We start from the raw sequence: 57,671 nt of genomic DNA, 5'->3' as shown, positions 1-57,671 counted from the left end.
TCCTGGCCGACTACCACGCGCTCATCAAGTGCGAAGACCCGGCGCGCATCCAGCGCTCCACGCTGGAGATCGCGGCCAGCTGGCTGGCCGCAGGGCTGAACCCCGAGAAGGTCACGTTCTACCGCCAGTCCGACATCCCCGAAATTCCCGAGCTGACCTGGCTGCTGACCTGCGTGACGGGCAAGGGCGTGCTCAACCGCGCCCACGCCTACAAGGCCAGCGTGGACAAGAACACCGCCGCCGGGCGCGAACAGGACGACGGCGTGACGGCCGGGCTGTTCATGTACCCCGTGCTCATGGGCGCCGACATCCTGATGTTCAAGGCCCACAAGGTGCCCGTGGGCCGCGACCAGATCCAACACATCGAGATGGCGCGCGACATGGCCGCGAGCTTCAACCACCTGTATGGCGAGCATTTCGTGCTGCCCGAGGCGGCCATCGACGACCATGTGGCCACCCTGCCCGGGCTGGACGGCCGCAAGATGAGCAAGAGCTACGACAACACCATCCCGCTGTTCAGCTCGCGCGAGCAGCTCAAGAAGCTCATCGGCGGCATCCTGACCGATTCGCGCGCGCCCGGCGAGCCCAAGGAGGTCGAAGGCTCCGCGCTGTTCCAGATCTACCAGGCCTTCGCCACGCCCGCGGAGACCGAGGCCCTGCGCAAGGCCTACGCCGACGGCATCGCCTGGGGTGATGCCAAGAACACCCTGTTCGAGCGCGTGGACCAGGTGATCGCCCCCATGCGCGCGCAGTACGAGGAACTCATCCACAACCCCGCGCGCATCGAGCAGACCTTGCTGGCCGGTGCCGAACGCGCCCGCGCGCTGGCCACGCCGTTCATCCGCGAGCTGCGCGCCGCTGTGGGCCTGCGCAGTCTGGCCCAGGCCACGGCGGCGCCCAAGCCCGCCAAGGCCGCGAAGACAGCGCTGCCTTCGTTCAAGCAATACCGCGAAGCCGACGGCAAGTTCTACTTCAAGCTCGTGGATGCAGACGGCCGCCTGCTGCTGCAGAGCACCGGCTTCGATGCGCCCAAGGAAGCCGGCCAGGCCATTGCCCAGCTGCAAAAGGACAGCACGGCGCTGCAAACCCTGGCCCCGCGCCTGGCACCAGTGGACGGCGTGCAGGCCGCCGAGGTGGCTGCCGCCCTGCAGGCCCTGGCCGAGGCAGCCGCTGCGGCGTAAGCCGGGCACTCTGGCCGCGCCTGGGCACTGCAAGGAAATGCTCTTTTTTTCATAGCAATCAAGGCTCATGGTGATTGCGCCCGGGGCCTGAATAGGTAAAAAATGGCGCCGCGCGCCGTGTCTTGACGGCTACGAGCATGCCTGGCGTGCGGGCATGTGCGTAAACTGGGTTCCCTGATCTGCTCGGGAGACTTCCATGAAACTGCTGTGTGCCTCGGTGTCAGTGCTGGCCTTGCTCGCCGGCTGCAATGCGACCAACCCCTATGGCCCCTCGGGTCCCATGGCCTCGGGCCGCGACCGCACTTTCAGTGTGCCGGTCTATGGCCCAGACACCTCCCAGGCCTACGCCGCGGCCAGCCGCGAATGCCAGCGCATGGCCCTGCACGCCAAACTGCTGCGCAACGACGGCTCGCGCCTGGTGTTCGAATGCGTGAGTGAGTTGCAGGACAAGCCTTGAGGCCACGCGCCCGCGCCGCCCCATTGCCGCCGGCATTGCCCGCATTGCCGTCAGTTCGCCGTGGGGCGCTGATAGTGGTGGTGACTGCGCTGCTGGCCGGCTGCCAGCACCCACCGGCAGCGCAGGACGCGCGCCCCGCCACGGCCCCCTGGATCAACAGCCTGGGCATGGCCTTTGTCCGGGTACCGGCGGGCAGCTTCTGGATGGGTGGCGTCCCGCCGCTCGAGACCCTGGAAAAAGCCTTCCCGCTGCTGGAGCGCCAGCGCTTGACCGACCTGGCAGACGAGTCCCCGGCCCACGAGGTGCACGTCACCCGCGCCTTCTACCTGGGCCAGCACGAGGTCACGGTGGGGCAGTTCCGGCGCTTTGTCCAAGCATCCGGGTACCAGCCCGAGTCCGAGGCGGACGGCACCGGCGGCTATGGCTACAACCCTGCCTACGACCCGGCCACCACGCGGCGCGGCGATGCGTTTGAGGGCCGCGACCCGCGCTATTCGTGGCGCAACCCCGGCTTCGCGCAAGGCCCGGACCACCCGGTCGTCAACGTGACCTGGAACGACGCCCAGGCCCTGGCCCGGTGGCTGAGCCGCACCGAAGGCCACCGCTACCGCCTGCCGACCGAGGCCGAATGGGAGTACGCCTGCCGCGCGGGCACCCGCACCCGCTACCCCCACGGCGATGACCCGCAGGGGCTGCTGCGCACCGCCAATACCTTCGACCAGGAGGCCGCCCCCCTGTGGCCCCGCTGGCGGCAGCACGCGCTGGGGGGCAGCGACGGCCACGCCTTCACCGCGCCCGTGGGCAGCTATGCGCCCAATGCCTTCGGGCTGCACGACATGCTGGGCAATGCCTGGGAATGGGTGTCGGACTGGCACGGGGACACGTACTATGCACAGTCTCCGCACGACGACCCGCAGGGGCCCGACGAAGGCTCGGTGCGCGTGCGCAGGGGAGGCTCGTGGCACACATGGTCGTTCTACGCGCGCTGCGGCTACCGCAACTGGAACAGCCCGCAGACCCGCTACACCCTGGTCGGCATGCGGCTGGTGCGCGAGATTGCCCCAGAGTCCCGCCCCTTGGCCCCCGACCGCTGAACGGCGCCCGCCCTTCCCCGTCCCCGGCGCGCCACAAACCGTCAACAAATGTCAACTTGCTGACGACACCGCGTGCCCGCCCCCTCGGAGGCGGTGGTTCTCGCAAATAATCCGCAATTGCATTCTCGACGGGGGAAACCATGCGCATAGCCGCGTTGGACGACGATGCGCTCCAGCTGGATCTGATCAAACAGGCCACGGAGGCAATGGGCCATGTCTGCCACACCCATCTCAATGGCGCGGACCTGCTGCGTGAAATGCGCCGCGAAACCTTTGACCTGCTGATCGTGGACTGGCACCTGCCAGACACCACCGGGCCGGAAGTGGTGCGCTGGGTGCGCAAGAACGTGGGCACCCAGTTGCCCATCCTGTTCGTGACGCACCGCCAGGAAGAGCGCGACATCGTCGAAGGCCTGGGCAGCGGCGCGGACGACTTCATGGTCAAGCCCGTGCGCATCGGCGAGCTCAATGCCCGCGTCTCGGCCTTGCTGCGCCGCGCCTATCCGGACAATGCGGGCAGCGTGGTGGAGTTCGGGCGCTACCGCTTCCTGTGCGAGACCCGCTCCATCGAAATCGACGGTGTGCCGGTGGAGCTGAAAAACCGCGAGTACGATCTCGCCCTGTTCCTGTTTCAGAACATGGGCCGGCTGCTGTCGCGCGACCACCTCAAGGACATCATCTGGGGCCAGGTCGCGGATGTGATGTCGCGCTCGCTGGACACCCACATCTCGCGCCTGCGCACCCTGCTGGACCTGCGGCCTTCCAACGGTTTCATCGTCTCGGCGGTCTACGGCGTGGGCTACCGTTTTGAAGCCGTGGAGGCCCAGCGAAGGGCCTGACCCGAACCACCTTCCACGGCCCCCAGAGGGCGCCGTGGCCTGCCCAGCCGCCCGAGGCGGCACAAAGGAGATCTGACTTGGCAACGATGAAAGGGCGCGTCCGCTGGACCCTGGGCGCCACCGCGGCACTCACCCTCGGCTTCCTGGCGAGCCTGGTGCCCCCCCGCGCCGAGGCCCGCTCCGCCACGCCCCAGGGCGACGAGATTCCCCACACCGTGCAGGCAGGGGACACGCTCGAAGGCCTGGCCAGATCCTATCTGGCCGCCCCCCACCAATGGCCGCTGCTGCAGGCCCGCAACAAGGTGGCCAACCCCCGGCGCCTGCAGCCGGGCTCGGTGGTGTGGATTCCGGTGCACCTGCAGCCTTCGGAGCCGGCCACCGTGGAGTTCGTGCACGGCATGGCCACCGGGCAGGCGCGCGCGGATGCCGCGCCGGAGCCCCTTGTGAAGGGCGGCCGGCTCGATGAAGGCGCCGTGGTGCAGGTCGGCCCCGATGCCTTCGTGGCCGTCAAGCTCGCGGATGGCACGGTGGTGCGGGTCCAGGCCCATTCCGAGCTGCAGCTGCGGCAGCTGCGCCGGCGAGGGCGCGCGGGCAGCCTGCAATCGGTGCTGGAGATGCGCAGCGGCGCGGTGGAGTCCTCGGTGCCACCCAGCGCCGAGGCGTTTCGCCGCTTCGAGCTGCGCACGCCGCTGGCCGTGACCAGCGTGCGCGGCACCCATTTCAGCGTGGCGATGGGCGACGCCGGCCAGACCACCGCCTCGGTGCAAAGCGGCTCCGTGGCGGTGCAGCCGCGCCCGGGCGGTGCCGCCCCCGCGCCCACCGGCGCCATGCTCGCGCCGGGCCAGGGCCTGGCCGTGGCGGCCGATGGCACCGTCGGCGCCCCCCGGCCCCTGCTGGCGGCGCCCGACACGTCGGGCGTGCCGGCCACGCTGGGGGATGCGGGCCTGCTGGCCATCGACGTGCCCGCGCTGCCCGGCGCGGTCCGCTACGAGGCCCAGGTGGCCCGGGACCCGGATTTCACCCAGGTGCTGCGCCACGGCCGCTTCGCGGACGGCCAGCTGCGCTGGAAAGCCCTGGAAGACGGCAAGTACTACCTGTCCGTGCGCGCACTGGACGATGCGGGCATCCCGGGGCTGCCCGCCGTGCTGCCCTTCGCGATCAAGACGCGCCCCGTGGCGCCGCTGTACCAGCAGCCCGCGCCCGGCGCCGTGGTGGTCAGCGGCACGGGCGAGCTGCTGTGCACCCACGTGCCCGGCGCGCGCTGGTACCGCGTGCAGGTGGCCGGCAGCGCCCAGTTCGCCCAGCCGCTGCTCGATGCGCAGCGCCTGGGCGAGTGCCGCCTGCCCCTGGGTGCCCTGCCCGCGGGCAGCTACTTCTGGCGCGTGGCCAGCCTGCTGGAACTGCCCGATGGCCAGGCCGACCAGGGGCCGTTTGCACCGCCCCAGCCCTTCATGGTGGCGGACCGCCCCGCCACCCTGTCCCTGCAGTCGGTGCAGGCACAGGAAGGCGACACCGACGTGCGCCTGCACTGGCCTGCGCTGCCCGGCCAGCGATTCCGCCTGCAGCTGGCCGGTGCCGGCGACCTCGCATTCGACAAGCTCGTGCTCGACACCCTGCTCGATGCTCCCGAATGGCGGGCCGGCAACCTGCCCGCGGGCAGCTACCTGGTGCGCATCCAGGTGCAGGATTCCACGGGCCTGCAAAGCGACTTCTCGCCGCCACGCCAGATCCGGGCGGGTTCAGGGGTCAGCACGGGCACCGGCCTGCCGGTCTCCACATCGAACGGCCAGCCCGTGGGGCGGCCTTGAGAGCCCGCCCGCGCCCCAGCCCGGCACCGCGCCCGCAGCCCAGGGCACGGAGAGGCTGAGCCGATGCGGACCGCCGGACGGACCCGGGGCCAGCAGCGGCGCCTGGAATGGAGCCTCCTGTCCATCGCCCTGCTGGGGCTGGTGGCGTGGCTCAGCACCGCCGACAGCCTGAGCCGGGTGAACCACCTGGTGCAGGACGCCGGCCTGCGCCTGATCTCCCGCCCCGCGCACCCCGACATCGTGATCGTGGCCATCGACGACCCCAGCATCGCGGCGATCGGCCGCTGGCCCTGGCGGCGGGCGCTGCACGCGGAACTGATCGCGCGGGTGTCGGCCCAGCAGCCCCGCGCCATCGGCATGGACGTGCTCTTCAACGAGGAGGACCTGGACTACCCCGGCGACGACGTGCTGCTGGCCGACGCCATGCAGCGCAGCGGGCGCGTGGTGCTGCCGGTGCTGCGGCGCGGCCATGGCCCGGCCGCCGACACGGCCGACCTGCCCTGGCCCGCGTTCGCGGATGCCGCGGCCCGCCTGGGCCACGTGCACGTGGTGCCGGACAACGACGGCGTGGTGCGCAGCCTGTACCTGCAGGAAGGGCCGGCCGCGGCGCCCTGGCCCCACTTCAGCATGGCGCTGCAGTGCGTGGCGGACCCCGCCCTGTCGCACTGCGCCGCCCCGCGCGCCGGGCCGGGGAACGCCGAGCCCGCGCGCATGGCGGCCCCCGGCCCATGGCAGCGCGCCGACCGCACCCTGATTGCCTACGCTGGCGGACCGGGCCACTTCACCACCTACTCGTACATCGCAGTCTTGCGCGGCCAGGTCCCCGCGGATGCGTTTCGCGGCAAGTACGTGCTCGTGGGCGCGGCCGCCGCCGGCCTGGGCGACATGTTTGCCACCCCCATGAGCCAGCAGTCGCGGCTCATGCCCGGCGTGGAGGTGGTGGCCCAGGTGCTGGACGGCCGCCTCTCGGGTGTGCGGATCCAGCCAGCCGCCCCCGCCCTCAACACCTTGTTCAACCTGGCCCCGGTGGCGGGCGCGCTGCTGGCCCTGCTGCTGGTGGGGCCGTTCATCGCGCTGCTCACCAGCGCGGGGCTGGGGGTGGCCACCCTGCTGCTGAGCGTGGCCCTGCCCTGGTGGGTGGGCCTGCAGTTCGCGCCCGCCGCGGCACTGACCGGGCTCGTGCTGGCCTACCCCCTGTGGAGCTGGCGCCGCCTGAGCGCGGCCGCCCACTTCCTGCGGCTGGAAATGGAGCGCCTGCAGCGCGACGGCCTGTCGATGCGGCTGCAGCCCCGCACGGGCGATTCGGGCGATTTCCTGGAAAAACGCATCAACGCCGTGGAGCGCGCATCCCGCCAGCTGCGCGACCTGCACCACTTCGTGAGCGAGAGCCTGCAGCAGCTGCCCTCGCCCACCATCGTCTGCGACCCCCAGGGGCGGATCCTGCTCACCAACGTGGCAGCGCGCCGCCATGTGGGCGGAGACCCGCTGGTGCCGCTGCAGGGGCAGTCCGTGGTCGACCTGCTTCACGACCTGGTGCAGACCGGCACCGGACAGCCGCTCATCACGCAGGACAAGCTGCTCAACCAGTGCATGCCCGAACAAAGCGAAGGCAGCGACGCCCAGGGCCGCAGCCTGCTGGTGCAGTGCAGGCCCTTCACCGACCTGGCCAAGGCGGGCTGGTTGATGACGCTGGTGGACCTCACCGAGATGCGGCGCGCACAGCTGCAGCGCGACCAGGCGATGAATTTCATCTCGCACGACATCCGCACCCCCAATGCCTCCATCCTGACGCTGCTGGAAATGCAGCGTGCCTACCCCGGCCGCATGCCGGGCGACGAGCTGATGCTGCGCATCGAGCGCTATGCGCGCGCGTCCCTGGGCATGGCGGAAAACTTCGTGAAGCTGGCCAGCGCCGAGACGCAGGAATACCGGATGGCCCCCCTGGACCTGGTGGCGGCGCTGGCCGAAACGGTCGACGACATCTGGGCCCTGGCCCGCGACCGCGGCGTGGAGGTCACCATCGCCGCCGCGCCGGAGACCGCCCCCGCCGTGGGCGACCGCGCCATGCTGTGCCGCGCGCTGGCCAACGTTCTGCACAACGCCGTCAAGTTCAGCCCCGAAGAAGGCGTGGTGCAGTGCTCCATCGTGCAGCGGGGCCGCCATTGGGTCGTGTCGGTGCGCGACGAAGGCCCCGGCATCGCCCCGGAACTGCAGGGCCAGCTGTTCGCGCCGTTTCGCCGGCTGCATGACCGCAGCCACCCCGCCATCGGAGGCGTGGGGCTCGGGCTGGCGCTGGTGCACACGGTGATCCAGCGCCACGGGGGGACACTGGAAGTGGACAGCGATGCGGGGCGCGGGGCGGAGTTCAGGCTGGTGCTGCCGCTGCGGGCATGATGACCGATGCAGGCCGGCAACCCGCAGGTTGCCAAGCTCCAATTTGCTGCACATTCAATAGCATGTCGCGCTTGTGCATCAAGCGCCATCGGCACTTTTTGCTCCTGCTTGCCAGCCTCTTCCCCGGCGCATCCGCCACCTGCCAGTTTCTGGGCTGGGCACGCCGCGCCGCGCATGCGGGGCCGCGGGAGGGGCTTTCTTCAGCCCGTGCCCCCCGCATCCTGCGGTGTCGGCGCCTGGGGCAGCGCAAAGCTGAAGGTGGCGCCCGCGTTCAATGCGCCGAGAGCCCACACGCGCCCCCCATGCCGCACCACGATCCGCTGCACAAAAGCCAGGCCCACCCCCGTGCCAGGGAACTCCTCGGCGGTGTGCAGCCGCTGGAACAGTTCAAACAGCCGGTCCACCCTGGCCATGTCGAACCCGATGCCCTGGTCGGCCACCTGGTAGACACATTCACCGCCGTCCCCGCTGCCGGAAATCTGGATGTGCGCGCCCTGCGGGCCGCTGTACTTGACCGCATTGGAGATCAGGTTCACCCACACCTGCCGGAGCAGGGCCCGGTCGCCCCAGCCTTCCGGCAGCGACGCCACCGCGAACGCGGCATCGCGCCCCGGTCCGGTGTGCCGCACGTCCGCGATGACCTGCTCGACCAGGGCATTCATGTCGACGCGGGCAGGGTGCATGGGCTGGCGCCCCAGGCGCGCGAAATCCAGCAGGTCGCGGATCAACTGCCCCATCTTTCGCGCGCTGTCGTCGATCACCTTGAGCATCCGCCGCGTTTCCGCATCCTGGTGGCTGTCGGAACGCTCGAGCAGCATGCCCGCGAACCCCTGAATCACGCGGACGGGCGCCTGCAGATCGTGCGATATGGAATAGGAGAAGGCGTCCAGCTCCCGGTTTTTCTCCACGAGTTCCGCCGCCTGGGTCTGGATCTGCCGCCGCTTTTCTCGCTCCGCCTGGTAGGCCGCCGCCAGCCTTGCGTGGAGCATCGTGTTCTCCACCAGAAGCACCGCCAGCAGCGCCGTGGAGGCCATCAGCCCGTACAGGCGTCCGGCGTAGAAACCCAGGTCGAAGCGTCCGCCGTTGAGCACGGCGGAGAGCGCGATGTCAAACAGCCACGCGCACATGGTGACCACGAGCAAGAGGTCCAGCACCACCAGCGGCCTGCGCCGCAGGAGCAGCAGCAGCGCGACCACGCTGACGCCCCAGACGGTGGTGACGACGGCCAGCATGGTCGGCGTGTACCGGCTGCCCTGCATGATCGGTGGCAGCAGCGACTGCCCCACGGTCGCCAGCGCAGTGAGGGCTGCCACGGCCGCCAGCACGGCGGCCACGCTGATCGCGGTGGAAAAAAGAAAACCCGCTTGCGCGGGCGCGGCTTCGGGCTGGCTGGCCGCCGCTGGCTTGCTCAGCGCGTACCCAATCACCGCCGCCGGGAACCCGGCGTGCCAGAACATGTACAGCCAGGCAGTGCTCTGCGGCCCCGCGCCCAGCCAGCCGCCCTCGGCGACCAGGCCCGGAAACGTGAGCGCGTGCGTGATCGCCACCAGGGCCGTGAACAGGTACCCGCAGGCCAGAACGCGCAGGCCAGCATGCCCCAGGATGCGGTACTGGCCCCACAGCATGACCGCGGTGATCAGATCGCTCAGCACCAGGGCGGATTGATAGGCGGGGATGAACGCGCCCATCTTTGGCAGGGGCAGCTTGGCGAAGGGCATGGCCGCCAGAAACAGCACGGCCGACACGACAACGGCGCCCAGGGCCCAGCGCCGTCCCACGGGGCCCGCGGGTGCCATTGCCAAGAAAATTGGTCGCTCTGGAGTGGTTGCCTCGGTGCCCATGGTGGTTTTGCACACGTCGAATGCCGCAGAAACGCCAGGAAAATCCCTGCCCGGCGGCGCGGCGCCCCATGCCCGGACAAGGTCCATCATGGCCCAAGGCGCCCAGAGTGCAAAGAAAAAACGCTCTGTACGGACCCGGGGTTCCGCGCAAGGCCATGCACCGCGCGGGCACGCGCCCGGCGGCGGGCCCGCACAGTTGCTTTTGCGCCCGCTGGGCGGCCTGCAGGGCCATTGCGGTTGACGCGCATCCACGCCAGCAGCAAAATTCGCACACCATAGTTTCAATTTTTTACAAATACGCACCTGCTTGTGACCTGGGCCGCGCCCCACCCGCCTGCCCCCGACTACAGCCCACAAGGCGAGTTTCCCGATGACGCGCAACCTCCAGACAAGCCCTGCGGCCCTGCCCACGCTCGAACCGCAGCGCGCGGCCAGCCCCGCCAGCACATCGCCGCCAGCCCCAGCAGCCACGAAGTGGGCACGGCCGTACCTGTCGGTGCGGTGGAAATTTGCGTTCGCATTGTTCGCCGGGGTGGTGTGGATGGCTTTTTCCATCTATGCCGCGGATGCCTGGGTGCACGATCTGGCGCGGGTCATCAGCCCGTGGGCGGCCTACCCGGTGATCTACGGCATCGCGGTGGTGCCGGGCTTCATGAACGCATTCCTGGTGGTCAGCCTGCTGCTGGACCGGCGCCCCGCGGCAAGACACTCCAGCGCGCGCCTGCCGGGAATCACCATCCTCGTGGCGGCCTACAACGAGGAGGAAAGCATCGTCTCCACGATCGAGAGCATCGCGCGCCAGGAGTACGAGGGGCCGTTGCAGGTCGTGGTGATCAATGATGGCTCGAAGGATTCCACCGCCGAAAAGCTCGCGGGCCTGAACTATCCGTGGCTGCAGGTGCTCAACCTTGAACACAACGTGGGCAAGGCCAACGCGCTCAACGCCGGCCTGGCCCTGGTCCGCCACCACCTGACCATCACCGTCGACGGGGACTCCTACCTTCACCACAGCGCGCTGCACAACCTGGTGCGCCGCTACATGAGCGATCCGCCCAACACCCGTGCCGTGGCAGGCGCGGTACTCGTGCGCAATTCCCGCAAGAACATGGTCACAGCCATTCAGGAATGGGACTATTTCCATGGCATTGCCGCCATCAAGCGCCTGCAGAGCCTGTACCAGGGCACCCTCGTGGCCCAAGGCGCGTTTTCCGTGTACGACACGGCCATCCTTCGCGAACTCGGCGGATGGGCCCATACGGTGGGTGAAGACATCGTGCTCACATGGGCGATCCTGGAGCGCGGACATCGCGTCGGCTTCGCGGAGAACGCCTGCCTTTTCACGAACGCACCCGATACCTGGCTGCAGTTCATCCGCCAGCGCCAGCGCTGGTCGCGAGGGCTCATCGAAGCCTTCAAATCGCACTGGCGCCTGCTGTTCAAGCCGCGCATGACCACCTTGTTCATCTGGTGGAACCTGCTGTTCCCCTACATGGATCTGGTCTATACGTTCGCCTTCGTTCCAGGCCTCGTGCTGGCGCTGTTTGGCGTGTACTGGATCGCGGGGCCCATGACGCTGCTGGTGCTGCCGCTCGCTATGATCGTCAACTACCTCATGTTCACCGTCCAGGCCAAGATGTTCACCGAACAGGGGCTCAAGGTCCGCCGCAACGTGCTGGGGTTTATCTTCTACGCCTTGTTTTACAGCGTGGTGCTGCAGCCCGCATGCGTGCTGGGCTACATCAAGGAACTGGTCAGCCGGTCAAAGAATTGGGGTACGAAATGAAGGGGCGTTTCATTGGCGCGCTGGCGGTGCTCTGTGCCTGCGGCGTGCAGGCACAGTCGGTTTCGGGCTCGTTCTTCGCCAGCCGCGATTCAGACGACTTCCATGAAAGCAGGCAGACACTGGGCTATGCGAATGCCGCTGGCTGGGGCCTGCGCGCCGGAACCCTGCGCTACACGGCGCCGGGTTGGGCGGCCAGCGGCAGCCTCGCGGCAGGCACCTACAAGCAAACCAGCAAGGAACGCACCATCGACGCCAGTCTGGGCGCCGCCCGCGTGGCGGGCACCAGCTACCTCGTGGGGGGGCTCGACTACATGGAGCGGCTGACCCCTTCCACGGCGCTGGGAGTGAGCGTGGAAAGAGACCTGGTGAACTCCATCCGAGGCATCGAGAACGGCACGCATTTCACAGCCCTGGCACTGGTTCTCGACCACGCCTTCACCGAGCGATTCAACGTCGGGGTGGCGGCAGGCACGGCGCTGTTCTCCAACGACAACAACCGCCCGATACTGCGCACCCGCTGGAACTACTCGCTGGACGAACGCTATGGGCTCAATGCCTACATAAAAACGCGCAGCTACCACAACACCAACGCCTACCGGCCAGAGTACTTCTCACCAGAGCGGCTGCATGAGGCATCGGCGGGCCTGTCGTCACGGTTCGAGGTGGCGCAGGTGGTGGTGCTGAGCGCCAGCATCGATGCCGGCCAGCAGCGCGTCGATGGCGCGTCGGAGCCGATATGGCGGGGCGCCATCGGCCTCGCATCACGGCGCAGCAGCCCGGTCCAGTGGTTTGTCGGCATCGAGGCCAGCAACACGGCGCCCTTGTTCTCCGGCCAGGCCGGGTCATACCGGTACACCAGCGCTTCCGGGCGGGTGAGCCTGCCCTTCTGATCACCGATGAGGCCGGGCACATGCGAGACTCACTGACCGTGGGGGCGATGCAACTGCAATCGCAGGCGTGTCGCCACAGGTACGCAGGCAGCGTGGATGCGCTGTGTCAAATGAAACGCTTCTTGGACTGTACGGGATCAAAACCATGATGCTCTTTCGCCGCCGCATCGCAGCTCTCCTCGTTCTGGCCGCCGGAGCTTTTCTGTCCTCGGCCTATGCTCAGGATCTGACTGTCTCGAAGAGCCATGCCGGGAGCTTCTTGCAAGGACAGGTGGGGGCCACCTATACCGTGTCGGTGTCCAATACCGGGGGTGCGCCCAGTGCGGGTGCAGTCACCGTCTCGGACACGGTGCCTGCCGGACTCACTCCCACAGCGGCAGCGGGTGCTGGCTGGGTCTGCAGCATCGTGGTCCAATCTGTCTCATGCACCCGCAGCGATCCGCTCGCCGCTGGCGCAAGCTATCCACCGATCACCTTGACCGTGAATGTGTCGCCGGCAGCGCCCCCGTCCCTGACGAACACCGTGACGGTTGCAGGGGGCGGGGATATCAACTCCTCGAACAATTCCGCATTGGATGTGACAACCATCGGGGCGGGCCCCGATCTTGTGCTCACCAAAGGCCATACAGGCAATTTCACGCAAGGCCAGATTGGCGCCGCATATACATTGACGGTATCCAATACTGGCGGCTCGCCCACCTCAGGCCTCGTGACGCTGACCGATACTGTGCCTGCAGGATTGACACCGACTACCGCTTCAGGAACCGGCTGGACTTGCAACATTGCGGGCCAAACTGCCACATGCACTCGGTCAGATCCCTTGGCATCAGGCGCGAGTTATCCCGTCGTCACCTTGACCGTGAATGTCGCGGCCAATGCGCCAGCGAGCGTGACCAACACTGCTACGGTGACAGGAGGCAGCGATGTGAATGCAGCCAACAACACGGCTACCGATCCTGCGACAGTCATTCCGTTGCTACCGGATCTGACCGTGGCCATGCCGGCCAATGGCCCGTTCAGCCAGGGGCAGACAGGCGCCACCTACACGATCACTGCATCCAATGGCGGAGTGGGCCCGACGAGCGGCGCAGTCACCGTGACCGATGTCCTTCCTCCTGGGCTGAGTGCAACAGCCTTGGCGGGCGCTGGCTGGGCCTGCACGCTCGCGACGCTGACCTGCACCCGAAGCGATCCGCTGAGTGCGGGCGCGAGCTATCCCTCCATCACATTGACTGTGGATATCGCGGCCAATGCACCCGCTTCGGTCACCAATGGCGCCCAGGTTTCTGGTGGTGGGGAGACGAATACCGCCAACAACCTTGCCACAGTGGTGACGGCTGTTGCTGTTGTACCCGTGTCGCCAGCCTCCATCCCCACCCTAACCGAGTGGGCCTTGGTTGGCCTGTCCGCACTGCTGGCCATGTTTGGGCTAGCGAGGATGCGGCGCCGCACTGCCTGATAGCCGCTTCGCTCCAGCACCTACCCAGCAGCCTACCCATCGCTCCAGAGTTCAGAGGCTCCCGTCTGGCCGTGGGCCGCACGCTGGTGGCGGTGCTGGAAAACTACCAGCAGGCGGACGGCAGCGCAACGGTGCCCGAGGTACCGCCCCCCTGGGTAGCACTGCCGCGCGAAGGCCCTGAAAACCTTGCTATAATCGCAGGCTTCGACACACAGGAGAGGTGGCAGAGTGGTCGAATGTACCTGACTCGAAATCAGGCGTAGTGGCAACACTACCGTGGGTTCGAATCCCACCCTCTCCGCCAGTAAAAATTTCTAAGCTGTTGAATTAGAAAGCGAAAAGCCACCGTGAGGTGGCTTTTTTGTTTTCAAGCCATCTTTCTAACCATACTCCAGCGCTGGCTGTAGCTGTACATGGTCGGGCGGCGCTGGACATTGGGTGACTTTGATCTTGCGCAGAGCAGCACCGAGCCCTTCCGCCAAAGCCACTGCCATTTGGTGAGCGCGGCCTGAGTGCCAACCGCCAGATCACTACTTAATTTCGAGCGTTGCCCCAATCCCGCGCCAGCTCATACACCTCCGGTATCCACGCCTCTCGACTGGAGAACACCACCACCATACGGTCGTTGCCGTAGTTCCAGCCGATGCGTTGACCACCCCATCCAGTGGCCCATGCCGTGCCAGGTGCGGTAGTGTTTTCGGTCCAGAGCAAATATCCGTAGCCTCCGAACATCCGGCCATGCTTGCGGGCTGCTGGATTACGGTCGTTGCCGATCTGTTTGGCCATCGCGGCCTTCACGAAGCCGCCAAAGCAATCCGACTTCTTGGACGACTCCTTGACCCATACCGCGAAGCGCATCCAGTCCTCCATGCGCAGTCGCATGCCGGAGTCTCCCAGCCCGTTTTTGGCGCGATCTTGTGAGTACAGCCCCGGGTGCGCTGCCCCCATGGGGTTGAGCACCTGTTCTTGAATCCACTGGCTCAGTGGCATGCCGGTTGCGCGGCTCACCATGAGGCCGAGTGTCATGGGGTCTGTGGACTTGTATGCGAACACCTCACCGGGCTTGTATTCCGAGAACGCACCGCGCGCAGCCTTGGCAATGCGATCTGTCGCAATCAACTCCGCGAGATTCAGCAAGCCCTGGTTCCAATCCTTGGTCTGCTCTGGCGTCCAGATAGTGCTGTCGCCGTTCTGCTCGGCCGCACCCGATGCCATGCGCAATAGGTCGTGCACTGTGGCGTTGCCCAGCGCTTTGCCCTGCAGTTCCGGCAGTACGTCACCGGCCTTGGACTGCAGCGTGAGCTTGCCCGCGCAAATGGCTTGTCCCGTTGCCATAGCCGTGACCGTCTTGCCCATGGACATGCCGAAGAACAGGGATTCGGAGTCGGCCGGGGCGTTGAACGCGGAGTACACGATGGTGTTGCCGTCCATCAGCGCAAAGGCCTTGGCGGGCCGTTGGCCGACCAGGGCACGGGCACGGTCCACGAGGGCCTTTTCTCCTGCCGATGGCGCGCGGGTGTTGAGCGTGCTTGGGTTGGGGCTGGGCTGCGTGATTTGGAACCAACGCGGGCCAGTTTTGGCCAGCAGCCATTCGTCCGGCGCGGCAGCACCGCCGTCAGCCACGGGTGTGACTTGCGCGATGGCCTGCGCGCAGAAGACCAGTGCAGCGGCCGCCATCAGCCGCAGGGAGTGTTTGGTGTCGCGCTTCATTGGATACCTTTCAGGAATGCCAGAACGTCCTTCACGGCTTGTTCGCGTGCCTTGTCGTTGCTCTCCACCGTGATCCAGGAGGTCTGCTTGCACTTCGGCATATAGGCGTTCCACTCTTTGTCGTCGGTGAACGTCTTCCCCGATGCCTTGTCATGCGCGGGGCCCCAACCGCTGCGGTCATTGGCGCCGTAGGGCATGCGCACGTCTATGGAGCAGAGATTGAAGTTGCCTTCGTTGTATTTCTTCCAGGGCTGGTTGAGCCGGTCGAAGACATGCGTAGCACCGGCATAAACCTTGTAGCTGACCGGGTGGCCTGCTGCTGCGTACTCGTCGGCCAACTCCATGCAGGGCTTGGCTGGGGTCATATCGTCTTTCTCGCCCAGCACCATCAAGATCGGAGCCGGTAGCTTGCTGTGCTGATCTACCCGGTAGCGCATGTTGCAGCCGGGATAGACCGCCACGCCGCCAGCCCACTTCACATTGGCAGGAAGCACATGCTGCTGGTAGGTCGGCCAGGCGGCATCCAGCAACGCTTGCCCGCCACGCGACCAGCCCATGTGGAAGATGCGGCCGCCGTCAATCTGCGGATGGGTTGCGAGCAACTTGAGCGCATACAGGGCATCCGTGGTGTTGGCCATGGTGTTCCAGGTCAACTGCTTGGTGGGGCCAGTTACGCGGTCCTCGCCGCGCGGCTTGAAGCTGTCCACGACGAACACGGCATAGCCAGCGTTGTTGAGCGCCTTCACCCATACATCGAAATAGACGCTGCTGACGCCCTCGCTGCCGTGCGAAAACACCACCGCTGGCACCTTGCCATCCGCCCGCTGGGTCGGCATCAGCAGATCGCCGTAGACCGTGACCTCAGGTCCCAGTCGGCCACGGATCAGGGCCCATCGGTGAGCGGGCGTGGACGAGGTGAACTCGATGCGGCCTGTTTGACCGCCGCTGAGATCGGCGAGGGGTGTGGCAGCGACTGCGCTTGCAAGACACGCGGCCATGGTCGCCGCGATTGATGATCGACCCCAAACTTTTGTTGTCATTTTTGGACCTTTGTTTTTTACCGACGTGTTGTGTCGGCTCAGGGCAGCGAGAGGCCCCGGCTGTCTTGGCTCAGCCCCGTCTTCTGGAACTGCACGGTGCTAAAGCTGGACATCGCATCGCTTTGGCAGCGCAGATCGGCAATCCGTTTGCCACTCTGCTCCACCAGAACTCCCCGGCGTGGAGATTCGGCACCTTCGCCTGCATAGACCACATAGCGGTAGTTACCCTTGTCGAACGACACAAAGATCACCGGCCTACCATCTGGCGCTGTCTGCACGCCGTGCTGGAAGGCCGCAGCCGCAGCAGCCCCGGCGCTTGGATACTCCATCTCTGGCGCGCCCTCCAATGGTGCGAGCCGGTACACCAACTGCTCGGCTGCACCATCGCGGCTGCTGCAGACCGAAGCGCGTTTCTTGCCGGTAGAACACGCGAAGATGGGCGTCTCCGAAGTCGTGCACAGATGCGGCACGGTGCCTGCAGGAGCTGCGGCGATAGCTGCAGCAGGTGCCTGTGCTTCGGCTGGCTGTACGGCCGCAGGCGTCTCAGGTGCTACTGGTGGCGGAGCGCTCGGAGCCTGTTGCGCAACCGACTGTGCTTCTACGGTCTTGGCTTCAGCGGCTTTCGGTGCAGCACCTGTCATCTGGTCAAACTCGGCTTCGCTCTTATCAAACACCCTCAGCAGCGCCAGATCGTGGAACAGGCCCATGAACGGTAGATGACCTGTGAGCTTGACCAGAACCTCTTTGCTGTCTTCCGTGCGCTGCACGGTGTAGGTCACGTTGCCTCTGACCGTGTTGCCATCCAACGCGGCGCCCTGCGGCTCGTAAGTGCCACGCAGGTGATTGAGCGTCTGCTGATCGGTGGGGATTGCGTCTTTTGGCATCGCCGTGGTCAAAACCGCAGAGCATGTCTTCTTGCCCGTTGCCTCATCAGTGCTAGCAGTGGTGATGGCCTCCAAGGTGACTTTGGTGTCCTTGCTGGTGAACTGCACGCGACGCTGACGCTCCGGGCTCATGCTCGCGTGTTCCTTGTCAAAGCTCTGCTGGTAAATCTGCTGGACGAGTGACACGGTGGCCGGGTCCGCGCAAGAGGGGGGCTTGTCGCCGCATCCAGCGAGCAGGATTACCAGCGCAGAAGCGCTGAGGGCTGTGTACTTCATGGGACCTCTCTGTTGTGAGATTTGTCTTTTTGCTCGTATCGCTTGCGCGAATTTGGACTACGAAATTCGTAGTATCTGAATGATACAAAAGCTACGAGTCTCGTAGCCTTTTGAGGCTGCGAATGTCGGACGCGGATAGGCAATGGGGTTCAAGGCTGAAGCAAGCACGTTTGGCTGTGCGCTTGTCCCAGAAGCAACTGGGCGTTCAGGCTGGTATCGATGAGTTCGTCGCAAGCACACGCATCAATCGCTATGAACTCGGCATCCACAAGCCCGACTACTTGACTGCGCAGAACTTGGCTCGGGTGCTCGGTGTCACTACGGCATTTCTGTATGCGCCTGAGGACGATGTGGCATCGTTGTTGTTCAAGTACAGCCAAGCCTCCAAGACAGAGCGCAACGCAATACGCAAGTTGGTGGAGCATTTGCCAGAGCCGCCATCACTAGATGATCCGGCCGTGGAAGACGTAGCGGCCAGTAGCAACGCGCGTCAAGGCAAACAAGCCTCCTCATCTGGAAAACAGAAGCGCTCATCGACGCATTAACCTCTCTGCAATGGTGTTGAGTTTCAGTCTCCATCAATCACCACCGTCACCCGCATCGCATCCACCAGGGCCGGGTCACACGCCGCAGCAAACCACAGGTTGGTCGTGCGTGAGCCCAATGCACTATTGATAGCGCTGGAGACCGCTGCGCAATGTTGCAACTGCAGCCGGTGACTACCGCCGCGCAGCACCACGATAGCCGTCGTCAGATGCCTTGACTTCTGGTGCTGCGCAATGGCATCGCAGCAGTCATTGATCATGGTCCGTAAATCACGGCTGCGGCCGGTGACGACAAAGCTCCAAGGCGAGTGCCCCCATTCGGCCAGTGCATGACGCAGATCACCCCAGTCCAAAGCAGGCATGGCATCTAGCTCCGTCGCGGCCAACAAATCTTGGTGGACTTGCGCTAAACAGCCTGGTACGGGAGAGGGTATGCCGGACAGCGCCAGCATCTTCAGCCATTGGCGCCGATTGACCGTCATGGCGTCCTTCGCACGCGCACCGCAGCCTGCAGATGCACCTCTTCTGGGTGCCAGGCCAGCGATTCGTAGAGCCAAGTCATCGGACGCGGTCTGCCGGCCTTCTCGGACTTGGCTGGTCGCTTCGGCACGGCATGGCCTTTAAGCCGCAGCCGAGCGTTGTGCGGAGCGAACGCGGGGCTGTCCGTTGCAGGATCGAGCAATAGCACGGTATCGACCTGGTGTCGCTTTTCCACGAAGGCTCCTTCCGCCCCTACCGCCAGGGTCCAATGCTTGGTGCGTGCATGCCGCACAGAATGCAGCACCAGCGCCACCAGCGAGCCTTGCATCAACCAGTCGAGCACATGGGCATCCACAGCGTCGTGGGGGCCGTACTTCGCCGTGAGTTCCAGGGGCAAGCCAAGACTGTCGAAGCGCTCCACCCAATCCGGCGCATAGACCCCTGAAAAGTATGTGTCGCCGAATGCTCCCCAGACTGCGGCCGCGACTCCGTGCTGCCTGCGGCTCATGTTGACGAGCGCACTTGGCTTTGCAAGCGCTGTGATGCTGAGAATTGCCGTGATGACATGCACCCCGCAGGCACTATCGAGCTGTGACTGCTGTACAAAGGGCTGGATAGGTTCTGCACGCTGAGCCTTCACCGTGAGGGTGTGTCCGGTGATCAGAGCTGGATGCACTCGCTGGAACCGATAGGACACAGCCGGGCGATTCATTGGTATCGCTTTGGGCATTTCAATACTCATCTGGACGAAGCAGCGTGGTGACACTTCTATCAGCCTCGGTGATGATCCATACCGTGGGGAGCGAAGAGCGTTTTTCTTTGGGCGTTGCAGCCAGCCGCGCTGCATCCACCAGCCGATAGCAGCTCAGAATCCGCAGGTGGCGCGTGACGGCAAATTCGTTCTCGGTGCGGTCTTCTTCACAAAGATCGCCGCCGTCGCATTGCACGTGGCGGCTGATCAAAGCGGCCGCGCTGAAGCCGGCCCTCTGGAGTAGTTCCAAAGCCCCGGGCGTAGCGACGATCTGACCCAGCGGAAACCGGGCGCTATTGGAGTAGATAATGGTTGTCGCGGTCGGCTTTGGAGCCGTCGCTTTGGACCTGGAATCGGGTGTTGTGGTCATGGAAATCTCCTTGGCTAGGGAACGAAACAAAACGGTGAAAACAAACGGGCGTGCGTAGTCCTCCGCAAACGAGTACCGGATAGAAAACGCGAGCGAGAGAAATCAGCGAGGCCGCAGGCCAGCAGCCGAAGAGAGAAGAAGCCTCAGCGAGAGGCCGTCAATGAAACATGCGCTTGGAACAGCGCGGTCAGCAGATCAGAGTCTGTCGCGTAGGGCTGCTCGATCCAGCCTGCAAACTCGTCAGTGGCCGACAGCCAGCCGCTAAACTCGGAGTGCATCGCGCCATCAGCGCTACAGTCATCGAGAAAACCCCATGCGTGCAACCGGCGCGATGCCACGGCATCTCGAACAGCGCCCATTGGCATGTCGGTCAGTAGCGCCAGCACTTCATAGGCATGCCGGTCATGACGCAACGGAATCACCGGCAAGATCGCACGGCCAAAACGCCGAACGCAGTAAGACCACAGCAGCCACTGGCACTCGAAGAGCGTGAGGTTCAGCAGGCGATTCAGCGCATTGAGATTCGTGCCAACGAGTGACGCTGCAGGTAGTGGCGATGGCTCCGCCGCAGCCATCCGAACCGCCATTTCTGCTGGGTTCATGGGGTTCGACAAATCGACGGGATGACCTTCGGCATCCACCATTAAGAACGACGGTAGATCCCCATCAAAGATCGGCTGCTGCGAGTGGCCAAGTTCACGCCAACACAGTCGCTCCAATCCACGGCATTCCCGAGCCAGGTCTGGGCCGTTCAGCCACAGGGGAAGCAACTTCCCCATCCGATGCAGCAATCGGTCCATCTGGTGACGGCCGAAGGCCGCACTACAGGTGGCTTCATTGGTCATGGGTTTCTCCGGACATAGGCACGCCGACCGCCTCGACCAGCGGGTCAACAAGGGGCTACGATGGCGTGGGAAATTGCCTGGAATTCGGCCGAGCAGAACATTCCGCTGGTGCTGCAAATGCAGCAATGGCGAGGCGAGAAAATCACTGCGAAACAAGCCACAAACTGGCTTAAACGCACGGCAACTGCTCTCAAATTTTCTTTATTCAGAAAATTTGCTTATTTTTTGATATTTTATATCAAATAAGATATAATAATTCAAGATTTGAGCAGATTTGACGTCAAATCAATCAAATTGGTCGTATAGCAACCTTCAAAATGCTGATTTCGCGCTCAATCAGTGCGCTAGATATCTGGTGGCGTCGAAAGGCACTGGCGAGCTTAAAAATTTGAGCAAATTTCGATCTGAAACGGACTACCGTGCGCCGGTTTCGCACCGCCAAAGTCGTCTGCAAACTGCTTGGGAACACTAAATAAGTCATTCAGCCGGATGCGAAGTTGAGTGGTCCCGATGGATGACGCAGAAGAACCGGTTGTTGGCCATCAACTTGATGCGATGAACGGCGGCAGTGCAGCGGTTGCTGCCACCGACGGAAGGCCGGCGACGGCAAGCTGACTGCTGTCGGCTCTAATGACCGCTGTCAGTCCATCAGGCAAGCCCAGAAAGCGGCAGTTGCCCAACTCTGATTGGGTGTTCACCTTGGCGTTGGGTAATCCGAGGCCAGCAAAGTAAGGACCTACCTTCAGGTGCGCACCGTTGAGGGTAACGAAACCCGCAGGTTGTCGACAAGCTCTGCGGGGACATCACTCCCGTCTACCCTTGCCCCCGCTGCATTGGTGAGTACAACCGTGGTCCTGGCTCCCCCGACAACCACCCGCAATTGGAGTTTCTCAAGGACGTGCTTTCGCCCCTGGACCAGTTCCTTGCACGCGGCTCGAACGTCCCGTTCACCTTTCAGCAAGACCTTTGCCTTGACCCCATCCGCCACCATGAGCGCTGCTACCTGCAACGAGTCAATCACAGCATCTGCACCGAGCATCCGTTGGAACTCTTCGGCCCACGCCAAGACGTTTACCTCGATGGGCGAAATGGACAGTTCGAAGTCGCAGGCCTCCAGCAGGCCACTGACCAAGCTCTGTGTTGACCTCGATGCATCCAGAAGCTCTAGGCCCGGCCAGTATTGGTGAGCTCTGAAAGCGGTCTGCCGGAACTCCAGTCGATCGAACGTCATTTCCTTGCCGTACGGATCCGAGACCGTCTCGGTGTATTCGTAGCGCTCAACGAACCTGGCCTCCAGCGAATCATCCCGAACACGGTCAAGGATGAACCCGCTTGCTCGGCCTTCGATGAATTCCTGTTGACGTATGCGCCTAGCGAGGGTTCGGGTGGCCATGGGCCACTCGGCTTGCAGCCAGCGGTACCTCGTCATGAGCCGCCCGCCCCTGTAGAGCTCGCGGTCTGCACCCGTGCCATGCGCTGTTCAGACAGAACCTTTCGAGCGGTGGCCTCAAGCAGGCCGTAAAGCTTCTCTCGCTCCACATCATCGGCCGGCCGCGCAGTCTTGGTGTAGAAGCCCTCTTGGAAGCGGTAGATGCCTCTTACTGAGTACTTGAACCCAGTGCCGGCCTCGCCATCCGCGAACTCAGCATGCAGATGCGGGGCGTCGTAGGGAATCGAAGTCTGGTCGGCGCGCCAGGTGATAGCTGTAATGAAGAAGCCGCGCTTGCGCAGGGCCTGATACTCCTCGGAGGCCATCAAGTTCTCGCCAGTGAGCGCCATGCTCCTGACGATGACTAGCATCTCTCTACTTGCGTCTTCACGCTCATCATCGTCGAGGTCTTCGTCCTCGTCCGTTTCGGAGTCGGAGCGTTTACTCGGCGAAATGCGCAGGTTCGTAACACCCTTCAACTTGTATCCAGGCAACTCAGACATTAACCGAGTGAAAAAGGCTGTGCGCTCGTCAGCGCCAAACTCTGGGTCCAGCTCTATGGTCTCCCGAGGAACCACTGCCTTCCGATGGCTTTCGATTCGGCTCGTCAGGTTCTCGACGATGCGCTGAGACTTCTCGGAGGCTGGGAGGCGGACTAAGGTCTTGCCGTTCTGCTGCACGAACTGGATAGTGGCGTCATGCCGCTGGCGCTGAATGAGCCGCGTCCTGGAGTAGTCCATCTCGTCGTACTCAACGTTGAGGACCACCTCGTTCGCTCCCTTGAGGTGCGAATCGACCTTCTCAGTTGGGCCAACTTCCTCTTGGTACTCCTTGATGGCCGCCTTGATGTCATCTGATTCGATCTTCGCATCCAAGATGATGGTGGTTGTTTTCTCGTTTCGGCGTGAGGTTTCACGCCTGTCCATCAGGCCGACCAGCTCGTTCAACGTGAAGGGCAGCAGTGACAGCGCGTCTGCCAGGTCTTCACGCGAGTCGTTCGGCGAATAGAAGATGCCACGTTCCCGCGCAATTTCACGGAGGACATTTTCCGTCAGCTTCTGCTTTGCGGACGCGAGCAAATCGAAGATATCTTTGTCGGTTGCAAAGAACTGGTTCAGGTACTCACTCATAGTCCATCCCCAGTTCCAAGTCAGAGAACCTCGTTAGGACCTGCGTTATGCGCTTACAGTTAATCGCAGCCACACGTTCAGCCAAGGGCGACTTCGCGTCTCCGTTCGACAATCCGTCAACATAAGACTGAACCGCCTTCTGAAACATCGCAGGTGCGAGCGGCGATGCATCAAGCATCTTAATCTCTATGCCGATGTTTTCCTGCAGGAGCTGGAAATGACGAAGGTAGTCAAACAGGTAGGTAAACTCCTCAGCGAAGGCTCCTTTACCTCTGTAGAAGAGCACAAAGCCCCTGTGGTCGGGCGCGCTCGGACGGCTGTACTCTAGGACGATGAGCCTAGATGTGAGTATCTCCAACGTAGCGGCTTTAGCGTGGTCCAGTTGTAGGTTCTTCCTTCGAACGAGCTGCGGGTAGAAATACTTGCAATGCTCAGGGTCCGGCAGAGGTGGAGCGCCCGTACGACGGCCTCGCATCTGGCAGATTTCATATCGGACGTTGTCGAGCCAGAAGATGTCCTCTGGTCCAAGAACGACCAACTTGGAGCCCCGCGGCAGTTCCAGCTTGGCAGCCTGCTGAACAGCCTTCAGGTGCTGCCTGAAATCCTTGTCGTACTCACCGTCGTGGTTGTAGACGAAGAGCAGGCCGCTGACGACGGGTGTCACGCCACTGTGGATGTACTTCGCACGCCACTCCGAGCTGATTTCAGCACAAGTAACCTGTTTCGCTAGGCTCTCCAACGCGCCTCGAAGCGCCGGCGTCGTGATTGACGACGTAGCGTAGCTCTTCAGGTCACAGTTGACGTAGGTACGCTGTTTTGCGTAAGGCTCGTCGTAGTAGAAAACCACGTCCGAGGGGTGAGTCTTGACCTTGTGATGCTCCGGCTTCTCGCAGGCCCAGTTCTCATTCATGGGGCCCGTGCGCTTCCAGAAAAACTCTGCGAAGAGCTCCCCTGAAAGCCTCTCTGCAATCGCAGCTATGTTCGCTGTCTCTCCCATTCAGCTGTTCTCCCTGATGAGCGCTACGCCCTCTACCTTTGCGTTCTGGTGGCGAATCCCCTGCGGGGGATCTTAAGAGACCCGGTCCGAGGGAGGCCGGTCGGTTTAGGTCGAGTAGACGCGGCCTGACCAGCGCGGTGACCATCTTAGTAGGTATATAGAACTCCGCAGGTGAAACGCGATGCGAACTTCGACGAACAATCGACACAGTCCGATTGTTGTCAAAACGGTCACTCAATTCATGCTCATTGAGTGGCCGGAACCAGCCTAAGGACTAAACCGCTCGCGCGGTAGCCCACCGCGAAGGCCCTGACGCATAGTACACATCGCGCCCCTGCCTATGTTGGCGGGCGAGGCAATCGGCCCCGTTCTTCGACAGGAGCCCGGCGAAGCAGATGTCAGCCGCGCTTTGCTTGGTGTCAGTCAGGCCACTACTTCGTCTCTTACTCGCTGGCACGCAGCTGGCAGGTGGTGGCGCACGAGCAGTTCGTTAACCACGACGACAGTCCAGCCACTGGCTCCACTCAACTTCAACTTCTCGAACATCCCCTCATCCAACGGGATTTCACCCGACAGCGGCGCCGCTAAAAGGACGGCCACCCTGCTTCCGTTTGCGCGAGTTGCCACCAATGGAACGGTTCCGACATTAGGCACGACTACGTTCCCCTCGTATGTCTCCCCGTCAGCTTGTTGGGCCAGCGCACTCATGAGTAGGCCGGTGGCAGCGCTAATCCGCGCTGCATCAAAGCCAGGGATGTCACCCGTCTGGAGATGTCCCAAAAGCTCCGCGCCCACATGGCGGTCGAGAAGCCGATGCTCAATCTTGTTCTTGAAGCTCCTGAGGCATCGATAGCAGGACGAATCGCAGCCCCCAGGACAGTTCCGGACTGCATCTAGGGCAAGCGACAAGAGGCGCGGTGCCTCCAATGACGCCAGCCTAGAGAACCCTGCACCGCCGGGCAGCGTGTCGTACAAGAATATCTCCGCTTGAAGGCCTTCGCGATCAAGCGAGTCCTCCGTGATTGCCGGCCGGTACTCGGCCAAAACCTCCCCAGGTTCTACGCCAAGCATTGAGGCGGCAGCCTTTGCCAATGCCTCGCATGCGGTCCGAAGCGCCACGTTTGTTGGGTAGGTTCCAGGCCGCAATTCCAAGGGCTTGGTGAGGCGGAGCGAGAACAGCGCCACGTCGGTAATGAACTTTGTCCCAAGAACCAAGTTCTTCGTCGCGCGCGCACCATCGCAGACCGGTTCATCGTCCGGGTATGGCTTGGTGTGCTGACCCCGAAGCTTTGGGGCTGGGTCTGTGTCAGCTTCTATGCATCCACACCATGAGCAATAGGTGTACCCCTTCTTCTCTGGTCCAGTGTTCGACACCAGCAGGTGTAGACGCGACGCATAGACCCGAACGCGCTCGTTGACATCGAGCCACGCCGCAGTCTCAGCAGGCGTCGGAATCATCAGCTTTGCACGAGTCGCATAGGCCGTATCCGGCGAATCGTCAGGTGACGTGACTGGAGCGCGATTGTACGGATGGGCGAACCCTGGGGGGCGCATCCAATACTGGGCCGGCCCAAAAGTCTCTGTGCCGCCGCAGGCGATGCAGTCGCTAACTGTGCCCTTCGGAACTATCGAGACGTCCTTCGTCTCGGCGAAGCCGCAGGTGCGGCACTCCCTATAAGTCATTCGCTCCTTGAATGCCTTCGTCCGCTCAGACCGTATTGGCGAGTAGACCGCCGCAGAGGTGTAGCACTTGTTCGCAATCCACACCTCCTTACCAGGCGCGTACTGAGACAGTGCAATTGGTAGACTCTGGCTCGGCGAGAACCTAGCGATATGCCTGAAGCTGTTTGAGCGTTCATCGAAAACAGTGAAAGTCGCAACGTCTGTCGGGAACGCGTACCGGGGGAGCACTCCGAAGTACAGCAACCGGATCAAGAGCGTGGCGGGCGCCGAACCGACCGTTGGACGCTCCTCACCTTCCTCAAACCCGTTCTCGCCGGCATAGACGTCACCTTCCTCTTCTGACTCCCTCTCGTTCCTTGATGCTTCATCGTCGGCGATTGCTGTGTCGACTGCTTCCAGACAGTCCTCGGCCATGCTGGTCACAAGCCTCTCCTTAAGGTCGCCCAATTCAACCGGCAGCCAGTCGCGAAGTGACTCTTGCAAGCGCCCCTTGTTCTCGCCGAGCCATGCCTCGAAGTCCAGGCGATTCAATCGACCTGTATCTGACTTGAAGTCATGCACCGTGCCGAGGACCGAGAAAAGGTCGTTGGCTTCCCCAGGATTCACCTGGAGAACCCGCGCCTGATGGTACGACTGTAGAAGGAACGCGCGCACATGACGTTGAGCGATATCGGCATTGGCCAGAGCCAACTTGGGGTCGACAACGCTGCCACTAACCATCGCTTGAGGATTGGAGAAATAGTGTTCATCGTGGCTGTCGGCACTTCCGAACGAGACCACCGTTGCCACCGCGTTTCCACGACGACCTGCACGGCCCGCGCGCTGCTGATAGTTGGCCCGACCGGGTGGCATGTTCCTCAGTGCAACGCCTGAAAGCGCGCCGATGTCGATACCGACTTCCATCGTGGTCGTACTCGAAAGGACGTCGATTGCCGTCGGGTTCTGAATGATGTCGTTCCAGACCAGTTCAACGTCTTGAAAGAGCAGCTCATGCTCCTCCGCTCGAGAAAACGCCTCCTCGCTACCTGCCGAGTTCAATTGAGCTGTGTGCTCGGCAGCGATGAGAGAAAGTAGCGGCGCTCCAGCCTTGGTCTCGATGACGGGCTTGCGGTAGTTTCCCTTTCGGGCTATGAACGCCTCATCCGAATCTGGGTCCAGTACGGAGACGCGACTACTGCCACAGTCAAGGCAGCGATGCAGTCTTGAGACAGGTCGATGAACCGACGTGCAAGTAGCGCAACGCTGCCAGGCTCCACCAAATCTCAGTGCTAAATTGCTGGCAAGGATTCGACGCTGACTCGCCTCGACCTGCTCCGTAAGTTCGGCCATTAGCTTCGGCAGCCATTCATTCGTGAAGCACTTGACCGAGTTCTTGTCATTCAGGAACTTCTTCAGAGGCTCAAAACTTCCCTTGTGCGACTGAACCGATGTTCCGGAGGACTTTGGCCGCTGCCACCATAGCTGCGGCATATCGCGCATCCAAACTCCGCCGCTGGATGCCCGCCACCAGCAGCGCAGCCACGCCTCTACGAGCTCGAGCTTCTCATTGGAAGTCTCAGCGACGCCTGCAATCATCGGAAGCTCGGAGAGCTTCTTTAGCTTGTCTCCTCTCAACGAGAGAGAAGCGAACGCCAACGGCTCAAGGCCTAGGTGCTTATCGAACAGGGATTTGTAGATGTCTTCGAGCAGCGAAGAAGGCGCCTTGTTCGCCTTCATATCAATCCACAGGTCGAATAGGGCTTCGTCATCGATGCTTCCATCTGCCCTGATGGCAGCCCGCACCGTGTCGACGGCCGTAATTGATTCCCCCGGAATCAACTCCGGTCGCAATCTGACGTTTCTGGTTGCGGCTGCGAGCAGCACCGCCAAGTATGCATCATCTAGACTAAGCTTCGGTCGAATAGCCTCGACAGCTCCCAGACGCTCAAAGCCCAATACGAGCATTGGTCGCAGGGCGTCTCGCGTGGAGTACATCTGCAAGTTCGGCGCGAGTCTTGCTGCAACTTGCCGTGAATCTGAGAACGCAAGCACTTTGCGCCCTTGCAATGGAGCAAAGGCACTTCCCTCCTGCTGGCCTGGCGGCTGCACGTGGAGCTGGCGGGCGACAAGAGTCTGGAATGGCTGGTCACCCTTTGTCTGGTGGTCCTGCACGGTCGAATGACCGAACGCAGCAAAGCCGCCGCACATTCCGCACGGTACAAATTGCCCCCTGCTTTCTACGCGTGTGTCACGATTGCCGTCCTCGTCCGCCGCACCCGAACTTCTGTCCTTCCTCAGAAAGACCTCTCGAGTTCGAGAACCGCCATTGTTTGGGTCCAGCGCAGCCGTCACCAGGTCGAGCGTCTTTAGCTCGACCACGTCGGTCTTCAGCGGCTCCGTCTCGAGCAGCAAGTCCAGCGGGAACAAAGGTTCAACCTCGCCAGTATTCAGCTTGAGCTTGCTCCCCGCGTGACTCCAAAGATGGCGCGGGGATTCAACGTTGTCCGTGTAACCTCGAGCATAGGAAGAGCCACAGTTTCTGCAAGTGAAGTACTCGAGCACTTGAGCATCGCAACCGCAGCGTTCCCTAGGTTGCGCGTACAGCTTCCCGCAACTACCGTTGCGTTCGTCTTCCTCGAGCTCACTGCAAGCGGCATCCAGGCAAACCCATAGTCCTGGCAGCCCTCGGAAGAAGTTGTGAACTCGGCAGGGCAATAGACCGGCAGCGGATGCCGTTGGCCTAGCAACGCTACTAAGTGCGAGAAGCGACGTCACGGCTCGGTCGCGAATATCCTCTGCCACTCCAGGGAACACTAGCCCGCCTAATTCTTCTAGCGGCGTCGCATTTCCCATGGTGAGGTTTATCAACTGCCCAAGCGGAGGAAACTCAGCCAAGGCATTGAAAAGGTCGCGCTCGACATCATTAGACTCCTCAGTACCGAGGTATGTCAGCAACCTCTTTACCGCAAGTTTGCGAAGAGTCGGCGCGCCATAGAAGGCATCCAAGTCGACGGCCGCAAGAATCTTGGCGTCGGCCTCTGAACCAACGGTCGCAAACTCAGCAGTCGCAAGGTCTCCAGTTATCGGCACGAAGGAGTCCGACGGTGCGCCGGAGAGCTGCGCCCCGAACGAGGGGGCGTAGTTCTTGTCGTCAAAGCTTGCGGTCGCGCAAATGACCTGCAGTCGCTCAACGCCAATCCCAAGCCGTGCCCGCAGGCGACGGAGTAGAAGACCAACCTCTGCCCCAGGTGCGCCCCGATACAGATGCGCCTCATCCAGAACAACCAGGAAGGTCTCATTCGGATTCCGCTTCAGCCACTCTGCGGTCTTGTCGAACACCGCCCGTTCGATTGGCCGCATGAGCATGTACTCAAGCATCGAATAGTTCGTCACAAGCAGGTCTGGCGGAGCGGACTGCACCTCATGCCTTGTGACAAGCTCAACGTCAAAAGGTTTGGTTACTGCCCTCAGTGGCTTCTTGTCCTTATCTTCCCAAAGAGAATTCTTTGCTCCGAACCAATCCACCAAGTCCGGCTTAGCCGGCCACTTCCCCCGGGACTTGAGCTCGTTTTTCAGTCCAACAGCCAACTCGTGCTTTGGGTCATTGGCATTTTTCGTCGCTCGCTCGAGGTCCACATAGAACTCTTCAAATGACTTCAGCCGGGTCTGGTCCTTCTTCCGCGAACGGACACCAGCATAGGGAGTGCGACTCGTGTATCGAGCGAATCTTGCCGGTCTTCCCGACCACTTGACGAACAGGTCCGCAAGACGAGGGTCGCCGAACATTGCCCGCATGCGACCAAGTTGGTCATTGACCAGTGCATTCATGGGATACAGGACGAGCGCCCGCATCGCATGCTGTTCCCCAAAAACCTTCGGTCGTTCAGAAGCTTCGCGCGCCAGCTTGCCCAGAATTGGAAGCAAGAAAGATTCCGTCTTGCCAGAGCCCGTGCCCGTCATGATGACGAGATTTCTGCCTTCGACCAGAGTCGAAGCAATTGACTTGACCTGATGCGTGTATGCAGGGTCGTGAATTACCTTTGGCTGGCCTTCGCTAGCAGTAGACAACAGCTCGAACGCTTCTCTTGCACCCGCAGAAAGACCCTTGATTTCACGAAAATTTCGCCCCGAGCGGTACTTGGGTGTCGATTCAAGGTAGGGAACCTGGTGGATTACGCCGGGCAAGTCGAGGAGACTTCGCCGTTGGCTGATTAGCTTCGGGTCCGCGATGTGGTACGTGGCTTCAATGTAATCCTTGAGCGATACGTGAAGCTGCTCGATGGTCTCGTGAATCGTTGAACTCAATGCGCTCTCCCTCAACTCGTTGTCTTTTTCATCCAGAGCTGCTGCTCCAGAAAGCTCGAGGCTTCGGCCACCAGGCCCTCTGAAATGTCGTAGCTGCAGATGCACTTTCGACTTGGTACCTGCCGGCCGAACGCCAGCATGCGGCGATGCGCCCACTGCGGAATTGGGAACGTCAAATCGAAGTGGGCGAATTTGCCCGGCAGGGTCAGGCGGAACGCCTGTGGCCTTCCGTCAACCGCGTCCTTGGCGAGTTGAAGGCGCCAAGCTTCGTCGCACGCACGCAATGAACTTCCCGGCGATGGCAGGTGCGCAAGGCGCAGGGGCCGCCCGGCGTCAAGTGAGACCAACATCCATTGTGCAGCGCCAAAGGCCTTTGCCCGCTTCGCGATGAAGTTGCCCGACTGGCACGACGGCCGCACCCAACACTTCGAATAGATGCTGCCGCCCGCCACGAAGACCTCCATGTCAGCGCCGATGGCATCTCCAGGCTCGGCCAGCTTCATCTTCGCCAACGCCGCAGAAAGCAGGTCAGCGGCGGAGACGGTTGGCGGCTCCTTCAGCCATGCCTTGACTGACAACTCGCGCAGCCCCGCTGCGCGTAGCTTGGCAGCAAGCTCTTCCCCAGGCTTTGCCACGATGCGCCGCGATGCCCCGTCATAGCCGACTCGGCCATGTAGGTCAGGGAGGCTGCACCAACCCCCTTCATTCGAGAGCCCAAAAAGTTGGGCTACATCCTGAGAGAGCATCGCGAACGATGGAGGCGCAGGGAACAGGACTCCACGTGAGAAGAATTCAGCCTGCGTGACCTGACCCGGCTCGACAAGGTCTCCAGTCGCGATGAGTGCCTCGAGGACTGCGGAAAGTCTGTCTGCCAAATCCGTCGCAGGCGGAACTAGTCCGTTCAAATGGCGCTCAGCCTCTCTCATAAGGATGAAGGGCTGACAGGGACAATGCGACCACGCTACCGCCCGAAGTACCTGAGCAAGCAAGGTGTCGTCTACCGCGACGCTTGCGGCGACGGCCGGGAGGCCAAGTCCCTTTCTCGCCTCCGCGACCACCGCATCTGCAGTTAGCAAGGTCATGGTCATTTGTTCACCAGTTCCGAGCAGCGAGTAGACGACGCGGACCGTTAAGCAAAGCTAGAAGGCGGGCAGCCTTGAGCAAGGTCTTCTGATTGACCAATTCGTCAATCTGCGCGCACGCCCCGCTGCCCGCCCAGTCCGCAAATCGATGAGGGGCCACGGCCATCCGGAGCGCTAACTTGCAAAGGCGTTGGTCGCTGCAAATTGAGTATGGACCTACATGTTGCAAAAACTTCTCGCAGGTCTCGTCCAATGAATCCGTGATGATGGACCGAGCGTTCCGCCCAATGCCGATGGCGAAGGAAGGGTTGCGTCCACGCCATACAGATGCTTCAAGCGACTCTTGCGCCTCGATTGAACCGCTCGAGTCCAGGAAATTCAGTTCAAGCCGTGACCACGCTACATCGCACATTGAGGCGACGAGTTGGCGGTGCATCTCCCGTAAAACCGAGTTTCGGCGGTGCTCAGCAAGCGGTCCAACAAGCCTAGCGTCCGTCCAGTCTCGAATCCAGCAGAGAAGCTCGCCAACTTCTTGGGCGCAGGTAAGGTGGGCTGACAGCTTTGGAGCACTGTGCGTCCAGTCGTCCCAGGATAGTTTGGCGGGCGGGGCATTGACTACAACCGAGCTTCGGTGGCCATTTACCGATACGACATAGAGGCCGCCATCACCTTCAACATCGAGCTCGTGCACTCCATCCCACGAGTCGCTTCTGCACGAAGGTCGCTGAAAGCAGGCGCGATACGCATGGACAGGGTGGGAGTGGTCCGTGTCATCAACGACGCTCAGCCGGACTCGCTTCGATACCCGAGAAACGTGCCAACGGACGGGCGACATGGCGTGCTTGAGGGCGACGCTAGCTTTGCCGAGAGCATGCGCATCCACGACCAGCAGCCCAGCGTTCGCCTTGAAATAGGCCTCATTGACTACATCAGCATGGTCGCGACGCTTAACCAATTGACCCCAGTCCGACTGATTCACCGGCAGCGCCAACGTTCCGAGAAACTCACTGTGGATAGCATCACCAGAGCCGCTTAGTAGCTTCAAATGAAAATCGACCGCCATCCCGCGTGGCCCATGAACGGTGCAAGCAGCAGCACCTGACATTATTGAATCCAGACTAGGCTCATGGGGGTCCGTTGCCACAACCAAGACGGGCGCATGCACACGACTGCTTGCACCGGAGATGGGTGAACGGACGACGATGGAGAACCCTCGCTGGCTCGCTTGGGGCCGTACATCGGCCTTTCCGTTTGGTGCTCTATATGATGCCGCGATGGTGACCTGATGAACGCCGATTGCGAGCTTTCCGAGCCCAACGAACGAGACCGTGCGCCCCCCGGTTGGGAATGCTGAGCTCTTGCCGTCCAATTGCAACGTGAACGACTCGCAGGTCTCATCGTGCTCAATGCCGAGCGTGAGCGGATGTTGCTCAGACCATTCGAGGAGGTCGTCCCGGCCGAAGCCAAGTGGAGGTAGCCCGGCCGGCCAGACCTTTAGCATTTTTGCAGTTGAAAGCCCTAACAGACTGAGGCATTTGCTTAAGGAATCAGTGGCTTGGGCCGGAACACTTAGGAGGTATCCGAAACCTCCTTTGACATCCATTGGAACTGGGGACAGATGCTCACATTCCTCATACATCGACGAATGGATGACAAGGTACTTTGAACCGGGCCGGACGTTCTTCCACTTTGCTTGAAAGGCGCATCCGTCGTCATCAACTTTGAAGAGCCAGGGCTTGGGTTGGACTCGACACGCGTCATCAATTGCGCGGACCGTCCCTTCCTCCCACTCTTCAAATCTAAGCCAGGAGGCTCCAGCATTTGGCCACTCAAGGACTCGGCACTGTTGCGCGCCGAAAAGCAACCAACGCTTGCTCCGCCAAATGTCCTCCCCTCCGGCGACCTTGCATCGCGAGCGGCGGATAAATCCGTCAATACCTTGATTTGACCGAGCCCATCCAGCGAATGTAGGAATTTCCACGAACGCCTGCCACTTGCCGGCCTGATTTCTCATGAGCACCTTGGGCGTTACGCAGGCAACCTCTGCAGACTCCCGCGCGTCTGGACCGTCCGGTCTGCGCCCTTTCAAGACGTCGGCCGCTCGCCTAAACATTAAGCGAATGCGTACTTCACCTGCGACCTTCCTGGCCTCCCTCAGCCAGGACTTCGCCTCCCAAGATGCTTCGAGGTCAGCAATGATGCGAGCTTGCGTCTTCGTCGTCAGTACCGCACCCACGTCATCGTCATCTGGAAAAAGCAGAGCCCTAGTGATATGGCCCGTCAACTCTTCTTGCTCGAGGAAGTTCCGAAACCGAGAGGACGGCCACTCGGCGCAGCGCGCCACGAGTGCCCCTAGAACAGATGCCGGACGGTCTGCAGCTTCTGCAATTTCATTCCGTGAATCGAACAGAGTTCGCGCAATCTGCGATTGGAGGTCTTTTGGGAGCACAGCGTGCGTAATCGGCCAAGCGATGATGGAGAACTGCCGAGCCCAAGGACCCGAGGGAGATACCCCTCCAAATTTGGCTTCAAACCTCTCAAAGAAGCTGCGTAACAGGTTTCGACGACCAATTTCTTGCTTCCATTGCGGCGTCCGGCGCTCAAAGGACTGCCAGTATTCCTCGCCGTCGAAGTTGTAGCCCATCTCGGTCGCATAGACTACACAAACGAGCCAGATGGGATTCAGTCGATTCCCAAACGAGATATGCCGACGTAGGCCGGCCGCGAGCTCTGAAACCTGCTCCTTGTCGAGGCCGTGCTCGAGTGCGAATAGAGGAAGCCCAACGTCCCGCCGCTCCGACGCAAGCCGCTCAAAATGGCGCTCAAGCTTCGCTTGCAGACCTTCCAAGAACGTGGACTTCATGCGACGGCCTGGCGCTAGGCGCTCTCTGTCTTGGTCAAGTCCACTTCAACCGCGGCGGTGACTGACCCTTGGTGTATGAGGTCGCCGAGATTGGTATTGCTCCACGCCCTGTATTCGGGCCGACGCCCAGCTCGGCCAATCATCCATCTCTGGACAGCGAGCTCTCCGACTTGCTTCACCGAAAGAAGGCCATCGAGTTTGGGGCGTTTCGCCGCTCCCTTCAACATGTCAAAGCTGTTGCCTACGGTCTCACAAAGGAATACTTCGCGGTGAATGCCGTGCTTCAGGATGTCTTCCTTGAATCCCAATGCGTTGAGTGCCGCGCGTACTGTTCGCAGCCGCCAGTTCGGCCCCTCGCCAAAGGTATGCATATCCGCATATCCATGGTCGATTGCTCGAAGGTAGCTCCGCATCTCCTCAAACAGGTCGTCAGGGATGTGGAAATGCCCCCATCCGCCGGTGTATCCAATCGAACTGAAGTACGAGGTCTCGCCAAGCTTCAACCGGTTGTAGACGGCCGACCTCCCCATTGAAGAAGAGGTGGTAACGGCGACCAGCCGTGCGTTCTTCGCCGCGCCAGAGATGATGCCCTCTGTTCCACCATACCGCGCGCGGAAGTCGTCATACACATCGCGTGTTCGGATGAGGCAAGCCACAAGCTTTCCTCCGAGCAACATGTTGTACGGTGGGACGGCGCCAAGCACGTACGCGTCCATGAGATTGACTAGCCGTTTCTCACGGTCCTTGACGGTCCAACCGATGTGGTCATCGCGGACGCCCATGTTGTAGACGGGGTCGCCGATAGCGAAAATGCCAATCAGTTTTCCGTTGTTTTCGTCCCAGACGAGATATCGCATTCGGCGGCCAAAGCCGGCGGACACGGGAACGGACCAGGTAAGAGCGGCAAGCCTGAAGAGACGAGCCTCCAACCCATCTCCCGTGACCAACTGCAGCTTCGGCCGGATTTTTTCGGGTTCTACGTCTGCGCCCGAAGCGAAGTACAGTCGCAGGCTCGGCAGGAATCGCGCGACAAAGGACGAATTTTTTGAAGCCTTGTCCTCTCGCTGCTTGCGATGCAAAGCGCGGACGGTGTCCTTGGAGTCATCGGGCAGGATGAGCGCACCACTCTCGTCCTTAGTGAAACCAAGGTCTGCCAAGTGCTGCCGGAGGTGTCGCTTGATGCGGGCCTCAGGCGTAAATGCAGCTGCCGCTCTCTTAACTGTCATCGTTGTTCTCGCCGTCGCCTCAATTGGCGCGTACTTTATAGCAACCGCTCAATATCCTGTCTTAGGACTAACAAGGGGACCTCTACGCATTATCCCCAAAGCGCTCTGAAGTCAATGGCAGCGGCCGAAGACTTCGGCAACGCCTGTCTCCCTCTTCCATGCGAAGTCGTGTGTTCACCACAGTCGTGAATCGCCCCGGCTTTTGCGGAAACTCAACACTCTGAGAGGATTGAGCCACGAAGAAGACAAACTAGTTCTCGCCTGAGGTGCGTGAGCGCGCGGTGAGGATGGTGCAGGAGCAGCGCGGAGCGTACCCGTCGCCCCGGGCTTGGCGTGGCGGACGCCCGCCTTGAATTGCGTGCGTGCTGTCATTTCCGCGGCGCGCATCAGCGTGAGCTAACCTCTCAAAGGCATGTTTTAAGCGTCCATTCCAAGCAACCTCTCGGCAAGAAGGGTGGCAAGCGGTCGCTTACCGAGCATCGACCAAAAGACCGCAACCAGCCTTTTGCTGTCGTTCAACGTGCCGCCGTGAATCGCACCACTGACCGGCAGGATTCATTGCAGCGATCATTTCTGGTCGTCAAGTTGGCCTATCAATGTGTGTCAGATAACCCAAATTTTGGAGAATTTTCCTATTCTTGCCCCGTGGCTGACAACCTGAGAAAATCCCAAAAAACTCACTGCAATAGTGAGGTGCAGGTGGTCGCACTTCGTTGTCTTGAGTTCGCTACTTTCGGCTTTTTCTCGCCAAACCTCAGGCTTGTGCGAGCCAACCGTCCGGCATCCTCATAGTCGAGGAATTTTTTCTCGAATTTTAGGTAGTGAGAAGACTTCATTAGCGTTAGCCAGATAACCACCAAAACGGCCCCATTCGCGGGCCGTTTTTTATTGTTTTTTCAACCCGTCCATAGGACTCACCATGAAGAAAATTCGCACTCCGCAGGAGGGCGCTGGCGCAGCTTTGTCTGCTCGCAGCACCACCACATCCGACACCATGCCGCGAACGCAGCCAGAGGGCGTTCTGAGCGGTTTTTCGGCTACTGCCGAGCAGTTCATTGCTGCCAGCCAGTCAGCCGCCACCAAGCGCGCATACGCCTCTGATCTGAAGCATTTTTTTGCCAGTGGCGGGAGCGTTCCGGCTAGCCCAGCCGTGCTGGCCGAATACCTTGCCCGGTGCGCGGAAAAATTGTCGGTAGCGACCCTAGAGCGCCGTGTCACAGCAATCCACAAGGCGCACTTAGAGATTTCCGCACCGTCGCCTGCACTCGACCCTATGGTCAAACGCACCCTGCAGGGCATTCGGCGAACTCTGGGCACAAAGCAGCGTCAGGCCAAACCTCTGGTCAAAGATGATGTGCTCGCGGCCCTGGTGCTCATTGATCAGCAAGCGCCAGTCAAGGCGGCTCGCGACCGAGCCTTGATGTTGGTGGGTTTTGCCTCTGCCATGCGCCGTTCAGAACTTGTGGCCGTGCGTGTGGAGCACCTCACCGAACTGGCCCACGGTATCGAAGTTTTTCTGCCAAACAGCAAGACCGACCAGGAGCGCGCGGGGCGCACCGTGTTTATTCCACAAGCGACTGGAGAGCGCTGCCCGGTGCGGGCATTGATGCACTGGCTAGAGATTGCGGAGATCACTGAAGGTTGCGTGTTCCGCGCTGTGACGCGCCACGACAAGGTGGCAAAGACCGCGCTCTCACCCCAATCGGTATCGCTGATTGTGAAGGCCGCAATAGAGCGTATCGGTGGTGATCCCGAACAGGTCAGCGGTCACAGCTTGCGGGCCGGCTACTGCACCCAAGCAGCAATGGTGGGACTGCAGCCATGGCAAATTCGGGAGCAAACTGGGCACCGAAGTGATCTAACGCTTGCGAAGTACATAAGACCTGTGGCGCGCAGGAAGATTCCAAGCCTGTTGTAGGGTGCGAAGCTCGCGCAATCTGGCAGTAGCGCGACCTGCCGTGCCACACTGTTTGAACTATCCATTTTGGCCAAGTTGCTCCAGATTAAGGAATTACGGTGAGTGGCACAAAGAAAAGCAAGGGAGACAAATCAGGCTGCGATGAGCCGCTCTTGTTGTGGGCGGTCCACGAAGCCAACCCCGATAGATTTGTCCACGTCGGCATGCTCGATGCGTCCAAAAAAGGAGCAGCTTGCATGTGCCTCTGTCGGTCCTGCAGTGAGCCGCTGCTTGCAATCAATGTTGATAAGCCACCTGAGCACTTCGATAAGCCCCGTGCCCAACGGCGCCATTTCAAGCATCGGCACAGTAGCGCCGACGAGGCACGCTGCCTTAGCAAGACGGCGCAACTCCTAGCGTTGCAGTTGTTTGTCGAGCAAGGGGTCATTTACTTACCTCCTCGCAGGCACCGCAATTCATTGGCAATGCTCAATGGAGAAGCGATTTCCGAAGAGTTGTGTATCGCCGGTGAGGAGGTGCGAGTTCGCAGTCGGACTTGGGTAGACGATCAAAGTGCCATGTTGGTACTCGAGGATGGGCGTCAGCTACTGGTCACGGTTCGTGCGCACCACACGCTCGATGAAGGACTGAACTCCACTTGTGTTTTATCTCTGGCAGGAGCTATAGACCCTGCGATTGCTGCTTGGGATACAGAGACGATCTTGGCGCACCTCCGAATGCCTGGGTGCGGCATCGACTGGAAAAGCCATTGGGAGGACGCAAAGCTCAGGGCTCAAGAAGCTGCTGTTTTAGAGCAGACAGAGGACTTGTACCTTGGGGGGATTCCGCGCGAATGGCTGGACGGACTAGACGGAAAACAGTTTGGCGAAACCGTGCTGCACTGGCTCATCAAGAAGACCATTGCTGAACGCGGAAAACTGCATGTGCCTGCAATTACAGTTGCGGTCCGCCAAGACATGCCGGATGGTTCTGAAGAGGAAGAGATCGCACATTGCTCAGCTACGGTCCTACTGCTGGACGATATTCGGCTTGAGCGGCGTCTCGGCAACATGATCCCAGATGTCATGTGTCGTGCCCGCAGAGCTGATGGGCAGGGTTCTGCATTCGACCTGGCTATTGAGGCTGCGGTGACTCACTTGGTTGACGATGCCAAGCGCATGAAGATTCTGGAAGCCGCTGTTGCTTGCCTTGAAATTCGCTCAGACAGATTCTCCAAAGCTGGCCATGTCCCAGTCGCCGAGATTGAAGAGATGGTCTGGGCGAGCACGACGATGAAGCAGTGGATTTTGCATCCATGGATCAATAAGCAAATTGAGGATGCCCGTCGGCGTTTGAAATTGCGCGCCGACGTGATTCAAAAAGCAATGGATGAAGAAGAGCGCCGCCGTCAAGCTGAAGAGCGGCGGCTTGAGGAGGAAGCACGACAACGCGACGAAGAAAAGAGAAAGCTGCAGTCTTGGATTCAGCGCAGCACAGACAACTCTCTCGTGAAAGGCTATTTGAAAGTTCTTCGTGCAATCTGGGTGGGTGATAGAACCTATGTCGATGGGCTAAAAGCTGGCACGCACCAAGCACTTTGGGATGAGCTGGAGAGACGGCAATTGGTGCAGTCCGATAAGTACCGCACCGAAGTCAAAGCCGGACTACTGAACCAATTGCTACGTCTGAAAGAGGAGCCCTGGGAAACGTGCAGCGAGCCCTTTATGGAGCTTTTCACAGACACGGTGAAGAACTACATAGCAGATTCAAATAGCGCTGTGGTTCTGATGTTCGCGCTCAAGGCGAAAAGAGGGGAGATGTCGCCGGAGCAGGTGCAAGCGTTTGATGCCCTGTGCTCGACTCTCCACTCGGCCTTGGAGGGTGAATCAACCCGGTACCAGCGAGATACAAAAAATGATCGTTTGCTTGCAGTGGCCTTCCCAGAGATAGCTTCTGATCTCACGTCCATCTATGGCACATCTGAGCACTACACCCGGGTGCGATCAGCCAAGGAGCACAAAGCAGCTCGCGAAAAACGGAGAACATCTAGAGTTGCTCTTGTTCAACAGGGCCGGAAGCGACAAGCAGAAGAGAAAGAAGCGCTTGCAGTAAGGCAGGAACTGCAGGCAGTCGCGGAAGTCCTGCGGTGGCGCACGTTTCCCTTTGAAGACCCCAAGCCCGCGGTGCTCTATGCGTTACATGGCGGCAAGGAAAAGCTGTACGAACACGACTCGCTAGAGCTTTTTAAAGTGGCTGAGCAGCACCGAAAGTCTAGGCAAAGTGTCAGCGAGGCTCTCAGCGCCATGCAGTTCAAGGAGGTTCGCAACGTTGTCGCAGCTGCCAATTTGCTCATGCATGCAAGGCTGTGCATTCGTACATCGACTGGAGCCTGATTCAAGGCTGGGCAACTACCGAAGACAGCGGCCAGGACATTGGATCAAGGCTATCTGCCACGGCCAAAGCCTTTTTAGCCCAAGCCTCAAAAGTGGTTTGACCGTCAACCGTAGCCACTTCAGGATGCGCCCTGAGTGCCGCGACTGTCATACGAATATCCTCTGCAGTTCTCTTGCTCTGAGCAATCGCTATCACTGCGTCGCGAAATTTGGCGTTACTCGCCTCGATCGCTGCCAGGCGTTCCCGTTCGGCCTGCTCTTTTCGCCTCTCCATCGCAGCGAGGTCTTGGTGGTACCTTTTCAGGGACTCCTCGTAGACCCATTCAGCGTGCTCGCGCAACGATTGCTCTGCATGCCTCATGAGGGCGCTCAGAATGTCCGAAAGTTGCCCTTCGATCTTTTTGCCCTCTTCATCAGTCCATTCAAGAACACGGGCTTCTGGGCGGCTGTCCTCTACACGGAGCGTCGTTCGTGTGATCTTTTTTGAGCCACGATTTTTATGCACTTCACCAGGTTCGTAGAAACGAAGGCTCATTCTGCAGCCACCGAAATCGAGATAAAGCACCAAATGGTGCAAGGTCCCTTGTCCCTGCACCCACTCCTCTTTCTCCCGTACTGATTGCACTCCATAGAGCGGTTTGAGTGCCTTGGCCAAGCTATTGAAAATACGAAGCTGACGTTGTATCACCGGGGCATCAAAACGCGGCTTGTACCAACTCCATCGGTCCACCGCGAATTTCACCCGACGCTTTTCCTCGCTCCTTAGCACGTGGTTCAAGCTCGGATCAGGATTGGTGAGGTCCCGAGCGGCTGTTACGCGCCCAAGACGCTTGGATGCCACTGCGATCTGCGTCTCAAGGTCCTCCACGAACGAGGGCTTTTCTGGAAGGTTTGTAGCTTTCTGCCAGAGGTCCCTGTCTTCTCCGAAAACTATCGTGTCGCGTCGACCAGGAAGTCGGAGTGGGAGTGGCTCGCGCACTGCCTTGCCACCTGCGTTTAGCTTCGCCCAAAAACCGACAGACGGGACAGGAATGTCTGCTTGGAGACAGTGCTTTCTTATGGCCACATCGGAAATTCCAAACTCTTTTGCAAGGAGAGTTCGGGGACGTGACCAGACAAGTTCATATAGCTCTGCGCGGGTGAGTTTTCGCTGCTTAGACATGTTCAAACCTAGTGCTAGCAAATCATCGTCCCATTACCGGGCTTGATCTACCAACCAAGGATTCACTCAACTACCCAAAAATAGCGCAATGCGGTCAGTTGTCCAGGTTGCCACCCCCGTACCGAAGAAATCTGCATCCTCAGTCCAAACCGGGCAACCAAGTACCATCGCACATGCCAGTACAGGCCAGTCATCGGCATCTCGCATCTCGATGCGGCGCAGTGCCTGCTGTTGGAGTCCTCCATAAACATCCATATCCATGGGGTGGACGATGCGCTCAAGCGCGTCGAGCACCAGCATGGCGGGGATTGGATCAACGCCTCGTTTTGTAAGCAGCGCGGGCAGGTACTTCCGTGCATCCGCATAGGCCACATCAGGGGCAAAGAACTTGACGGTGGCAGCGTGCGCCTGAATCAGATCACGGACACGTTTACCCAAGACAGCGCGGATCAGGATATTGGCATCCAGAACAATTGCCGCGCTGCTCATTTGGCTTTGCCACTGGCACTGGCGGTGGTCGTGCTCTTCTTGCGGGCTTTCTTGAAGTCGGCAACTATGTCCTCTGCATCCACACCCTGCGCAGACAGCAGCTTATCGAGTGACTGACTCGCTTTCTTCAGAGCCACCAAATCCGCTTCGGCCTGGCCGTGTACGGGAATGAAGTAGCCGACTGTCTGCCCGTGGCGAGTCACAGCAACAGGGCTGCTGGCCGCGATGTACTCGGCCAAATCCGCGCGGAACTCGCGGATTCCTACCTTTGTGGCTTCCATGGCTAAACTCCTTGGTTGTGAATCAGTGTGTACACATTTTAAGCCCCGCGACGAAGGCTGTCAAAGTGCATGGGTGGGGTTGCTGCGAGATGAGCAGTGCCAAAGAGGTTTTGGCTGGAAGGTAACAGCCACCATGTAACCGAAGCATGCGTTTCGCTGTGCTGGACGCTGCTGGACTTTGGCCGAAAGCACTGCTGCTGGCGAACCAAATGCGGATGTTCAGCATGCCGTTTGCAGCCGCCAGAACGGCCAGCAAGCGCACTTTTCTGCTCGGCTGGTACTGGTGGTGGCGCGATGGCTGGAAAGCGCTCAAAACGCGATCCAGCCGGTTGATTGCTCAACGCAAACGGCGGCGCTTTTGCTGCGGCTGCTCCGAGTGGCTATCTGGTGGCTCAAACGCTTCCGGCGGGAACATGCCTGTATCGCGCAGCGCATCGCACGCCTGCTGCCACAGCTCTTCCGGTTTCCACCATGCGGCCTGACGGCTACGCCAGAACGCATTCACCTTTCGGGCGTGCTCCGTGTGCTTGAACGCATCCAGGGCGGCTTTGACACCGTCCTGGCGGCACATCGCAAGAAATGACTTCTCGACGAGCGGATCAAGGTCAGCGCCACTGGCAGACAGATCAGCGAACCGAAATCTGGCAAAGCGATTCGCTTGCTGCGACAACTTCCACAGGGGCAGGCCGCGCAGCTTCTTGCCGCGCACTTCAACGCGAACGACGTCGATCCCGTTTATTTCGGTTTCCAATTGCTTGACCAAATTCGATTTCAAAGGATCTCTGTAGAAACCGGAGCTACCTGCCTTCGCGATCCGCAAGATCGCCGCGTGGATGCGCTCTTGCCGCTTGTCATAGGCCGCTGTCTGATAGTCGCTGTCCACACTCCCGAAGTTGTAACCCTCAATGTGGTTGGCGGTATCAAAGCGCTTCGCCATCATGGAAATGAGTTGACCGTTGTTGTAGCGGACCACCATCCTGTCAAGGTTGGCGTAGTGCAGGTCCACGGCGGCATGGAAGACGTTCAAGAGCGGGCGACGCATCAACTCGTTGTACACGCGGCGGCCGATCAAGTCACGCATGACACGATGAATTTGCTGGGCGTCACCATAGGCAAACTTTGCGGGGTTGCATTCAATCCGAATGCCGCCTTTTTGGCGCACGCTGTCAACGGCGCCTATCTGCACCAGGGCATCGCTGCCACCGCCGAGCAGGATACGGAAGTTCTCGCGGTACCGGGAATTGCCCTGGTAGGCGCGTTCGCACGTTCCGGCTTCGATTAGTCTGTTGATGCTGATGCGCAAAATTTTGAGAACAGCATCTTGGTCGCGGCGATCAACAGACCAAGCTAGGATAAAGGCCAAGCGATCTACAACGGGCGGTTGGGGAACGGGTTGTTGAACGGGACGAGTTTTCATATCACTGCTTTCAAGACTTGATGGATGGAGCCGATTGCTCTCGGGCACATCGACTGCATCTGTCGCATGTGGTTGGCGCGCCACGAATGCACACGTCTGAACGTTGTTGCCGGGTAGGCATGCTGTTCCGTGCGAGTGCGATCAGGCGCTGTGCACCATGCTGCTGATGCACAAGTTATTTACAGTTTTGGTTTTTGGCTTTGAGTGCAGATGGCTGGTGAAGCCGGTGGCTGCAGTCAGAGTTCGGTGCAGCAAAAACCGCCTGTTGATGCGCGGAACCGGGCTGCGCGTGTCGTGTTTGGTGATGGCGCTGAAGTGGCGTGATTAGCTGCTGTCGTGAGTAGTGTTGGCACTGCTATTTGTCGGTATAGCTGGTACTGGTCACATTCATCACACACATCACATAGCTCAATCACACTCTTATTAGAGTCACTGGAACGCGGCTATCGTCGCGACTGCACGGGGTCTCTGAGTGCAAATGAGACCCCGTGCTTGGTCGCCACGACTAACGCTGCTTACGCGGGATCACAGCGTTTTTGTTGCGCGTGTTGCGCTCGTTGCGGCTGGCTGGCGCAACAGGTTTTGCGTGATCAAGATCGTCCAAGTCATTGCCTTCGTCATCATCGTCCGCATCCCAGTCGTCAGGCTGATACTCATCATCATCCGCGTCATCTGAATCGACTGCGCTGGAGTCTTCATCGTCGATAGGGTCGAGATCACAGGCCTCCAGCCATTCGGCCAGCATGTCACCATCCCAGCCGTCTGGCACAGCCCCAGACACCATGCGGAGCTTGCGGCTCACATTCGATTTGTTAAGGCCAACAAGCTCGCCGATTTTTTCCAGGCGCCATCCGTCGGCTTTGAGGATCGCCATCAAGCGCGTCTTCAGGTCATCAGCGACGTAGGGCGTGATCTCGGTTTCAAGACCCGCATCACACAGCCGAACGCAGCAAAGAACCTTGCCGCTGCTCGGACTCAAAGTGCTCGCCAACTCCGGGCACGAAAAGACAATTGCCTCATCGAATCCCGGATTCGGCTCACGCGGAGTGACCACGAGAAACTCGTTTGGAATACCTGAAGTTTTGGTGTCGTAGACAACGTCGGGGCAAAGCATGATGATGTGCGCACCGCTCTTTTCGCCGACGCGGCGCAATTGAAGAAGTCCTTCAACGCTGGGCGTCTCACCCGTGGGTTGCTGCAGCATGATGCAACCGCCGTCTTTCACGGCATTCAAACGGCTTACGATTGAAACGGATGCTGGATTTGTCCAGTCGAATACGCCGGTCGCTACACGCTCAATGGACTTGCATTCTTTAAATGCCGGTGCTGTCAAGCCCAGCTTGGCGTGCAGTCCACGCACTTGCTCAAGGTAACGAGCAGGGCCGCTGTGTACGCACACAATACTGGAGCATTCCGGCAAGGGAATGGGGAGACGCGACGAAACCTGCACAAGTTCTGTGAGCATTGCCGCATAAACCAAGTGAACCAGTTCGCCATACGGACCGACAACCATGGTCAAACCAGGTTCGAGTTCGGACACCGGAGTGAGAGACTGCACCAGTTTGCTCGGTCCTTGTTTTTTGCTTGGACGGTGAGAATCGCGACTCATTCTGCGCCCCCGATCTTCTCGTTGCGCTCGGCAATACATGCTTGAATGTATGCCTCAACTTCGCTCTGCGGCCAGGCCACCATGCGGGGGCCAACTTTGACGCCTGGCTTGAACATGCCAGCGGCGATGCGAGCATAAAGAGTGGAGTTCGACCAGCCGGTCATCTCCAGTACGCGGCGCTTGCGGATAAGCGCTTCTTGAAATTGCTGTGCCATGTAGGCCTCCTCGAAAGAACTGATGAAGTTGGTTCGATGAGTCCCGTCGAACTCATCTGCATCCGGATGAGTTCAATCTTGGCGGCGCAGCGGCGCGGAATATCTAACTGATGATGGGTCCATCAGGATTGATGAACGAACCCATCATTGATTCATTGTTTCGATTGGAAGAAGTGATGAAAGCTCTGCTGTAGAAGAGTCTGTATGCCGTTTGGACCGAACCCTTCGTGCCTTTCGAGGCCCGCTGACTTGATGGAAGCAAGTACATCGTCTTTCAACGTTGGTGGCGGTGTTTTTGCGTCCACTGAAACACCATACAACTCGCGCGAGAGGATATAGACCAGCGCTCCGAGTCTTTTGATTTCTTTGGTGGCATTACCCAACCGTTGATCCCGATGGGCTGTGTTTCCTGATGTGAGAGGTTGCGCAACGGATGCGGTAGAGTCTTTCGTCGCTTCAGCCTCAACCTGCTTGGGTGCTTCGGCATCTACCAGCAGACGGAGATGCTGATGGATGGACCGAAGCCCCTCTGGAGGCGCGCTGTCTCCATACCTCTTCCAGATGAATTCAATTGCGCTCGTGACGTCAACACGCACCTGCCGGAGCTTCGACACATCTTGTGTGCGTGCAGCATTTCCTGACTGCTGCGGATCGTAGTAAACATAGGCAGAATTTTTTCCCCTAATCGGCGACAGTGCATTCGTCATCAGACGAACAATTTTTTCGTATCCCTTCTTCCACTCAGGATCAACTTCTTTCTGTGCTTTGACCGCTCCAATTTGAGGCATCACATTGCCCGCCATCGCTGCGATTTCCCACACTGCTCTATGGGCCACAAGGGCTTCTGCACTCCAATCTGGAGGAGAGACAGGATGGTTTACTTTTTGATCCGTTGGACGGGTACTTGTCGCCATTTGGAGATCCACTGGGTGATGCGATTGATGATACTCATCAGCCCGGTCGCAAGTACGTAGCCCACTCGCCCATGAGCTTCCGGCGTTTCTCGACCATGTCGGAGCGGTGGTAGGCGCGCACGGTGGCGTCCCCGACGATGTGCGACAGCGCGATCTCCAGCAGCTCGTGCTCGTAGTGCGCAATATCGGCACCCCAGGTACGGAAGCTCGCCCGGAAGCCATGGACTGTGTACGGCTGCTTCATACGGCGCATCAACTGCGTGAGGGTCATGTCGCTGATGGGCCTGTTCTTCTCGCCGGGGAAAATCAGGCCAGTGGGCTCAGTGCCGTCGGGCCACATGCCACGAGCTTTCTGCAATACGTCGCAAGCGGCCTGGGAGAGTGGCACCGAATGCTCCCGGCCGGCCTTCATGCGGCCCTTGGGAATAGTCCAGGTCTTGGTCTTGGCATCCATCTCCTCCCAAACGGCACTGCGAACTTCTCCTGAGCGTGCTGCTGTCAACACGATGAACTCGAACGCCCATTTCACGCTGTCACTGGAGCGGCTCTGGCGAACCTGTTCCAACAAAGCACCGACTTGGTCATGGGGGCACGACGCGTGGTGTTCCACCACACGGGCCTTGGTGTTCTTGGGTAGAGCTTTCTTGAGTTGGTCCCACTGTTCGCTGTCGAGACCAACGCAGTAGTCGCGGGCCGCTGCATAGTTCACTACGGTGCGGATGCGTTGCAGCACACGGGAGGCGGTTTCCGCCTTGGTCTTCCAGATGGGCTCCAGGACTTCGCGGATTTGCTCGCGCGTCAGTTCTGCAATGGGCTGCTTGCCAAATTTTGGGAAGGCGTAGGTGGTGAGGGTATTGATCCACTGGTCGGCGTGTTTGGCGTTTTTCCAGTCGTCCTTGTTGGCCGCGTGGTACTCCTTGGCACATTCCTCGAAGCTACGGCGCTTGCGGTCCGCCTCAAGGCGCTCCGTGTGCATGCGAGCCTTTTCTTGGTCGCGCTGGTCGATGGGATCAATTCCATCGTCCACAAGCTGGCGGTACTTCTTGGCGCGTTCGCGGGCTTCGGCCAACGTCCAGTCGGCCAACGGGCCGAGGCCCATGTCGCGTTTTCTCTGGTTTAGGGTGTAGCGCAGAATCCAAGACTTGCTGCCAAAGCGACTGATCTGGAGGTACAGTCCGCCGCCGTCGTGATAGAAACCCGGTTTGCTGAGATTTTTGATTTGGACCGCCGTCAGCCGGTCGCGTGCTTTGCTCACTGTCGGACCTTCCGCATTGTTTGAGGCGATTTTCTAGGCCATCTTTCTAACCATATTTTATGGCTGGATGGCACTGGATTTTTTGGAATGTGGCTGGAGGTGGGGCAAGGATAGAATCGGTCGCAAAGCCAGTGCTGGCGCGGATTTAGAGCACCTCAGTGCACTACTCTGGATTGCTTCGGATTCGCCTTCGTGCGGTCACCCTCTCCGCCACTGATAAGGCCCTGATGCTATTTAATCAATAGCGCAGGGCCTTTTTCTTTTGGTTTGCCGGCCCCCCCGGCAGCCAGGCAGCCTTTGGGGCATGCAGGACCCGCGCCCTGGGCACCAGATCCGCTGCGATCAAGTCGCGGGCTGAGGCGGGCCAGACTGCAGCTCCCCCACCACAACGCACCGCAGCCGCACTGACATCGTTGAGCCAGGCCGCAGGCACCCGTCAGGACGCCAGCCCTGGCGAACATTCCTCCCCAGGCCCCCGCCGCCGCACCAGGTGCCGAGGGCCCAGCTCTCCGCAGCTGGTGGCGCCCAGCATGGCAAGGTTGCGGTCCACCTCGTCGCGCAGCAGGGTGATCGCGTGGTGCACTCCCGCCTCGCCGGCAACGGCGGCTGCATAGTTGAACGGGCGCCCCACCAGGACCATGCGCGCGCCCAGCGCGATGGCCTTGAGCACGTCGGAGCCGCGCCGGAAGCCGCCGTCGATGAGCACGGGGTAAGCGGGCCCCACGGCGGCCACCGCCGCTTCCAGCACGCGCATGGGCGATGCGGCGCCATCGAGCTGGCGGCCGCCGTGGTTGGACAGCACCACGGCGTCGGCCCCGATGCGCTGCGCCTGCAGGGCATCCTCCACGCTCAGCAGGCCCTTCACGACCAGCGGGCCCTTCCAGCGGCGGCGGATGGCTTCGAGGTGCCGCCAGCCAAGGTGGTCGCGCGCCGAGAAATCGCGCAGCACCGTGGACGAGACGATGGGAGCGCCGCGCGTGGCGAACGAGTTCTCGAAATGCGGCATGCCATGGCGCAGCAGCGTGCGCAGGAAGGTGCCCGCCACCCAGCGCGGCCGCACGAGGCCATCCCAGGCCAGGCGCAGGCTGGGCTTGAGCGGCGTCGAGAAGCCCGTGCGGATGTTGTTCTCGCGGTTCGCCGAGATCGGTATGTCCACCGTGACGACCAGCGTGCGAAAGCCCGCGCGCTCCACCCGGTCGACCAGTGCGTCGATGCGCACCTGGTCGCCGGGCAGGTAGGCCTGGAACCAGGTGCCCGGGCTGTCGCGGGCCACGTCCTCCATCGGGATCAGCGAGGTGCCGCTCATCACCGAAACAATGCCCGCGCGCCGCGCCGCGCGTGCCAGCACGAGGTCGCCCCGGTAAGTGGAAAGCGCGTTGATGCCCATGGGCGCGATGCCGAACGGGCTGCCGTAGCGCTCGCCAAACAGCTCCACCGCCTGGGAGCGCCCCGACACGTCGCGCAGCACGCGCGTGACGAAGGCGTGCTCGCCGAACACGCCACGGTTGTCGCGCAGCGAGGCATTGTCCTCGGCCGCGCCAGCGATGTAGCCGAAGATGGGCCGGGGCAGGCGGCGGCGCGCGGCCTCCTCGAAATCCTGCAGCGACAGCATGCGGCGCAGCACGGCCGGCGCGGGGCGCAAGGGGGCGGGCGCCAGGGCGGCGGGGACCAGATGGGGGAGGGAGGCCATGGGCACGGGGCTTTCATTGCGTTCAGGAACCGCGCCACTGTAGGTTTGCCATTCAATGAATGAAAGCGAAATATTTAGAATGGATTAATTCTCTTTATGCCAACAAGGACCCCGCCATGCCCACTCCGTCGGTCAAGCAGCTCGAGGCTTTCTGGTGGGCGGCCACCTGCGCCAACTTCGCCACCGCCGCCGGCCGCGTGCACCTGTCCGTGTCCTCGCTGTCCAAGCGCATCACGGAACTGGAGGCCGCGCTGGGGCAGCCGCTGTTTGACCGCAGCGGACACCGCGCCGTGCTCACCGAGGCCGGCACGCGGCTGCTGCCCGCCGCGCTGGATGTGCTCAACGCCGTCGCGGCACTGGACCAGGCACTGGATGCGCGCGCAGATCTCGCGGGCCACTGCCGTTTTGGCGTGGGCGACCTCTCGGCCCTCACCTGGCTGCCCGCGTTCGTGGCAGCGGCGCGCCGCGCGCATCCCCGCCTGTCCCTGGAGCCCTGCGTGGACGTGGGTGGCGTGCTCGAGCGCCGCCTGGACGACGGCGAACTCGACTTCGCGGTGATCGCGGGGCGCTCGTCGCGCCGCACGCTGCGCTCGCAGCCCGTGGGGGCTGCGCGCTTCACCTGGGCTGTGGCCGCCGATCTGCCCGGCGCCGGCCGCCTGGGGGCGAAAGCGCTGCTGCAGCAGCATCCGCTGGTCACCCTCCCCCCGGGTGCGGGCACCACGCGGCTGCTCGATGACTGGCTGCTCGCGCACCGCGTTGCGGTGCGCGAGCGCATCCTGTGCAACAGCTGGGGGGCCGTGGCCGGCATGTTGCGCGCGGGGGTGGGCGTGGGCTTTCTGCCCGCAGCCTGGGTCGGCACGCCGGGCTTGCGCGCGCTGGGCGGGCGCACGGCGCTTGCGCCCCTGCAGTACGCGTTCCAGTGGCGGCGCGGCGATGCGCGTGCGTTGATACCCGCGATGCAGCGCCTGGCGCAGGCCCAGGTGGATTTTTCGGTGCCGCCGGCCTACGGCTGGGGGCCCGAGGCCACGGAGCGATCACGCAGGTAGGCCAGCACCGCGCCGAACTCCCCCTGAAACTCGATGCGCCCCGCCCGGCTTTCACGCTGGTAGGCGTACATGGGGTCGTAGTAGTCGCGCAGCAATGCCGCGATCCAGCCACGGTGCTGCGAAACATCGCCATGCGCCTTTTGCCGCGCCAGCGCGTGGAGCATCGTTGCGCGCAGCATCTGGTGGCGGTCGCCGCCCAGGCGCCGGGCCAGCTTGTCCAGGCTTTCCAGCAATCGGGCAGAGAACGATTCAAACCCCGCCGCCGGGCCCTGCGCGGCGCAGAACTCGGCGCACTGCCCGACCACGTAGTCCCGCAGGATGCGCTCGACCCGGGCCTCGAAGGCATCCTCGACATGGACCATCGGCGCCTGTTCCAGGCGCAGGCGCAGCTCCAGCGGCACGGCGCAGCGGCCCACATGCCGGCCTTCGTCCTCGACCACGAACAGCCGCTGCCCCGCGGCCCGCTTCTTGAGGATATCGATCGCCAGGCGGTTCTCGAAATCGATCTGGGCCGGCTGGCCGCTGACACGCTGCCCGAAGCTGGACCCCCGGTGGTTGGCGTGCCCTTCCAGATCCAGGCCGTTGGGCAGCTGCGAGATGAGCTCGGTCTTTCCGGTGCCTGTCAGCCCGCCCAGCACGACCAACGGGCATTCGCGCGCCGCCGCCTGGGTGGTCTGCAGCAAAAAGGTACGCAGGGCCTTGTAGCCGCCGGCCACGCGGGGGTAGGCGATCCCGGCATCGGCCTGCAGCCACTGCTGGACGATCTGGGAACGCAAGCCCCCGCGAAAGCAATACAGCACGCCCTGCGGATGGGCCGCCGCGAACTCCGCCCAGGCCTGGGTGCGTGCGCGCCTGATCTCGCCGGACACCAGCGCATGCCCCAGCGCGATGGCCGCCTGCTGGCCCTGGTGCTTGTAACAGGTGCCCACCTTCTGGCGCTCGCCATCGTCCATCAAGGGCAGGTTGGCCACGCCCGGAAATGCGCCCTGGACGAACTCCACCGGCGCCCGCACGTCCATCATGGGCACATCGTTCAGGAAGATGTGCCGGTAGTCGGCCAGGGTGTCCAGCATCAGCGCAGCGTGACAGCGAAGGCCTGCCGGGAAGTGAGATGGCCTATGGGCTCCATCTGCGGCAGCCCGCACTCGGCGGCCACCGCGAGGAATTCACGCTCGCCCTGCGGCGCCACCGCGATCAGCAGGCCTCCGCTGGTCTGCGGATCGCACAGCAGCTGCTTTTGCACTTCGTCCAGCGGACCGATCCTGGCGCCATAGCTGTCGAAGTTCCGCAGGGTACCGCCCGGCACGCAGCCCTCTGCCAGGTAGTGCTCCACGCCACGGATGCGCGGCACGGCGTCGTAGTCGATCACAGCGCTCAGGCCACTGCCCTCGGCCATCTCGACCAGGTGGCCCAGCAGGCCAAAGCCCGTGACATCGGTCATGGCCATGACACCCGGCAATTTGCCAAACCGGCTGCCCGGCTTGTTCAGCGTGCACATCAGGTCGCGCGCGCGGCCCACGTCCTGCGGGCGCAGCCGGGCCTTCTTTTCGGCGGTGGTGAGGATTCCGATGCCCAGCGGCTTGGTGAGGTACAGGCGGCAGCCCGCAGTGGCGGTGTCATTGCGCTTGAGGTGGCGTTTTTCCACCACGCCGGTCACGGCCAGCCCGAAGATGGGCTCCGGCGCATCGATGGAATGCCCGCCGGCCAGCGGGATGCCTGCGGCATCGCAGACCGCACGCCCGCCGCGCACCACGTCGCGCGCCACCTCGGGCGGCAGCACATTCACCGGCCAGCCCAGGATGGCGATGGCCATCAGCGGGTTCGCGCCCATGGCGTAGATGTCGCTGATGGCGTTGGTCGCCGCGATCCGCCCGAAATCGTAGGGGTCGTCCACGATGGGCATGAAGAAGTCGGTGGTGGAGACCACGCCGCGTTCGCCATCCAGCGCATAGACGGCGGCGTCATCGCGGGAGGCATTGCCCACCCACAGCCGCGGGTCCAGGTTCTGGGCCCCGCTGCCCGCAAGGATCACGTCCAGGACCTTGGGGCTGATCTTGCAGCCGCAGCCCGCCCCATGGCTGTACTGCGTGAGGCGGATGGGGGGGCTGGCCATGGTGTTGTCAGAGGAAGTCATGCTGGATTCTCCCCCGGCGCGCCGTCCCCATGGCCCGCCCCATCAGGCGGCGGGTGCGAGCACCGCCACGCCGCCCATGTACGGGCGCAGCACCTCTGGCACCTCCACGGAACCGTCGGCGCGCTGGTAGTTCTCGAGCACGGCCACCAGCGTGCGGCCCACGGCCAGGCCGGAGCCATTGAGGGTGTGCAGCAACTCGTTCTTGCCCTGTGCGTTCTTGAAGCGGGCCTGCAGGCGGCGGGCCTGGAAGGCCTCGCAGTTGCTCACCGAGCTGATCTCGCGGTAGGTGTTCTGCGCGGGCAGCCACACTTCCAGGTCATAGGTCTTGGCGGCGCCAAAGCCCATGTCACCCGTGCACAGGCTCATCACGCGGTAGGGCAAGCCGAGCTTTTGCAGCACGGTTTCGGCGTGGCGCGTCATTTCTTCCAGCGCTTCGTAGCTTTTGTCCGGGTGCACGATCTGCACCATCTCGACCTTGTCGAACTGGTGCTGGCGGATCATGCCGCGCGTGTCGCGGCCGTAGCTGCCCGCTTCCGAGCGGAAGCATGGCGTGTGGGCCGTGAGCTTGATGGGCAGCTCGGACTCGGCCACGACCACGTCGCGCACGAAGTTGGTCAGCGGCACTTCGCTGGTGGGAATGAGGTACAGCGCCGCGTTGTCGGGCACGGGCTCGCCGTCCTGGCCGCCCTTCTTGGCCGCGAACAAATCGCCCTCGAACTTGGGCAGCTGGCCCGTGCCCTTGAGCGAGTCGGCGTTGACGGCATAGGGCACGTAGCACTCGGTGTAGCCATGCTCCTGGGTCTGCACGTCCAGCATGAACTGGGCCAGGGCCCGGTGCAGGCGGGCGATCTGCCCCTTCATCACCGTGAAGCGCGAGCCCGAGAGCTTGACGCCCATGTCGAAATCCAGGCCCAGCGGCGTGCCCACGTCGACGTGGTCCTTGACCTCGAAGGCGAAGCTGGCGGGCGTGCCCCACTGGCGCACTTCGACATTGCCCGACTCGTCCGGACCCACGGGCACGGATTCGTGCGGCAGGTTGGGCACGGCGACCAGCATGGCAAGCAGCTCGGCCTGGACCTGTTCCAGGCGGGCGGCCGATTGCTCCAGCTCCACCTTGCCTGCGGCCACCTGGGCCTTGACGGCTTCGGCGCCGCCCTTGTCGCCCCGGCTCATGAGCATGCCGACCTGCTTGGACAGCTGGGTGCGCTGGGCCTGCAGCTCTTCGGTGCGGGTCTGCAGCGTCTTGCGCTCGGACTCCAGGGCCTGGAACGCGGAGACGTCCAGGAAAGCCTGGGGCTTTTTGCGTGTTTCCAGGCGCGCGATGGCGGTGTCGAGGTCTTTGCGGAGGAGAAGGATGTCAAGCATGGCTGGATTTTAAAGGGGTGGTCGGCCCCGGCTCAGGCGAGGCTGGCGGGGTCGAAGTTGGCGCCGCAGAGAATGAGGGCCACGGTTTCCTGCGGCTGGGGCCGGTAGGCACCTGTCTGCAGGGCCGCCAGGCCCAGCGCGGCGGCGGGTTCCACGGCCAGCTTCAGCTCTTTCCACAGCCACAGCTGGGCGGCGCGGATGGCGTCATCCGGCAGCAGCAGGGCATCGTGCACATGGCGCTGGCTGACCTCCCAGCCAATGGCGCCGATGCGGCGGGCGCCCAAGGAATCAGCGGCCACGCCACCCACCTCCACATCCACCGGCTGGCCTGCGGCGCGCGCGGCATGCAGGGTGGGCGCGCGCTCGGGTTCCAGCGCGACCACGTGGGCGCGGCTCTCCACCCACGCGGCCACACCGCCGATGAGGCCGCCACCGCCCACGCTGACCAGCACCGTGTCGGGCAGGCGGCCGCCCTGCTCTTCCATCTCCAGCGCCAGGGTGCCCGCGCCGGCCACCACTTCGGGCTGGTCGTAGGCGTGGGCCTGCAGGGCGCCCGTGGCCTTCTGGCGGGCCACGCACGCCTCGAAGGCTTGGGAATACGCCGCGCCGGTGACGACCACGTCGGCGCCCAGCGAACGCAGCCGGGCGCGCTTGGCCTCGGGCGAGACTTCGGGCACGAAGACCTCGCAGCGCACGCCCAGGGCCTTGGCGGCGGCCGCCACGGCAATGCCGGCGTTGCCGCCGGAGGCGATGATGACCCCGCTCTCGGGCACGGGGTTGGCCAGCAGGCGGTACAGCATGCCGCGCGCCTTGAAGCTGCCGCCCACCTGCAGGTGCTCCAGCTTGAGCCAGACCTCGCCGCAGTCCACGCCCAGGGATCGGCCCGGCACGCGCATCAGCGGGGTGGTGCGCAGAAAGTCGGGCTGGGCGGTGGAAATGTGGCGGCGGGCTTCGGCGATGGCGGCGCGATCGATCATGCGGGGAGACTCCAGGGGAAATCGGACAAAGGCAGGCAGTGTAGGGTCTGCCCGCCCGCCCCGCGGCAACACACGGATACACGCTGCCCTCCAATGGCGCCGTGCAAGTGCCGATAACATGGACAGGGTCCGCCGCCTTGGGCGGACACGCCAGCAGGAGGCAAGCATGTTCTTTGTGTTCGGCCCATCGGGGCAGATGTACCGGGGAGGGCCGGAAAACCTCTCGCAGATCTCTGCCGTGCGGCGCGTGCAGCGGCCCCAGGCACTGCGCACGCGCGCGCTGGATGTGCCCGCCGAGCCGTTTCAGTCCCCGGCCCCGCTCCACCCCGCGTTCTCGCCGCCCGCCAACCTGCGCCTGCAGGACGCCGTGAGCGCCTATGCGCAGACCGAGCAGGGGCCCCAGCAGGCACGCCAGCCCCTGACCAAGGTCAGCGATGTCATGACCACGGGCGCCCTGAGCGTGGAGCCCGGGGCGCGCGTGAACGATGCCTGGCAGACCCTGGCCGAGCACAAGGTGGCCCAGGCCCCCGTGGTGGACCCGCTGGGGCGGGTGGTCGGCCTGCTGCTGCGGGCCGACATGGCGCCCCTGGACCTGCTGCCCGAGCCGGGCGCCGTGAAACAGGCGATCGAGCTGGCACGCCGCCCCGTCTCCGAAGTCATGGTGAGCCCCGTGCCCACCGTGGCGGCCGACACCGAGCTGCGCCGGGTGGCCGCCGTGCTGCTCGATACGGGCCTGCCGGGCCTGCCAGTGACGGACGATGCGGGGGTGCTTTCCGGCTTCATCTCGCGCACCGACATCCTGCGCGCGGTGGCGGCCGACCCGCCGCTGGACCTGTGGAGCGGGCCTGCGGTCTCGCTGTAGGCACCGCCGTGGGCCCCGGCCACGGCGGGATTGACTAAAAAACGGCCCCAGCGCTTGCCCATCAAGCGCAAAAAGCTATCAATTCAGGAGCATTCGCAGCGGCGCGGCGGCCCCTGCGGATGCCGCGGCCCGCGCGTGCCGGGCTAGTGCCTGGCGGGCCCGGTCTCCGGCGTGCGCTCGGTGAGGGCCAGGCCCGTGGCGCTATCGATCTTGAGCCCCTTGGGCAGCGGAAACTTGATGGTTTCCTCGATGCCCGCCATGGTGCGCACCGACACGGCCCCCAGCGCCTTGATGCGGTCGATGACCTGCTGGACCAGGATCTCCGGGGCCGAGGCGCCGGCGGTGAGGCCCACGCGCGCCACGCCCGCGAACCAGCCCGGCTGCAGTTCGTCGGCGCTGTCCACCATGTAGGCCGGCGTGCCCAGCCGCGCCGCCAGCTCGCGCAGGCGGTTGCTGTTGGAGCTGGTGGGGCTGCCCACCACGATCACCACGTCCACCTGCGGGCTGAGCACCTTGACGGCGTCCTGCCGGTTCTGCGTGGCGTAGCAGATGTCCTGCTGCTTGGGCTCGCGCACGCTGGGGAAGCGCGCGCGCACGGCGGCCGAGATTTCAGCGGCGTCGTCTACGCTCAGCGTGGTCTGCGTGACCACGGCGAGCTTGCCGGTCTGCGCGGGCTGCACGCGGGCCACGTCGGCCACGTCTTCCACCAGGTGGATGCCGTGGTCGAGCTGGCCCATCGTGCCCTCCACCTCGGGGTGGCCCTTGTGGCCGATCATGATGAACTCGTAGCCTTCCTTGGCGAGCTTGGCCACTTCCACGTGCACCTTGGTCACCAGCGGGCAGGTGGCGTCAAAAATGCTGAAGCCGCGCGCCACCGCCTCCTGCTGCACGGCCTTGCTCACGCCATGGGCGCTGAAGACCAGGGTGGCGCCCGGGGGCACATCCGACAGCTCCTCGATGAAGATCGCGCCCTTGGCCTTGAGGTCATTCACCACATAGGTGTTGTGCACGATCTCGTGGCGCACGTAGATCGGCGCGCCGAATTTCTGAATGGCGCGCTCGACGATCTCGATGGCGCGGTCCACGCCCGCGCAAAAGCCGCGCGGCTCGGCCAGCAGGACCTCGACGTCCCCGCCCTCGCCCGCGTGTGGCGCGTCGGGCAGCGGCCCGGCATCGCTCATGCTGCGGCCAGAAATCTCGCTGCTCATAGCACCCCGATCAGTTGCACTTCAAACGTCACCGGCTGGCCCGCCAGCGGGTGGTTGAAGTCGAACAGCACGGCGCCGTCGTCGCGCACCTGCACCACGGCGCCCGCGTAGCTGCCCTGGCCGTCCGGCGTGGGGAACTGCACCACATCGCCCACGCTGTAGCGCTCCGCCGGGTCGCCCAGTTCGTTGAGCAGCTTCCTGGCCACCCACTGCTGCATCTCGGTGTTGCGCTCGCCAAAGGCCTCGCCCGCCGCCAGCTCGAACGTGGCGCGCGTGCCCTCGGGCAGGCCCAGCAGGTGCTGCTCCACGGCGGGAGACAGCTGGCCTGCGCCCAGCGACAGGGTGGCGGGCTTGTCGGAGAAAGTGTTGATCACATCCCCCGCCGGGCCCGCCAGGCGGTAGTGCAGCGTCAGGAAGGAGCCCGGCTGGACGGTGGGAAGGGGGGTGTCGATAGAGGTCATGAAAGTCCCGATAAACTGGCCTGCATTGTAGAAAATCGGGCAAAGCCCTACGCCCGTCGGCCCCTGACGGGTGTCAAAGACCCTGCGCCATGCCCCTCAAAGACCTGCCCTCCGACGCCCAGCCGCGCGAAAAGCTGCTGGCACGCGGCCCCGCCGCCCTGGCCGATGCCGAGCTGCTGGCCATCCTGCTGCGCACCGGCACCGTGGGCAAGGGCGTGCTGCAGATGGCGCAGGAACTGCTGGACACGCCCGGCGTGGACGCGGCCACGGGGCGCGTCACCGGCGGTTTTGGCGGCATCGCCGGACTGCTGCACACCAGCGCCGCCGACCTCACGCGCATCAAGGGCCTGGGCCCCGCCAAGCGCGCTGAGCTGGTGGCCGTGCTGGAACTGGCGCGCCGCGCCCTGGCCCAGCAACTGCGCGAGCGCGAGACGTTCGACTCGCCCAACGCCGTCAAGCACTACCTGCAACTGCACCTGGCGGCCAAGGGCCACGAGGTGTTCGCGGTGCTCTTCTTCGACAGCCAGAACCGCCTGCTGGCCATGGAGGAGTTGTTTCGCGGCACGCTCACGCAGACCAGCGTGTACCCGCGCGAGGTGGTGCTGCGCGCCCTGCACCACCAGGCCGCCGCCGTGGTGCTGGCCCACAACCACCCCAGCGGCAGCGTGGAGCCCAGCCGCGCCGACGAGGCCCTCACCAAGACGCTGAAGGCCACGTTGGCCCTGGTGGACGTGCGCGTGCTCGACCATGTCATCGTCGCCCCCGGCAAGGCGCTGTCGATGGCGGAACAGGGCTTGCTGTGACGGCGCCCGCGCCGCCCGCCGCGCCCACGGCCCTGCACGCCGCGCTGGCCCGCGCCACGGCCGTGGCGCCCCCGCCCGGCGCACCCGCCCCGCCGCAAGCCGCGCCCCGGGCCACCCGACGCGCCGCCACGGCCGAGCGCAAGGCCGCAGCC

Annotated in this window: 46 protein-coding genes and 1 tRNA gene (1 of these 47 running past the window's edge); 17 read left to right on the top strand and 30 right to left on the bottom strand. The window is 62.3% G+C overall.

Annotated elements, in window-relative coordinates:
* The 6 genes from AC07OC_RS13735 to AC07OC_RS13710 all read left to right on the top strand — a co-directional run.
* On the top strand, nt 1-1,181 hold the 3' portion of the coding sequence (locus AC07OC_RS13735) for a tryptophan--tRNA ligase (protein ID WP_218339971.1). The gene continues 124 nt to the left of window position 1, outside the view; the window shows 1,181 of its 1,305 coding nt (coding positions 125-1,305); the start codon falls outside the window, past its left edge; it ends in the stop codon at nt 1,179-1,181.
* A 196-nt stretch (nt 1,182-1,377) separates the two neighbouring features.
* On the top strand, nt 1,378-1,638 hold the full coding sequence (locus AC07OC_RS13730) for a hypothetical protein (RefSeq protein ID WP_015013035.1): 261 nt from the start codon (nt 1,378-1,380) through the stop codon (nt 1,636-1,638).
* A gap of 167 nt (nt 1,639-1,805) precedes the next feature.
* Complete coding sequence (locus tag AC07OC_RS13725) at nt 1,806-2,732, top strand: formylglycine-generating enzyme family protein (protein ID WP_218340272.1); 927 nt, start codon at nt 1,806-1,808, stop codon at nt 2,730-2,732.
* Between the two features lie 140 nt (nt 2,733-2,872).
* Nucleotides 2,873-3,571 carry a response regulator transcription factor gene (locus AC07OC_RS13720; RefSeq protein WP_218339969.1) on the top strand — a complete coding sequence of 233 codons (699 nt, stop codon included), beginning with the start codon at nt 2,873-2,875 and terminating at the stop codon, nt 3,569-3,571.
* Nucleotides 3,572-3,657: 86 nt separating this feature from the next.
* A complete protein-coding gene (locus AC07OC_RS13715; protein WP_218340271.1) occupies nt 3,658-5,379 on the top strand; it encodes a FecR family protein in 1,722 nt (573 codons plus the stop codon).
* A 63-nt stretch (nt 5,380-5,442) separates the two neighbouring features.
* A complete protein-coding gene (locus AC07OC_RS13710; protein ID WP_218339968.1) occupies nt 5,443-7,773 on the top strand; it encodes a CHASE2 domain-containing protein in 2,331 nt (776 codons plus the stop codon).
* 200 nt (nt 7,774-7,973) lie between these two features.
* Here the strand turns inward: AC07OC_RS13710 and AC07OC_RS13705 are convergent, their stop codons facing one another.
* Nucleotides 7,974-9,569 carry an MASE4 domain-containing protein gene (locus AC07OC_RS13705; RefSeq protein ID WP_255591128.1) on the bottom strand — a complete coding sequence of 532 codons (1,596 nt, stop codon included), beginning with the start codon at nt 9,567-9,569 and terminating at the stop codon, nt 7,974-7,976.
* A gap of 415 nt (nt 9,570-9,984) precedes the next feature.
* Here AC07OC_RS13705 and AC07OC_RS13700 point away from each other — a divergent pair, with 415 nt between their 5' ends.
* The 4 genes from AC07OC_RS13700 to AC07OC_RS13685 all read left to right on the top strand — a co-directional run bounded on the left by AC07OC_RS13700 (nt 9,985) and on the right by AC07OC_RS13685 (nt 14,050).
* Nucleotides 9,985-11,397, top strand: a complete 1,413-nt coding sequence (locus tag AC07OC_RS13700; protein ID WP_218339965.1) for a glycosyltransferase family 2 protein — start codon at nt 9,985-9,987, stop codon at nt 11,395-11,397.
* On the top strand, nt 11,394-12,287 hold the full coding sequence (locus AC07OC_RS13695; protein WP_218339963.1) for a hypothetical protein: 894 nt from the start codon (nt 11,394-11,396) through the stop codon (nt 12,285-12,287). Before AC07OC_RS13700 ends, AC07OC_RS13695 begins: the two co-directional genes overlap by 4 nt.
* Nucleotides 12,288-12,432: 145 nt before the next feature.
* The gene (locus AC07OC_RS13690) at nt 12,433-13,746 is read left to right on the top strand and encodes an IPTL-CTERM sorting domain-containing protein (protein ID WP_494601511.1); all 1,314 of its coding nucleotides are present in this window, start codon (nt 12,433-12,435) and stop codon (nt 13,744-13,746) included.
* A gap of 214 nt (nt 13,747-13,960) precedes the next feature.
* Nucleotides 13,961-14,050 (top strand) — tRNA-Ser (locus tag AC07OC_RS13685).
* A gap of 230 nt (nt 14,051-14,280) precedes the next feature.
* Here AC07OC_RS13685 and AC07OC_RS13680 read toward each other — a convergent pair.
* Genes AC07OC_RS13680 through AC07OC_RS13670 form a run of 3 tightly spaced genes read right to left on the bottom strand, consistent with a single transcriptional unit; the run spans nt 14,281 to nt 17,656 of the window.
* Nucleotides 14,281-15,456, bottom strand: a complete 1,176-nt coding sequence (locus tag AC07OC_RS13680) for a serine hydrolase domain-containing protein (RefSeq protein WP_494601509.1) — start codon at nt 15,454-15,456, stop codon at nt 14,281-14,283.
* A complete protein-coding gene (locus AC07OC_RS13675; RefSeq protein ID WP_494601507.1) occupies nt 15,453-16,496 on the bottom strand; it encodes a dienelactone hydrolase family protein in 1,044 nt (347 codons plus the stop codon). The genes AC07OC_RS13680 and AC07OC_RS13675 overlap by 4 nt, the downstream gene beginning before the upstream one ends.
* 38 nt (nt 16,497-16,534) lie before the next feature.
* Nucleotides 16,535-17,656, bottom strand: a complete 1,122-nt coding sequence (locus AC07OC_RS13670; protein ID WP_494601505.1) for a hypothetical protein — start codon at nt 17,654-17,656, stop codon at nt 16,535-16,537.
* 122 nt (nt 17,657-17,778) lie between these two features.
* Here AC07OC_RS13670 and AC07OC_RS13665 point away from each other — a divergent pair, with 122 nt between their 5' ends.
* On the top strand, nt 17,779-18,201 hold the full coding sequence (locus AC07OC_RS13665; RefSeq protein ID WP_494601503.1) for a helix-turn-helix domain-containing protein: 423 nt from the start codon (nt 17,779-17,781) through the stop codon (nt 18,199-18,201).
* 23 nt (nt 18,202-18,224) lie between these two features.
* On the opposite strand, the gene AC07OC_RS13660 is transcribed toward AC07OC_RS13665, so the two are convergent.
* The 11 genes from AC07OC_RS13660 to AC07OC_RS13610 form a co-directional block, all read right to left on the bottom strand.
* Nucleotides 18,225-18,683, bottom strand: coding sequence for a hypothetical protein (locus AC07OC_RS13660; RefSeq protein ID WP_494601501.1), 459 nt, complete (start codon nt 18,681-18,683; stop codon nt 18,225-18,227).
* The gene (locus AC07OC_RS13655; RefSeq protein WP_494601499.1) at nt 18,680-19,423 is read right to left on the bottom strand and encodes a hypothetical protein; all 744 of its coding nucleotides are present in this window, start codon (nt 19,421-19,423) and stop codon (nt 18,680-18,682) included. The genes AC07OC_RS13660 and AC07OC_RS13655 overlap by 4 nt, the downstream gene beginning before the upstream one ends.
* Nucleotides 19,413-19,802, bottom strand: coding sequence for a type I restriction endonuclease subunit M (locus tag AC07OC_RS13650; protein WP_494601497.1), 390 nt, complete (start codon nt 19,800-19,802; stop codon nt 19,413-19,415). The genes AC07OC_RS13655 and AC07OC_RS13650 overlap by 11 nt, the downstream gene beginning before the upstream one ends.
* 143 nt (nt 19,803-19,945) lie before the next feature.
* Complete coding sequence (locus tag AC07OC_RS13645) at nt 19,946-20,647, bottom strand: hypothetical protein (protein ID WP_494601495.1); 702 nt, start codon at nt 20,645-20,647, stop codon at nt 19,946-19,948.
* Nucleotides 20,648-21,389: 742 nt separating this feature from the next.
* The gene (locus AC07OC_RS13640; RefSeq protein ID WP_494601493.1) at nt 21,390-22,040 is read right to left on the bottom strand and encodes a hypothetical protein; all 651 of its coding nucleotides are present in this window, start codon (nt 22,038-22,040) and stop codon (nt 21,390-21,392) included.
* A gap of 32 nt (nt 22,041-22,072) precedes the next feature.
* A complete protein-coding gene (locus AC07OC_RS13635; protein WP_494601491.1) occupies nt 22,073-23,206 on the bottom strand; it encodes a hypothetical protein in 1,134 nt (377 codons plus the stop codon).
* Nucleotides 23,199-24,203: a PD-(D/E)XK nuclease domain-containing protein gene (locus tag AC07OC_RS13630; protein ID WP_494601489.1), complete on the bottom strand. Its 1,005-nt coding sequence runs from the start codon at nt 24,201-24,203 to the stop codon at nt 23,199-23,201. The genes AC07OC_RS13635 and AC07OC_RS13630 overlap by 8 nt, the downstream gene beginning before the upstream one ends.
* A 423-nt stretch (nt 24,204-24,626) precedes the next feature.
* Nucleotides 24,627-30,170: a DEAD/DEAH box helicase gene (locus tag AC07OC_RS13625; RefSeq protein WP_494601487.1), complete on the bottom strand. Its 5,544-nt coding sequence runs from the start codon at nt 30,168-30,170 to the stop codon at nt 24,627-24,629.
* 11 nt (nt 30,171-30,181) lie between these two features.
* The gene (locus tag AC07OC_RS13620) at nt 30,182-31,258 is read right to left on the bottom strand and encodes a hypothetical protein (protein ID WP_494601485.1); all 1,077 of its coding nucleotides are present in this window, start codon (nt 31,256-31,258) and stop codon (nt 30,182-30,184) included.
* Between the two features lie 4 nt (nt 31,259-31,262).
* A complete protein-coding gene (locus AC07OC_RS13615) occupies nt 31,263-34,115 on the bottom strand; it encodes a hypothetical protein (RefSeq protein WP_494601483.1) in 2,853 nt (950 codons plus the stop codon).
* Between the two features lie 14 nt (nt 34,116-34,129).
* The gene (locus tag AC07OC_RS13610) at nt 34,130-35,341 is read right to left on the bottom strand and encodes a Druantia anti-phage system protein DruA (protein ID WP_494601481.1); all 1,212 of its coding nucleotides are present in this window, start codon (nt 35,339-35,341) and stop codon (nt 34,130-34,132) included.
* A gap of 919 nt (nt 35,342-36,260) precedes the next feature.
* Here AC07OC_RS13610 and AC07OC_RS13605 point away from each other — a divergent pair.
* The gene (locus tag AC07OC_RS13605) at nt 36,261-37,259 is read left to right on the top strand and encodes a site-specific integrase (protein ID WP_494601479.1); all 999 of its coding nucleotides are present in this window, start codon (nt 36,261-36,263) and stop codon (nt 37,257-37,259) included.
* A 98-nt stretch (nt 37,260-37,357) separates the two neighbouring features.
* The gene (locus AC07OC_RS13600) at nt 37,358-39,631 is read left to right on the top strand and encodes a hypothetical protein (RefSeq protein ID WP_494601477.1); all 2,274 of its coding nucleotides are present in this window, start codon (nt 37,358-37,360) and stop codon (nt 39,629-39,631) included.
* A gap of 1 nt (nt 39,632) precedes the next feature.
* Here AC07OC_RS13600 and AC07OC_RS13595 read toward each other — a convergent pair whose 3' ends face one another.
* The 4 genes from AC07OC_RS13595 to AC07OC_RS13580 all read right to left on the bottom strand — a co-directional run bounded on the left by AC07OC_RS13595 (nt 39,633) and on the right by AC07OC_RS13580 (nt 42,980).
* Nucleotides 39,633-40,793, bottom strand: a complete 1,161-nt coding sequence (locus AC07OC_RS13595; RefSeq protein ID WP_494601475.1) for a hypothetical protein — start codon at nt 40,791-40,793, stop codon at nt 39,633-39,635.
* 66 nt (nt 40,794-40,859) lie between these two features.
* Nucleotides 40,860-41,282, bottom strand: a complete 423-nt coding sequence (locus AC07OC_RS13590) for a PIN domain-containing protein (RefSeq protein WP_494601473.1) — start codon at nt 41,280-41,282, stop codon at nt 40,860-40,862.
* Nucleotides 41,279-41,563, bottom strand: coding sequence for a type II toxin-antitoxin system Phd/YefM family antitoxin (locus AC07OC_RS13585; RefSeq protein WP_494601471.1), 285 nt, complete (start codon nt 41,561-41,563; stop codon nt 41,279-41,281). The genes AC07OC_RS13590 and AC07OC_RS13585 overlap by 4 nt, the downstream gene beginning before the upstream one ends.
* Nucleotides 41,564-41,900: 337 nt before the next feature.
* Nucleotides 41,901-42,980, bottom strand: a complete 1,080-nt coding sequence (locus AC07OC_RS13580; protein WP_494601469.1) for a hypothetical protein — start codon at nt 42,978-42,980, stop codon at nt 41,901-41,903.
* Between the two features lie 157 nt (nt 42,981-43,137).
* Between AC07OC_RS13580 and AC07OC_RS13575 the strand changes: the two genes are divergently transcribed.
* Nucleotides 43,138-43,308, top strand: coding sequence for a hypothetical protein (locus tag AC07OC_RS13575; protein ID WP_494601468.1), 171 nt, complete (start codon nt 43,138-43,140; stop codon nt 43,306-43,308).
* Between the two features lie 177 nt (nt 43,309-43,485).
* On the opposite strand, the gene AC07OC_RS13570 is transcribed toward AC07OC_RS13575, so the two are convergent.
* The 5 genes from AC07OC_RS13570 to AC07OC_RS13550 all read right to left on the bottom strand — a co-directional run bounded on the left by AC07OC_RS13570 (nt 43,486) and on the right by AC07OC_RS13550 (nt 48,663).
* Nucleotides 43,486-44,589, bottom strand: a complete 1,104-nt coding sequence (locus AC07OC_RS13570; RefSeq protein ID WP_494601466.1) for a hypothetical protein — start codon at nt 44,587-44,589, stop codon at nt 43,486-43,488.
* Nucleotides 44,586-44,804, bottom strand: coding sequence for a helix-turn-helix transcriptional regulator (locus AC07OC_RS13565; protein WP_494601464.1), 219 nt, complete (start codon nt 44,802-44,804; stop codon nt 44,586-44,588). Before AC07OC_RS13565 ends, AC07OC_RS13570 begins: the two co-directional genes overlap by 4 nt.
* A gap of 152 nt (nt 44,805-44,956) precedes the next feature.
* The gene (locus AC07OC_RS13560; RefSeq protein WP_494601462.1) at nt 44,957-45,718 is read right to left on the bottom strand and encodes a hypothetical protein; all 762 of its coding nucleotides are present in this window, start codon (nt 45,716-45,718) and stop codon (nt 44,957-44,959) included.
* Between the two features lie 37 nt (nt 45,719-45,755).
* The gene (locus AC07OC_RS13555) at nt 45,756-46,973 is read right to left on the bottom strand and encodes a tyrosine-type recombinase/integrase (protein WP_494601461.1); all 1,218 of its coding nucleotides are present in this window, start codon (nt 46,971-46,973) and stop codon (nt 45,756-45,758) included.
* Nucleotides 46,974-47,409: 436 nt separating this feature from the next.
* Nucleotides 47,410-48,663: an alpha-hydroxy acid oxidase gene (locus tag AC07OC_RS13550; protein ID WP_494601459.1), complete on the bottom strand. Its 1,254-nt coding sequence runs from the start codon at nt 48,661-48,663 to the stop codon at nt 47,410-47,412.
* Nucleotides 48,664-48,779: 116 nt separating this feature from the next.
* On the opposite strand from AC07OC_RS13550, the gene AC07OC_RS13545 reads away from it, so the two are divergent.
* Nucleotides 48,780-49,709 (top strand): LysR family transcriptional regulator, encoded by a 930-nt coding sequence (locus AC07OC_RS13545; RefSeq protein WP_218339958.1) that lies wholly within the window; start codon nt 48,780-48,782, stop codon nt 49,707-49,709.
* Here the strand turns inward: AC07OC_RS13545 and mnmH are convergent.
* The 4 genes from mnmH to AC07OC_RS13525 form a co-directional block, all read right to left on the bottom strand.
* Nucleotides 49,667-50,782, bottom strand: a complete 1,116-nt coding sequence (gene mnmH, locus AC07OC_RS13540; protein WP_218339956.1) for a tRNA 2-selenouridine(34) synthase MnmH — start codon at nt 50,780-50,782, stop codon at nt 49,667-49,669. The genes AC07OC_RS13545 and mnmH overlap by 43 nt on opposite strands.
* Nucleotides 50,782-51,822 carry a selenide, water dikinase SelD gene (selD, locus tag AC07OC_RS13535; RefSeq protein WP_218340270.1) on the bottom strand — a complete coding sequence of 347 codons (1,041 nt, stop codon included), beginning with the start codon at nt 51,820-51,822 and terminating at the stop codon, nt 50,782-50,784. The genes mnmH and selD overlap by 1 nt, the downstream gene beginning before the upstream one ends.
* A gap of 63 nt (nt 51,823-51,885) precedes the next feature.
* Complete coding sequence (serS, locus tag AC07OC_RS13530) at nt 51,886-53,208, bottom strand: serine--tRNA ligase (RefSeq protein WP_218339955.1); 1,323 nt, start codon at nt 53,206-53,208, stop codon at nt 51,886-51,888.
* 32 nt (nt 53,209-53,240) lie between these two features.
* Nucleotides 53,241-54,185, bottom strand: a complete 945-nt coding sequence (locus AC07OC_RS13525) for a threonine/serine dehydratase (RefSeq protein ID WP_369643143.1) — start codon at nt 54,183-54,185, stop codon at nt 53,241-53,243.
* 166 nt (nt 54,186-54,351) lie between these two features.
* Between AC07OC_RS13525 and AC07OC_RS13520 the strand changes: the two genes are divergently transcribed.
* A complete protein-coding gene (locus tag AC07OC_RS13520; RefSeq protein WP_218298104.1) occupies nt 54,352-55,047 on the top strand; it encodes a CBS domain-containing protein in 696 nt (231 codons plus the stop codon).
* 143 nt (nt 55,048-55,190) lie between these two features.
* Here the strand turns inward: AC07OC_RS13520 and ispH are convergent, their stop codons facing one another.
* Entirely contained in the window at nt 55,191-56,228 is a 1,038-nt protein-coding gene (gene ispH / locus AC07OC_RS13515) for a 4-hydroxy-3-methylbut-2-enyl diphosphate reductase (protein ID WP_494601733.1), read from the bottom strand.
* Nucleotides 56,229-56,251: 23 nt separating this feature from the next.
* The gene (locus AC07OC_RS13510) at nt 56,252-56,716 is read right to left on the bottom strand and encodes an FKBP-type peptidyl-prolyl cis-trans isomerase (RefSeq protein WP_494601455.1); all 465 of its coding nucleotides are present in this window, start codon (nt 56,714-56,716) and stop codon (nt 56,252-56,254) included.
* Between the two features lie 89 nt (nt 56,717-56,805).
* On the opposite strand from AC07OC_RS13510, the gene radC reads away from it, so the two are divergent.
* Nucleotides 56,806-57,519, top strand: coding sequence for a RadC family protein (gene radC, locus AC07OC_RS13505; RefSeq protein WP_218339950.1), 714 nt, complete (start codon nt 56,806-56,808; stop codon nt 57,517-57,519).
* Nucleotides 57,520-57,671: the final 152 nt, after the last annotated feature.

It is taken from the genome of Acidovorax sp. GW821-FHT10E04 (assembly GCF_059415185.1).
The sequence above is the reverse complement of the archived record's forward strand: the minus strand, read 5'-3'. Positions and strand labels throughout refer to the sequence as shown.

What these genes read in the sequence shown, in the direction of transcription:
- AC07OC_RS13730 (WP_015013035.1), top strand. Translation starts at nt 1,378, where the DNA reads ATGAAACTGCTGTGTGCCTCGGTGTCAGTGCTGGCCTTGCTCGCCGGC.
- AC07OC_RS13725 (WP_218340272.1), top strand. Translation starts at nt 1,806, where the DNA reads ATGGCCTTTGTCCGGGTACCGGCGGGCAGCTTCTGGATGGGTGGCGTC.
- AC07OC_RS13720 (WP_218339969.1), top strand. Translation starts at nt 2,873, where the DNA reads ATGCGCATAGCCGCGTTGGACGACGATGCGCTCCAGCTGGATCTGATC.
- AC07OC_RS13715 (WP_218340271.1), top strand. Translation starts at nt 3,658, where the DNA reads ATGAAAGGGCGCGTCCGCTGGACCCTGGGCGCCACCGCGGCACTCACC.
- AC07OC_RS13710 (WP_218339968.1), top strand. Translation starts at nt 5,443, where the DNA reads ATGCGGACCGCCGGACGGACCCGGGGCCAGCAGCGGCGCCTGGAATGG.
- AC07OC_RS13705 (WP_255591128.1), bottom strand. Translation starts at nt 9,569, where the DNA reads ATGGCACCCGCGGGCCCCGTGGGACGGCGCTGGGCCCTGGGCGCCGTT.
- AC07OC_RS13700 (WP_218339965.1), top strand. Translation starts at nt 9,985, where the DNA reads ATGACGCGCAACCTCCAGACAAGCCCTGCGGCCCTGCCCACGCTCGAA.
- AC07OC_RS13695 (WP_218339963.1), top strand. Translation starts at nt 11,394, where the DNA reads ATGAAGGGGCGTTTCATTGGCGCGCTGGCGGTGCTCTGTGCCTGCGGC.
- AC07OC_RS13690 (WP_494601511.1), top strand. Translation starts at nt 12,433, where the DNA reads ATGATGCTCTTTCGCCGCCGCATCGCAGCTCTCCTCGTTCTGGCCGCC.
- AC07OC_RS13680 (WP_494601509.1), bottom strand. Translation starts at nt 15,456, where the DNA reads ATGAAGCGCGACACCAAACACTCCCTGCGGCTGATGGCGGCCGCTGCA.
- AC07OC_RS13675 (WP_494601507.1), bottom strand. Translation starts at nt 16,496, where the DNA reads ATGACAACAAAAGTTTGGGGTCGATCATCAATCGCGGCGACCATGGCC.
- AC07OC_RS13670 (WP_494601505.1), bottom strand. Translation starts at nt 17,656, where the DNA reads ATGAAGTACACAGCCCTCAGCGCTTCTGCGCTGGTAATCCTGCTCGCT.
- AC07OC_RS13665 (WP_494601503.1), top strand. Translation starts at nt 17,779, where the DNA reads ATGTCGGACGCGGATAGGCAATGGGGTTCAAGGCTGAAGCAAGCACGT.
- AC07OC_RS13660 (WP_494601501.1), bottom strand. Translation starts at nt 18,683, where the DNA reads ATGACGGTCAATCGGCGCCAATGGCTGAAGATGCTGGCGCTGTCCGGC.
- AC07OC_RS13655 (WP_494601499.1), bottom strand. Translation starts at nt 19,423, where the DNA reads ATGAGTATTGAAATGCCCAAAGCGATACCAATGAATCGCCCGGCTGTG.
- AC07OC_RS13650 (WP_494601497.1), bottom strand. Translation starts at nt 19,802, where the DNA reads ATGACCACAACACCCGATTCCAGGTCCAAAGCGACGGCTCCAAAGCCG.
- AC07OC_RS13645 (WP_494601495.1), bottom strand. Translation starts at nt 20,647, where the DNA reads ATGACCAATGAAGCCACCTGTAGTGCGGCCTTCGGCCGTCACCAGATG.
- AC07OC_RS13640 (WP_494601493.1), bottom strand. Translation starts at nt 22,040, where the DNA reads ATGGCCACCCGAACCCTCGCTAGGCGCATACGTCAACAGGAATTCATC.
- AC07OC_RS13635 (WP_494601491.1), bottom strand. Translation starts at nt 23,206, where the DNA reads ATGAGTGAGTACCTGAACCAGTTCTTTGCAACCGACAAAGATATCTTC.
- AC07OC_RS13630 (WP_494601489.1), bottom strand. Translation starts at nt 24,203, where the DNA reads ATGGGAGAGACAGCGAACATAGCTGCGATTGCAGAGAGGCTTTCAGGG.
- AC07OC_RS13620 (WP_494601485.1), bottom strand. Translation starts at nt 31,258, where the DNA reads ATGACCATGACCTTGCTAACTGCAGATGCGGTGGTCGCGGAGGCGAGA.
- AC07OC_RS13615 (WP_494601483.1), bottom strand. Translation starts at nt 34,115, where the DNA reads ATGAAGTCCACGTTCTTGGAAGGTCTGCAAGCGAAGCTTGAGCGCCAT.
- AC07OC_RS13610 (WP_494601481.1), bottom strand. Translation starts at nt 35,341, where the DNA reads ATGACAGTTAAGAGAGCGGCAGCTGCATTTACGCCTGAGGCCCGCATC.
- AC07OC_RS13605 (WP_494601479.1), top strand. Translation starts at nt 36,261, where the DNA reads ATGAAGAAAATTCGCACTCCGCAGGAGGGCGCTGGCGCAGCTTTGTCT.
- AC07OC_RS13595 (WP_494601475.1), bottom strand. Translation starts at nt 40,793, where the DNA reads ATGTCTAAGCAGCGAAAACTCACCCGCGCAGAGCTATATGAACTTGTC.
- AC07OC_RS13590 (WP_494601473.1), bottom strand. Translation starts at nt 41,282, where the DNA reads ATGAGCAGCGCGGCAATTGTTCTGGATGCCAATATCCTGATCCGCGCT.
- AC07OC_RS13585 (WP_494601471.1), bottom strand. Translation starts at nt 41,563, where the DNA reads ATGGAAGCCACAAAGGTAGGAATCCGCGAGTTCCGCGCGGATTTGGCC.
- AC07OC_RS13580 (WP_494601469.1), bottom strand. Translation starts at nt 42,980, where the DNA reads ATGAAAACTCGTCCCGTTCAACAACCCGTTCCCCAACCGCCCGTTGTA.
- AC07OC_RS13575 (WP_494601468.1), top strand. Translation starts at nt 43,138, where the DNA reads ATGCTGCTGATGCACAAGTTATTTACAGTTTTGGTTTTTGGCTTTGAG.
- AC07OC_RS13570 (WP_494601466.1), bottom strand. Translation starts at nt 44,589, where the DNA reads ATGAGTCGCGATTCTCACCGTCCAAGCAAAAAACAAGGACCGAGCAAA.
- AC07OC_RS13565 (WP_494601464.1), bottom strand. Translation starts at nt 44,804, where the DNA reads ATGGCACAGCAATTTCAAGAAGCGCTTATCCGCAAGCGCCGCGTACTG.
- AC07OC_RS13560 (WP_494601462.1), bottom strand. Translation starts at nt 45,718, where the DNA reads ATGGCGACAAGTACCCGTCCAACGGATCAAAAAGTAAACCATCCTGTC.
- AC07OC_RS13550 (WP_494601459.1), bottom strand. Translation starts at nt 48,663, where the DNA reads ATGGCCTCCCTCCCCCATCTGGTCCCCGCCGCCCTGGCGCCCGCCCCC.
- AC07OC_RS13545 (WP_218339958.1), top strand. Translation starts at nt 48,780, where the DNA reads ATGCCCACTCCGTCGGTCAAGCAGCTCGAGGCTTTCTGGTGGGCGGCC.
- mnmH (WP_218339956.1), bottom strand. Translation starts at nt 50,782, where the DNA reads ATGCTGGACACCCTGGCCGACTACCGGCACATCTTCCTGAACGATGTG.
- selD (WP_218340270.1), bottom strand. Translation starts at nt 51,822, where the DNA reads ATGGCCAGCCCCCCCATCCGCCTCACGCAGTACAGCCATGGGGCGGGC.
- serS (WP_218339955.1), bottom strand. Translation starts at nt 53,208, where the DNA reads ATGCTTGACATCCTTCTCCTCCGCAAAGACCTCGACACCGCCATCGCG.
- AC07OC_RS13525 (WP_369643143.1), bottom strand. Translation starts at nt 54,185, where the DNA reads ATGATCGATCGCGCCGCCATCGCCGAAGCCCGCCGCCACATTTCCACC.
- AC07OC_RS13520 (WP_218298104.1), top strand. Translation starts at nt 54,352, where the DNA reads ATGTTCTTTGTGTTCGGCCCATCGGGGCAGATGTACCGGGGAGGGCCG.
- ispH (WP_494601733.1), bottom strand. Translation starts at nt 56,228, where the DNA reads ATGAGCGATGCCGGGCCGCTGCCCGACGCGCCACACGCGGGCGAGGGC.
- AC07OC_RS13510 (WP_494601455.1), bottom strand. Translation starts at nt 56,716, where the DNA reads ATGACCTCTATCGACACCCCCCTTCCCACCGTCCAGCCGGGCTCCTTC.
- radC (WP_218339950.1), top strand. Translation starts at nt 56,806, where the DNA reads ATGCCCCTCAAAGACCTGCCCTCCGACGCCCAGCCGCGCGAAAAGCTG.